Genomic DNA, 57,671 nt, shown 5'->3' on the forward strand with positions numbered 1-57,671 from the left:
CCCCCGTTAACGGCTTTGAGCACGCCACGCATCAACAGCACTGATAACTTCGCTCACCGGAATGGCGTTCAAATACCGATCGGTAGTGTCAGTATCTATCTCATTAGGGTGTGGCAACGTGCGGTAATGCCCGGCCCATAACAGCGTGTGTGGAGCCTGCCACGGATGCCATTGGTTAAGATTACTGGGGCCAAAGAGAACCACTGCGGGTGTTTGTAAGGCTGCGGCCATATGCATTGCCACGGAATCTACGCCAATAAAGAGCTTAGCGTTATCAATAAATACTGCCAGTTCCGGTAGCGCCAGCAGGCCAGACAAATTAACTACCTTCTCGGGTTGTGTGCATCCGGCAATGATCTCAGCAATATAATCCAATTCAGCCTGATCTTTGCCGCCGGTAAGTAGAATGGTTTCACCTTGCTCAGTGAGATGATTTACCAGTTGGCTAAATGATTCACTGGCCCATGTTTTGAACTTCCAGCGAGCAGAAGGTTGGATCAATATATAGTCATTGATATGGCGTTGTTGGCACAATTTCTGTACCCGTTCAACATCGTGCACACCATAAGACATGGTAACATCATTAATAATATCAGTTAGTTGCAGTGGCGCGAGAATATCCAGATTATTGAGTACGGTATGCCTTTTGGCCGCATTGGGGATATCAACCAATGTAGAATGACAATAGCGCCATAGCCAGGTATCGCGTTTGGGATAATGAAAACCAATACTGAAGCCAGGTTTTAATAAACGACAATACGCTGCGGCTCGCCATTGATCGGATAAATTGAGAATCAGATCATAATGGTGTTCTTTCAATGCATTAAACAGCGCTTTTTCGCCACTGATTTGGGCCTTTAGACCCGCATGCTTGAGGCCACGGTCAACAATAAATGCATGATTGACCGTTTTGTTCTCCCGCAGCATATCTTGCGTTCCGCCATACAGCAGCACGTCGATTTTTGCTTGTGGGTAGTTGGCTTGTAAGGTACTCAGTAGTGGCGTTGTGAGTAAAACATCGCCGAAATGGCGTAATTTAATCACTAAAATGCGCTGAACGTTACTTTTGTCCCGCAGTGTATCTGGCAGGTTAAATGCTCGCTGTTGGGCGGTAGCAACAGGAGCAGAAGGTTGCCCGGCAGGTGATTCTGTCTTATTTGATGTATTCATCATAGGATGCGCCATCATCGGCAACGAAGGGGGGCAATAATGCTATCCAAGTGTTTGCTGCATGGCAATTCTTTTATATCCGTCATACTTCAAGCTTCATGTGCTTTGGCTGCCCTCGCTCACCCCAGTCACTTACTTGAGTAAGCTCCTGGGGATTTACTCAGTTGCCGCTTTCCTGCAACTCGAATTATTTAGGGTATAGCATACCAATATCTTTCTTACTTAACTCTATAAAGCCACGAATGATTGTAATGATCATTCTGCCCCGAAACTCAAGCTGGCAAGTAAGATAATTATCAGAGGAAATTGGCGTTATCGGCGCAGGCAGATTGAGTGCGGAAAGCCGCGCAGCCAACGGAGCGTACACGCAGTACGTGACGGCGGCGAGCACTGCCCCGAAGCTCAAGCTGGCAAGTAAGATAATTATCAGAGGAAATTGGCGTTATCGGCGCAGGCAGATTGAGTGCGGAAAGCCGCGCAGCCAACGGAGCGTACACGCAGTACGTGACGGCGGCGAGCACTGCCCCGAAGCTCAAGCTGGCAAGTAAGATAGCCAATTTTAGAGGCCAGGGGCTTTCCATAGGGAAGTCGTCAACCCACTGTCCACCAGCGACAACTGATCGGTATACACTGCTTGCCAGTTTACTTTTGCGGCTTGATACAGTGCCTGATGCTCGGTGTTCGGGGTGTATTCTCGCTCCCAGCGCACTAGCCGCTCACCGGTTTTATCTAGCGCGTCATACAGCCCGACCCCCACACCCGCGGCGATAGCACAACCGAGAGCCGTGGCTTCTTTGACAACGGGTACTCGTACAGGAACCCCGGTCACATCGGCCAAAATCTGGCTCCACAGTTTCCCTTTTGAACCTCCGCCTGCAAATACCACTGAGGCTGCTTTGACGCCGGAGAACTCAGCAATTTGCGCTAAGTTACAGGCCGAGACTATCGCGGCATTCTCTTCCAGAGCACGGAACAGGGTAGCTTTGTTGCATTTTTCTGGATCAAGTGAAAGGTTAATAAAGGAAGGTGCGGCGTGATACCAGGATTTGAAGCGCATTACATCGGAGAAAATCGGCATGATGCCGTATGCCCCTGCCGGTACGCGGGCGGCCATATCCTCCAATAAACTGTAGGTATCGATACCCAGCCGCTGAGCCAGTAATTTCTCTTCGGCGCAAAATGCATCACGGAACCAGCGCATGGTCAGGCCGGTAAAGAAACTGATGGATTCAGCCTGTACCATACCGGGAATAACATGAGGGTTAATACGCGTATTCATATCCGGATCGGTAATCGGCTTAGGCAAATTAACCACCTGCTGCCAGAAGGTGCCGCCCAATACTGCGGTCTGACCCGGTTGAACGACCCCCAACCCCAAACAACCTAATTGTACATCACCACCGCCCATCACCACTGGCGTTCCCACCAACAGACCACTCTCTTCTGCGGCTTGTGCTGTGACATGGCCTAGCAGTGTTCCAGTTTCTTTGACCGGCGATAAAATATCGGCACGTAGTCCAGCCATCTCCAGCAAGCTCGGTTGCCAGTTACGGGTGACTAAATCCAGCATGCCGGTGGTTCCTGCATTCGAAGGATCAACCGCCAGCTCACCACTGAGCATATTGGCTAGCCAGTCGCTTATCATGGTTAATGTACCCGCCTGGCGATAGATATCCGGGCGGTAATGCGCCAGCCACAGTAACCGAGGCATAGCACTTAGTGCCAGAGTTTGGCCTGAACATTGATAAACCTCGAATTCAAACCCATCATTATGCAGCTCTTTAAGCTCACTGACTTCACGGCTGGCACGGGCATCCACATTGGCACACGCCCAAATAGGTTTGCCACTGCGATCATAAAGCACAATGCCTTCGCGCATTGAGCAGGCAGCCACGGCGCGAATAGCACTCGCCGGTAGCTTAGCCTGATGCAATGCTTGGCGGATGCACTGGCAGGCCAACTTCCAGTTAGTCGCTAAATCAAACTCCATCGACCCTGGGACATCAGGTACTGGCAAATGTAGCCACTCAGCCTGTCCGGCCGCTATCTGATTACCATTAAGATCAAATATGACAGCCCGGACACTGCCGGTGCCGGCATCCAGCGCCATCAGGTATTCAGCCGATGTGGCCGTAGAGAATTGACTCATTACGCTATCCTCTGTTTTATATGAATTTATGAATAAACCTGTCCTCTACTGCTTTTTTCTCAAAAGAATAATCAAAACTATTGGCGTAATTCTTGAACCCCTGCGCAAGCCTAAGCTGGCAAGTAAAATAGCCAATCAAATCAATTTGATGATTGATCTTGCTGTTAGCTCATCCGTCACTAATGCATTCACGTATTTTCCGCGCAATGCAGCCACAATCGCTTCTGATTTTTCAATGCCACCGGCGACACCAATCACTGTCGGGATGTTGGTCAGATCTGTCAGTGAGACGCCAATCAGCTCCTGGTGAATCTGCATATCCGGCACCAATGCGCCATCGGCTTGCATAAAGTAGCCAAGGATATCGCCGACCGCCCCCTTGCGACTGAACATCAGTTGTTCACCTTCACCGATATAGCCGGAGCGTAAAATGGTGGCCTCTTTTTGCTGATTGACCGAACCGATACCCACGACGGCAACATCAGCCGCTCGGGCGGCTAGCATCACATCGCGCACACTGTTTTCCTGACGGAATGTCTCCGCCACTGTGGCACTGGAAGCACGCAACGGCGCAGGAATAATGCTGACCTGACAAGCGGCATCCAACTGGCCAATACCGGTCATATAAGAGCCAACCCCACCGGAAAGCGTCACCAGTCTGACCTGCTGCGAAGCGATAAAACCGCTTAAATGCTGTAAGGCACACATGGTGGTTTCACCAAAGCCGACTGCCAGTAGTTGTTGTGGTTGTATCAATGCCATCAATAAATGTGCAGCGCCAATCCCCAACCGGCTACTGATACTGAGATCAGCCAGAGAAGGCAGAATGCGGATATGCTTGAGGCCGAAATGCTGTTGCAAGGTGTTTTCCAGTTCCAGACAACCCTCATAGCGCGAATTAATCTGTACCCGAATAACCCCAGACTGGCGGCCTTTTTCCAGCAATCTGGAGACCTTCAGTCGGGTTAACCCCAACAGTTCGCCAATATCCCCTTGTGTTAAGCCATCGTGATAATAAAACCACGCAATGCGAGCGAGCAGTTCCTCTTCACTCATGCTATTACCCGGATATTTGTATTCATCGTTAGACGACATGGGTTTTTCTTTTGTTACTGATTTTTCTCTCATCATTAGCCGTGATCCCTATTGCCGCTTTCTCATTCTTCATTGATTCATCATCGATCAAAAATCCACGGTCTGATAAATGCTATACCCAAGAGATTTCAAGATGCAGGAAGGCGGCAAGCGAAAGACAAATTGGTTGTAAACCATTTTGAACAGCGCTTGCGCTGGCCCTTAGGGTGAGCCTCTGATGAGGTTCATAATCCCGATGAGCTTACATAAGTAAGTAATTCGGGCGATTGAGCACAGCCAACACACCTACAACTTGAAAGATGACGGGTATAAATCTCAGTTGAGAACTACGCTAACAGCTTAGGCAATACATTTGAACACATTTTAATTTAAATTTTTTTATTCACGGAAATGTGATCTTGATTACGCCACAAACGGGATTATACAGCTATCTTTTTTGAACACTTTTAAATTTAAAATATTTTTGTTCACAAAAAGGAGCCACTGATGCCGCACACCAATCCGCCACCGCTGCTCCAGGTTCGTGGTATCAGCAAGCAGTTTTCCGGCGTAGTGGTATTGAAGAGTATCGACTTTACTCTGCAACCAGGACAGGTACATGCCCTGTTGGGAGGAAATGGCGCGGGGAAATCGACGTTGATGAAGATCATCGCCGGCGTGCTGCCACCAGACAGCGGTACCATCGAGATCAATGGGCAACCCTGCCTTAATCTCACCCCAGCAAAAGCACATCAACTCGGTATCTATTTGGTCCCCCAAGAACCGATGTTATTTGCCAATCTGTCGGTACAAGAAAATATTCTGTTTCGTTTGCCCAAACATCAGGCAGATAAGAAGAAGATGGCGCAATTACTCAAAAACCTGGGTTGCCATTTGGATCTGTCAGTCAGCGCCGGTTCACTGGATGTAGCAGATCAACAGCTAGTAGAAATTATGCGCGGCTTGATGCGTGACTCACGTATTTTGATCCTTGATGAGCCAACAGCGTCACTAACACCGGCGGAAACCAATCGTCTATTTAGCCAAATCAAAATGTTATTGCAGCAAGGTGTCGGAGTGGTATTTATCTCCCACAAATTACCTGAAATTCGTCAACTGGCAGATTGGGTCAGTGTCATGCGCGATGGTGGCATCGCTCTAAGTGGCGCTACCACTGATTTCTCCATCGATACGATTATTCAGGCCATTAAGCCACAGGCCAAAAACAGCGAATTATCTGATACCCAGAAGCTATGGCTGGAACTGCCCGGTAACCGCCGCTCTCAAGCGCGTGCTCAGTCCAATCAACCGGTGATAGAAGTTGCCGATCTGAGTGGTGAAGGTTTTGCCCATATCTCTTTTGAGGTGCATGCCGGTGAAATCCTGGGATTAGCGGGGGTGGTTGGTGCGGGCAGAACAGAACTCGCTGAAACACTCTATGGTTTACGACCCGCCAGCGGTGGCCACGTCAGGCTGGAAGGGATTGATATCACATTGATGAAAACCGTCAATCGTCTGGCAACCGGGTTGGTTTATCTGCCGGAAGACCGCCAAGCCTCCGGCCTCTATCTGGATGCTCCGCTCAGTTGGAATGTCTGCTCGCTCACCCAGGGTAATCAGGGGTTATGGACACATCCGGCACAGGAAGCCGCCATTCTGGAACGCTATCGGCGGGCACTAAACATTAAGTTCAGCCACCTTGAGCAACCCGTGCGCACCTTGTCTGGTGGCAATCAACAAAAGCTGTTGATTGCGAAATGCCTTGAAGCCAATCCGTTGCTACTGATTATTGATGAACCTACTCGTGGCGTAGATGTATCAGCGCGCAGCGATATTTATCAATTGATCCGCAGTATTGCCTCTCAGCATGTGGCGATCATTTTTATCTCGTCAGATCTGGAAGAAGTAGTGCAGATGGCTTCCCGGGTGTTGGTCATGCATCAAGGTGAAATCAGTGGCGCAGTCAGTGGGGCGGAAATGAATGTCGATACCATTATGCATCTGGCCTTTGGTGAACATAATACCGATGCGCGCCAATCTGCTGAAAGCGAGGGCGCATCATGTTGAAATTTATTCAAAGCTATCAATTTATTCAAAACAATCGTGAAGGTACCGCACTGCTGGCGATTTTGGCTTTATTTGCCTTGCTTGGTGTGATCGACAGTAATTACTTCACCTTGCAAACCTTCACCATGATTTTCAGCAGCGCACAGATCCTGATCCTGTTAGCCATCGGCGCCACCATGGTGATGCTAACCCGCAATATCGATGTGTCCGTCGGCTCCATTACCGGCTTATGTGCCGTCACTGTGGGTATGGCGCTCAATGCTGGTTTCGGGCTGGCAATCTCCTGCCTGTTTGCTCTGCTGGTCGGCATGGTGACGGGCTTCTTTAATGGCATTTTGGTTACCTGGCTGCGCATCCCGGCGATTGTCGCCACCCTGGGTACGCTGGGGTTGTATCGCGGCCTGATGCTATTGATAACCGGCGGGAAATGGATAGAAGGGCTGCCAGCAGACTTGAAAAGTTTATCCACCCCCATTCTGTTTTCTATCTCTCCTATCGGCTGGCTAATTATGCTGCTGATTGTAGCTATGGCCTTGTTGCTAGGTAAAACCGCCTTTGGCCGCAGTTTCTATGCTACCGGCGATAACTTGCAGGGTGCACGCCAACTGGGGATCCGCACCGACAGTATTCGTATTTTTGCCTTCTCAATGAATGGGGTGATGGCCGCGCTGGCAGGGATTGTCTTCGCCTCCCAAATTGGCTTTATCCCTAATCAGACGGGCAGTGGGTTAGAGATGAAAGCCATCGCCGCCTGTGTTCTCGGTGGGATCAGCCTGCTCGGTGGTACCGGCACCATTCTCGGGGCCATTCTAGGGGCTTACCTATTAACACAAATCGACAGCGTGCTGGTGCTACTGCGCCTGCCTGCTTGGTGGAATGACTTTATTGCCGGATTGGTGTTGCTGGGTGTGCTGGTGTTCGATGGCCGCCTGCGCTGTGCCATTGAGCGCAATATCCGCCAGCAGAAATATGCTCGCTTTAATGCTCGCCCGGCAGTTTCTGGTAAGTCGACAACTTCGGATAAGAAGAAAAACGTTATACCCAATAGATTTCATGATGCAGGAAGGCGGCAAACGAGAGAATCCCGATGAGCATACAGTGGTAAGTGATTCGGCTAAACGAGAGTAGGTAACACACCTGCAATTTGAAAGATGAAGGGTATAAAAAGAGGTGGCGCGATGAATATATATCGCCGTTATGGATGGGAACTGGCCTTGGCTGCACTGTTAGTGCTGGAAATCCTGCTGTTTGGTTTATCGAATTCTCGCATGCTGGATATCAACGTATTGCTGTTCAGTACCAGTGATTTCATCTGCATCGGCATTGTAGCTTTGCCGCTGACCATGGTGATTGTCAGTGGCGGAATTGACATCTCATTCGGTTCAACTATCGGATTGTGCTCCATATTCCTAGGCGTGATGTTTCAAGCTGGCGTCCCCATGAGTGTCGCGATCCCGCTGACACTGGTGGTTGGCGCGTTATGCGGTTTGATTAATGCCGGGCTGATTCTGTATACCGGCGTCAACCCGTTGGTCATAACTCTAGGCACCATGTACCTGTTCGGCGGCAGCGCCTTGCTGTTGTCCGGCATTTCCGGCGCGACCGGCTATGAGGGCATTGGCGGTTTCCCAACAGCCTTTACCGATTTTGCCAACCAAACGTTGTTCGGCCTGCCCGTCCCACTGGTTATCTTTATGGTCTGCGTGCTGCTGTTCTGGCTACTGATGCACCGCACTCATAGCGGCCGCAACGTATTCCTTATCGGGCAAAACAGTCGGGTGGCCCGTTACAGCGCCCTGCCCGTCGCGCGTACCTTATGCATCCTGTATGCCCTGACGGGTGTGGCGTCTGCGATTGCCGCGGTCCTATTGGTCTCTTATTTCGGTTCAGCACGCTCTGATTTGGGGGCTTCGTTCCTGATGCCAGCCATCACCGCAGTGGTACTGGGGGGCGCTAACATCTACGGCGGCTCTGGCTCCATCCTCGGGACGGCACTGGCGATATTACTGGTGGGTTACTTACAGCAAGGTTTGCAAATGATTGGCACACCAAACCAGATATCGAGTGCGTTGTCCGGTGCATTGCTGATTCTAGTGGTGGTTGGGCGCTCTATCAGCCTGCACCGACATCTGATTCATGAATGGCTGCAACGTCGTCGCAGCAGACACACCCTAAGTTAATACCTGTTTTCTTTTGTAGTGAAATTGCCAACACCTCTACCCCTAGCTTCTTCGGAGATAGCAATGAAAACACAAAGATTAAAAAAGCTGGCACTGGTTTGTGCCCTTGGATTTGCCTGTATCACTACTGCTCAAGCGGCAGAACGCATCGCATTTATCCCGAAACTGGTCGGGGTCGGCTTCTTCACCAGCGGCGGTAAAGGTGCCGTTGATGCCGGTAAAGAGCTGGGTGTGGATGTGACCTACGATGGCCCGACAGAACCGAGTGTTTCCGGCCAGGTTCAGTTAATCAATAACTTCGTCAATCAGGGTTACAACGCCATTGTGGTTTCGGCAGTCTCACCGGATGGACTGTGCCCTGCGTTAAAACGCGCGATGCAACGGGGCGTCAAAATCTTGACCTGGGACTCTGATACCAAACCAGAATGTCGCTCGATTTACATCAACCAAGGTACCCCGAATCAATTGGGTTCGATGCTGGTCGATATGGCCGCGAATCAAGTGAAAAAAGATAAAGCCAAGGTTGCCTTCTTCTATTCCAGCCCGACGGTTACCGATCAGAACCAATGGGTCAATGAAGCGAAGAAAAAAATCCAACAAGATCACCCCGGTTGGGAAGTGGTCACCACCCAGTTCGGCTATAACGATGCCACAAAATCACTGCAAACCGCAGAAGGCATCTTAAAAGCTTATAGCGATCTGGATGCCATTATTGCCCCAGATGCCAACGCCCTGCCCGCTGCGGCACAAGCAGCAGAAAACCTGAAACGCGACAATGTGGCGATCGTCGGCTTCAGTACTCCAAACGTGATGCGCCCTTATGTTCAGCGCGGCACGGTCAAGGAATTCGGTCTGTGGGATGTGGTTAATCAAGGCAAGATTTCAGTTTATGTCGCCAATGAAATGCTGAAAAAAGGCGACCTGAATGTCGGCGATAAAATTGATATCCCGAACATTGGCGTGGTTGAAGTGGCACCGAATAGCATTCAGGGCTATGACCATGAGGCTAAAGGCAGCGGCATTGTGTTACTGCCACAGCGGGTCATTTTCACTAAAGAAAACATCGACAAATACGATTTTTAATCTCGGCGGCCCGTCCACCGGCGGGCCGGAACAGGACTAAAGGAGTAATAACAGATGGCTGATTTAGACGATATTAAAGACGGTAAAGATTTCGGTATTGGCGTGCCGCAGATAAATCCTGCCTTTACACTGAAAGGCTCGGGTTCACTGGATTGGGGGATGCAATCCCGGCTGGCGCGAATTTTCAATCCGAAAACCAATCGCACGGTAATGCTGGCATTTGATCACGGTTATTTTCAGGGGCCGACCACGGGCCTGGAGCGGATTGATATCAATATCGCCCCGCTGTTTGAATATGCCGATGTCCTAATGTGTACCCGTGGCATTTTGCGCAGTATCGTCCCCGCGTCGGCCAATCGCCCGGTGGTACTGCGCGCATCTGGTGCCAACTCGATTCTGACTGATTTATCCAACGAAGCGGTGGCGGTGGCAATGGAAGATGCATTGCGGCTCAACTCCTGCGCCGTGGCGGCACAAGTCTATATCGGCACTGAACACGAGCATCAGTCGATTAAAAATATCATTCAATTAGTTGATCAGGGAATGCGCTACGGCATGCCTACCATGGCCGTGACTGGCGTCGGTAAAGACATGGCTCGCGACCAGCGCTACTTCTCTCTGGCCACCCGAATTGCCGCTGAGATGGGCGCACAGGTGATCAAAACCTATTATGTTGACAGTGGATTTGAACGTATCGCTGCCGGTTGTCCAGTGCCTATCGTCATTGCCGGTGGTAAAAAACTACCAGAACGCGATGCATTGGAAATGTGCTATCAAGCCATTGATCAGGGAGCGTCAGGTGTAGATATGGGGCGCAATATCTTCCAGTCAGAAGCCCCAATTGCCATGCTGAAAGCGGTTCATGCAGTGGTACATAAAAATGAAAATGCACAAACAGCCTATAAGCTGTTCTTAGATGAAAAAGGTTGAGTGGGCATCGCTGCCAGTCAGTGACTGGTAAGCCGTGACAAGGAGGTCTTCGGTAATAAGGAGACCTTTGGTAATCAGGAGACAAATATGCACGTGACTCTCGTCGAAATTAATGTGAAAGATGACAAAGTTGAGCAGTTTATTGAGGTTTTTCGCGCCAATCATCAGGGTTCTATCCGCGAGGCGGGGAACTTGCGTTTTGATGTGCTAAGGGACGAGACGATCCCAACCCGTTTTTATATCTATGAGGCTTATACCGATGAAGCTGCGGTGGCGGCACATAAGCAAACCCCCCATTACCTGAAGTGTGTCGAACAACTGGAGGGATTGATGACCGGCCCACGCAAGAAAACAGTATTTATCGGCCTGATGCCTTAGCCGACACGGGCAGCCGATTTCCTACGCTGCCCGCATGTTGGAGCCGCATGGCAAATTTAGCGACTGAGCCACATCACGCGCACACGCTAAAACTTATCCGCACCCATAAACCGCCTAGTAACTCACTGTGCAATAACTCTGGGCGGGTTTTATGGTAGGTCGTAATGTCTTTTACCAATGCTAACCCCAGCCCCGCCCCTTGCTGCTCACCCACATTATCCAACCGGTGGAATGGCATCAGCGCTTGCGCAGCTTCATCTTGTGCAATACCAGGGCCACTGTCTTCTATTTCTAACCAACAGCGCCCTGTGTCACCGCCTATAACCAATCGTACCGTCACCACTCCCTGCTTTGGTGTGTATTTCAACGCGTTGTCCAGCAGGTTATCGCACAGTTCCGTCAGCAATAAGGCATCCCCCTCGATCCAGCACTCAGCCCCCCCCTCATAGCCCAGATCAATCTGCTTGCTGCGGGCTTGAGCAAGGTGTGCAAAACACGCGTCGCGTAATAGTGGGCCGAGATTAACCGGTTGTAGTCTGCGCTCGTGTACTTTCATCCGTGATAACTGCAATAACCGATCCGTCAGGGAAACGGTGTGATCCAGTGTCCCGCGCATCGCCAATAGGCTTTCACGCCATTGTTGTGGGGAGTCACTGGCCAGCGCCACCGCCACCTGCGTTTTCAACACCGTTAACGGTGTACGCAATTGATGAGAGGCATCAGCACTAAAGCGCCCCTGACGTGCCACCATTTCCCGTAAACGCTCGATGTAGCGATCAAAGGCCAATAACAACGGTTCCATTTCTGACCATGGCAACACTTTGGGGAGCGGGGTCAGTTCACCGGGATCACGCCGCAGCATCAAGCCTGATAGCTTACGTAATGGCTTGAGAATACCTTTGAGTAAGATATACGCCATTACCAGCGTCAAGAGCACCAGCGTACCTTGGGTCAAGACTGCCGATATCATGATCTGCTGTGCCAGATCATGGCGGGATGCTAGCGTTTCAGCCACCAGCACCATCGCCATCCCCATAACACCAGACTCATTAACCGGTTGATAAAGCGCAGCCACACGTATTGGTTTGCCTCGGTACTCGGCATCATAAAAATGTACCAATGCAGGGTAGAGAAGGGATCGTGGCGTATTCAGCGGGAAAGGCGGTAAATCATTGTAGCCAGCTATACTTTTCCCCTCTGGCGTAATCACCTGATAGTAAAGCTGATCATTCATATTGCGCTCAAAACTATCGAGGACAATATAAGGGACATCAACCTCTAGCTGCCCATGACGAACAACCAACCGCTCCGCCACCGTCCGGGCAGAGGCTAATAACGTGCGGTCATAAGCTAACGTAGCCGCATTCATCGCACTGATATAATGGGTATAAATAGAGATCCCGCCCAAAATCAGTAGTGGGACACCAAAAAACAGCAGCAATTGATGAAACAGCGAACGTGGGGCTTTAAACCATCGTGGCACAGTAGTGTTAGAGCATGCCATTAGTGCATTCCAGGCTGTAACCTAAACCGCGTAAAGTCTGGATAGAGACATTACTGCCATGCAGCTTTTTACGCACCCGATGCACATACAGTTCAATACTTTCTGGATTGGCATCATCGGATAAGGTAAATACCTGCTCAAACAGTTGTTGTTTGGCAACTGGCCTACCCCGGCGATGCATCAGTGAGGTTAATACTGCCGATTCCCGCGGTGTCAGCGCCAGTGGCTTATCCGCTAACAGAAAGTAACCTTCGTCGTGATAGGTCAACTCACCAAATTGCACCGCCTGCCCGGTTCCACCGACACTACGCCGTAATAGAGCACGTATCCGCGCCTCCAGTTCATCCAGTTCAAACGGTTTCGTCAAATAGTCATCCGCCCCCAAGTTCAGCCCTTTCACCCGGTCTGCCACTTCCGTTCTGGCGGTCAACAACAGCACCGGCAGCGTTTGCCCACGCTTACGTAGCCGGGCCAGCAAATCTAACCCGTTCAAACGTGGCAACGCCACATCCAATACCACCAGCGCGTAATTTTCGTTTTGCAGCAAATGATCGGCGGCAACACCATCATTTGCCACATCCACAGCGAAGCCCGCATGAGTCAATGCTTTCTGTAACCAGTGAGATAACTCGGGGTGATCCTCTACCAACAAGAGACGCATATCACATCCTGTACTTTTTCCTTCCCATTGAAAGGTAACTGAAAGGTTAATCTATTAACAATTCAGCAACCTCGCAATCGCGGGAAGGCTCACAATTTAGACGAAAATAATGAGGGAATAAGATGAAAAGGATAATTACCCGCACTTTAGCCGCCTCGATTCTGATACTGACAGCACAAATGGCACAGGCTATCGAGGCACCTGGCAGAACAGAATGTATTGCGCCGGCCAAACCCGGCGGCGGCTTTGATCTTACCTGTAAATTGATTCAGGTTTCCCTGCAAGAGACTAAAGCAATTGATCGCCCAATGCGGGTCAGCTATATGCCAGGAGGTGTCGGAGCGGTTGCCTATAACGCCATCGTGGCGCAACGGCCAGCAGAGTTTGGCACCGTGGTCGCGTTCTCCGGCGGCTCTTTACTTAATCTGGCACAAAATAAATTTGGCCGTTATAGCCCTGACGATGTGAAGTGGTTGGCGGCCGTTGGCACTGATTACGGCATGATCGCCGTGCGGGCTGACTCTCCCTATAAAACGCTAACAGATCTGATGGATGCCTTTAAACAAGATCCTAACAGCGTGGTATTCGGGGCCGGTGCCTCGATTGGCAGCCAGGACTGGATGAAAACGGCGTTACTGGCCCGTGAGGTGGGCGTCGATCCCCATAAAATGCGCTATGTGGCCTTTGAGGGTGGCGGTGAACCGGTTACCGCATTGTTAGGTAACCATATTCAGGCGGTGTCCGGGGACTTAAGTGAAATGGTGCCCTATCTGGCAGGCGACAAACTACGGATATTGGCTGTTTATGCAGAACAACGCCTGCCTGGCCAACTGGCTAATATTCCTACGGCTAAAGAACAAGGCTTCAATTTAGTGTGGCCGATTATTCGTGGTTTCTATCTCGGGCCGAAGGTCAGTGATGCAGAATATCAATGGTGGACGGAGACCTTTAACACCTTGGTACAAACTGACGAGTTCAAAAAACAGCGCGAATTACGCGGCTTATTTGAGTTCAACCTGACCGGCAAAGAGCTGGATGTGTATGTCAAAAAACAGATTGAACAATATCGTGAACAAGCTAAAGCATTCGGGCTGGCCAAATAATTAAGGAGAAAGATCATGAGCGATCGTATTTTTGCCAGTATCTGGATCCTACTCTGTATCAGCGGCTTATTTATCGGCTGGGGAATTCAAAGCGAATACAGTTATGAGCCGCTAGGCCCGCGCCCTTTCCCGATGGCAATTCTGGCGTTAATGACACTGTGCGCGGTGCTATTGCTGCTGCGTAAACCAGATGTTATCGCATGGCCGCACGCCAAAGTATTGCATCGCCTGTTGGTGATGGTGATTACGCTGGTGCTCTATGCCTGGGGGTTTGAGTCGCTTGGATTCCCGCTGGCGACAGCCCTGCTAACATTTAGCATCGCATTGTTATTTGAGGCAAAAATATGGGTCGCTGCGCTGTCCGGCGTGGTCCTGGGCGCGTCATTATTCTATGCCTTTGACTATTTACTTGATGTCACCCTACCACTTGGCGTTTGGCTGAACTAACGAGGCTGTGATGGAAACTTGGATGTATTTATCGCAAGGATTTGAGGTGGCATTAACACCACAAAACCTGATGATTGCCCTGATAGGCTGCTTTATCGGTACCATTGTTGGCTTACTCCCAGGACTGGGGCCGATCAACGGCGTGGCCATTTTGCTGCCACTCGCTTTTGCCCTAAAACTGCCCGCCGAGTCTGCCCTGATCTTGCTGGCTACGGTTTATATCGGTTGTGAATATGGTGGGCGCATCTCATCCATATTACTTAATGTCCCCGGTGATGCCGCGGCTATCATGACCGCCCTTGATGGTTATCCGATGGCGCAGCAGGGCCGTGCCGGTGTAGCGCTATCCATTTCAGCAGTTAGCTCATTTGTTGGTTCACTCTTGGCTATTGGTGGGATCATTCTGTTTGCACCGCTACTGGCACAGTGGTCACTGGCATTCGGACCCTCGGAGTATTTCGCGTTAATGGTCTTCGCTATCGCCTGCCTTGGCAGCATGATGAGCCAAAATCCCTTGAAATCACTGCTCGCCGCCTTAATCGGATTGGGGTTGGCGACAGTCGGCGTTGATGCAAACACCGGCGTTTATCGCTTCACCTTTGATAGTGTCCACCTCTCTGATGGAATTCAATTTATCGTGGTGGTGATCGGCTTGTTCTCGGTCAGTGAGATCTTGTTGATGCTGGAAAGTACCAGTACCGGCCAGAAACTGGTGCGTAAAACCGGTCGCCTGATGTTCAACCGCAAAGAGGCGGCAGAATGTGTTGGGCCAACACTGCGATCTTCAGTGATCGGTTTCTTTGTTGGGATTTTGCCGGGCGCAGGGGCAACCATCGCCAGTGCGCTGACCTACATGACCGAAAAACGCATCAGTGGTAACAGCGATAGTTTTGGTAAAGGGGATATTCGTGGTGTTGCCGCACCTGAAGCGGCGAATAATGCTTCTGCCTGTGGATCTTTTATTCCGATGCTCACTCTGGGCGTTCCAGGCTCAGGCACTACGGCGGTAATGATGGGAGCATTGACCCTGTATAACATCACACCGGGGCCTGCGATGTTCACCGAGCAACCGGATATTGTCTGGGGGTTAATTGCCTCGCTGTTGATAGCCAACGTTATATTACTGCTGATGAACCTACCTCTGGTTGGCTTCTTCACCCGCATGTTAACCATTCCGTTATGGTTCCTGGTCCCCGCCATTGCAGCAGTCTCTGCGGTGGGGGTGTATGCGGTGCACAGCACCACTTTCGACCTGATGCTCATGGTTGGATTGGGTATCTTTGGCTATCTGCTGAGAAAAATGAACTTCCCCATGTCCCCGCTGATTTTAGGCTTTGTTCTGGGCGAAATGCTGGAGCAAAACCTGCGCCGTGCACTGTCCATTAGCAATGGCAATTACACTATTTTGTGGTCGAGCCCTATTGCAAAAAGCTTGCTAATACTGGCCGTGGTGGTGTTGGTGCTGCCGCCAATCCTGCGAGTAGTACGTAAATTCCGCCAATCAAAGCCAGCCGCTAATGAAGGGTAAAAACTGACTCGTATTACTCCGGGGCTGATAATTATAGGATTATTGGCCCCGATTTATTGGGTTAGTCACAATCAAATATTCCGCGTTATAAGATGACACCTATCAACAAAATGCTTAATGAGTAAACTGATCATCACCAGTACCGGAAATGCTTAGACCTTAACTATAATGAAAGTAGATAAGTGTAATCACGATAAATCATGAGGCAAAACCATGTCAGACAAAATCGCCGTCGGCATCAGCGCTTGCCTGTTAGGTGAGAAAGTACGTTTCGATGGCGGGCATAAACGTCTAACATTTGCCGTGGACGAGTTGGCCCCTTTTGTTCATTTTGAGCCGATCTGCCCTGAGATGGCAATCGGGCTGCCTTCACCCCGCCCAGCGCTGCGCTTGGTTAAAGCAGGCGCTGATGATATTCGTCTCAGCTTTAGTAACCAACCAGAAACCGACCTGACCCGCGCCATGCAGGACTTCTCCGCGAAAAGAATTGCGGGATTGCAGCATTTAAGCGGCTATGTGGTTTGCGCCAAATCCCCTAGCTGCGGCATGGAGCGAGTGCGGGTGTATGAAACCGATGGCAAAAATAACCGCAAAAGTGGTACTGGTATTTTCACTCAAGAATTAATGCGCCAACTACCGTGGCTCCCCATTGAGGAAGATGGCCGCCTGTGTGACCCTGAGCTGAAAGAGAATTTTGTGGCACGAATCTATGCCTTACATGAGTTTAATCAGCTATGGCAACAAGGCATGAGCCGCGCTCGGCTGATCGCTTTCCATAGCCGCTATAAATTGTTATTACTAGCTCATTCGCAACCTGCCTACCGTGAATTAGGGCGTTTCGTTGCGGCTATCGACCAATGGCCTTCAATTAATGAATGTGCTTTTGAATACCGTAACCGGCTGATGGCCCTGATGAGCCAACACTCCTCGCGCCGTGGTCACACCAATGTCTTGCAGCATGTCCAAGGCTATTTCAGCAACCAACTCAGCCCCCGGCAACGCAGTGAGCTGGCACAACTGATTTTGCGTTATCGTCAAGGCAGTCAGCCACTGCTTGCCCCCATTACCCTGCTCAAACATTATTTAGCTGAATATCCCGACAGCTATCTTGCCCAGCAGCGCTATTTTGACCCTTACCCGGAGGTTTTGCGCCTAAGGTATGGGCATTAAGAGGGGGAATTTAAACGCGATATGAAGCCCGTGGTAATTCAGCAAGTTGCCGCGTTATCAGATAACACCTATCAGCAAAATGTCTCCTTTGCGTTATTCTTAGCGCCGAAGAAAATAATTAGCAGTCTTTCTGGTGGTATCACGGCCTCATGGCAGTGAGGCCGCTGTAAAACAGGAGTTTCTATGAACACCACTTATCGCCTGGCGCTGGCTTTGGCTTTTTCTACCACGCTGCTGACGGCTACCGTTCACGCCAATAGCCTATTGGATTCAGTAAAAAGTGCTGCTGACCAATACAGTAAATCGGGTGATAGCTCATCTTCATTGTCGTCATTGACCGGCTTACTCAATGGTGGCGATAAAGGGCTAAGTGCCAGCACCATGACCAATGCTGCCGGTATATTGCAATATTGCGTACAAAATAATGTACTGTCGGCCAATGGCACTTCGGCGATTAAAGACCAATTGATGAGTAAACTGGGTATCACCAGTACCGAAAATGCCAAGAGCCAGGACTATCAGGAAGGTTTAGGCGGATTACTGAAAACCGGTGAAGGTAAGAGTTTGAATTTGAACGATCTGGGCAGTGAGCAAATCACTGAAAAAATCAAAACCAAAGCCTGTGATTTAGTGCTGAAACAGGGTCAGTCGTTCTTGTTGAAATAAACCTGACACACTGAGGTTTATAACAACGCGATTCCTGGCGCAGTGAATGAAGGGTTTACCGCACTCAGAGTGCACGGTGGCTTACGCCACTATTGCCCCAACAGTAAGTATCCCCTTCATTTCACTTTGTCAGCATGCTCTATTTTATGAAGATATTCTGGCGGTGATACGCCATCTGCCCTTCATCGGGGGAAAACTTAACCGGTAAACGCAGCTTCCGCCCTTCATATTTAGCGAAATTATCTTCACTGATACTGCTTTTGAGTTATATATTGTAAGTAACTTCGCTTTACACATAGAGGGGCTTAGATAAAAAATGACTGATGTACATAGTCCAGCTACTCGCAGCAAAAATATGAGAGCAATCCGTAACAGTAACACCTCTATTGAAAGAAAATTAAATGAAATTCTTGAACAACTTGGCGTGTTTTTTCGAACTCAAGTTCAGGAGCTTGAGGGCAGACCTGACTTTGTCATTGATGAATACAAAGCAGTTATATTTACTCATGGATGCTTTTGGCATAAGCATCAGTGTCATTTATCCAAAATGCCGAAGACACGAACAGAATTTTGGGCTAATAAGATAGGTAAAAATATTTACCGAGATAATTTGATTACAAAACAACTTTTAGTGAAAAGATGGAGGATATTAGTAATTTGGGAATGCGCCTTAAAAGGACGGTTAAAACTTAATGATAAAGATATTACTGAAAGGCTCGAGGAGTGGCTTTGCGCAGGGAATATATATGCAGAAATAGACACATTAGGAATACATTAGTTTTATGCTAAAATTTGTAGCCTTAGTTCGAGTCAGTAAAAAAACAAAAACATATTATACTTACTTTATGAATATTATAACGTTAACTAGATTTGATATAAATAAAATGGAGTTGATCTTATGTTACTAACAGAAAGTATTTTACAGCAATTTGGAGCGTTTTTGGGAGCAGCTTCAGAAGTCACATATAGAGAGTCTACAGGAGACAAATCTGTAACTGTGGATCAATTTGAAAAAAGAGTGCTTCACTCACTATATCCTCCAGCATCTTTTACTCGAGCGGGTGGAGCGATTAATGATGAAAAACCATCTAATTTCAATTTTTATGTACTCGATAATAGTTCAAATGAATTTGTTCTACACTCTCTAGCTATTAAATATCCAAAAATAAAAGGTAACGAATTAAGACTTTACTTTAATAGAGAATCAAAATTCTATCCTGAACCAGGAAATATTTGGTTTATCTTCTTAAAAAGAGATGATGAAATACCGTACATTGGTTTTTTAACTAGGGAGCAGTGGAATGATTTAGATACAAGTATGGAAAATTCAGAAATAGAAGATAACCAGTTAATTGATGAAAGTGATGAGTCATACCAAAAACTGATTTACTCCCCGCAGGTCCAGGCTGGTTCGGCAATTTACCATGTAAAAAAATTCATACGAAACCCATTACTCGCAGCAAACATAATTAATGATTGCCATAATTTATGTCAGTTCAATCAACAGCATCCTACTTTCATTTCAGATAGCTCCGGAAAGCCATATGTCGAGGCTCATCACTTAATTCCGATATCGAAATCGATTTATTTTAAGTACTCCTTAGACGTGGAAGCTAATATTATTATATTATGCCCTCAATGCCATAAAACTATACATTTAGCTATCGCTGAGACTAAACTTGAGTACTTAAAAAGATTTTACTATGAAAGAATTGATGTTCTTACTCAGTCTGGCATTCCTGTATCTTTTAAAAATTTATGTGAATATTACAACATTTAGAACTAAAATGTAGTTTTATGTTTAAGGAGATACAAAAGTATATCTCCTTACATTTGTTCTACTTTTTAGATTTTGACAAAACTTTAAGCACTTGCTCAGCAACAGCCTGGACAACTGGAATACAAACAGAATTGCCAAACTGTTTATATATCTGGGCATCAGAAACAGCAGCAGTGACGAAGTTTTCGGGAAATCCTTGTAGTCGTGCGCACTCACGAGGAGTTAGCTTACGAGGACGTTTATTAATATGAGATTGATCAATCAATATTTCACTGCCATCTTTGTAGTAACGGGCACTAAGTGTATTAGCATATTCACTATCTTCATTAAAGAGAGAATATCCAAATCCATTACCTTTATTTTTATGTTCTTCTTTACGGCGTTGGTGTCCAGCCCACAAACGTTCAGAAATTGTATATCTTTCACTTATAGTACTCGAGTCCTCAAGTATATCCCCTAATCGAGTTACCGATTTAGGTGGTTCTGGCCAATTAAATAAAGCTTCAAAATCAGTGTTACTGTCAAAATAATCCCGATTGAAACCAACTATAAAAATACGCTCTCTATTTTGTGGAACACCAAAATCTCCAGCTCGCAGGACTTTATAAAAGACCTTGTAATTCAATAAATTAGTTAATGCCCCACGAGCCTCATCGCTCATTGGAACATCATCGGATATTTGATGTTCATTCAGCCCTTCCAAAATATTAAGGATAGTATTTAGAGTTCTACCTTTATCATGCCCTCTCAGTTGTTTAACATTTTCTAGCATAAACGCTTTAGGCTTGGAAGTTCCTAATATACGCTGAATTTCGAAGAACATTGTTCCTCGAGTATCACTGAATCCACGTTTAAGTCCTGCCTGAGAAAATGCCTGACAAGGAAAACCGCCTAGCAGAATGTCATGCTTTGGAATATCTGCTGACGATATCTGTGTAATATCTCCAGCCGGGAGTTCACCATAATTGGCTGCATAGGTTTTCTGTGCAAACTTATCCCACTCGGAGGAAAAAACGCATTTCCCTCCGATATTTTGGTAAGCCATTCGAATGCCACCGATACCAGCAAAGAGATCTATGAAAGTAAAATCTCCGACAAATTTTTCACTCTGGAAATAGGGAGGGTCTATGCGGAGCTCTATTATTTGTCTTTTCTTTTGAGCTGATGGCGCATGTTCACCGCTCTCCCACCCCCTAACAGTACGTTCACCATGCTCTTTCATATCGAGTAAAAGAGCGAAGTTAGATGGTGTCATCCCCATTCGCATACGCTTTTCTTTGATGTAAGATGATGTGCATATTATCTCATCTAAACACTCTGATTGTTTATTAGCTAAACTCATACAGTCACCATCTACTTATCCGGAAATTTACCGGGAGATTATCACTGTATGTTTGAACAGTCAAGGGCCGAGCAGGGCTAAAATGTACAAAAGCTCAATTGATCATTTTATAGAAGAATGCAGTAATCTTCCTAGCAGGATGTAGATTGAGTATCAAGGAATAGCGCCCACTTTTACCTTTCCTAATACGGGGAAAGGCGGAGATAATATTGATAAAATTCACTCGTAACTATAATAAAAATATCATTTCCTTTATCTAATCCTTCCCAATACATCCTCTACCTTAACCCCCAATAGCTTAGCTATATGCACAAATTCCACCACATCTAAGCGTCTTTCGCCATTTTCTACTTTGGCGATAAAAGACTGAGGGCGACCGAGGGCGGAAGCAAGACTATCCTGAGTAATGCCTTTAGCAATCCGCTGATCACGCAATGACTTGATAACCGATTGGTACTCATCTGAATATATTGAAGCCATCTGTCCAATTCCTTTTAGATTGTCGGAATTGAATATCTGTTACTGTCACAATTATCCCAAAAAAGGATAAGTATACGTTACTTACCTTATCGGTACAGTTGCACTCATAATCATGCTAATTAATGACAATTCATCGATAGATAGTAGACGAGCAATATGAATAAGTTCCACAAAATCTAATCTCCTCTCACCATTCTCAACCTTAGCCACAAATGACTGTGGACGACTGAGTGCCTTAGCGAGTTGCTGTTGGCTGATCCGTCTGTCAATACGAGCCTGTCGGAGAGCTTTTATCACTTGCTGATATTCTTCGGAGTAAATGGAAGCCATCGGTGTAACCTTGATCAATATCCCAAAATCGAATATCCGGCATTTCCTTTGTTATCCCAAAATAGGATAATTACTCGAACACATCACATGGAGGATTAAACATTATGGATAAACAAGACTGGCATCCGGCAGATATTATCGCGGGTTTGAAAAAACGCGGTACAACGATGGCGGCACTTTCCCGAGAGTCAGGGCTGGCCTCTTCAACGCTGGCGAATACGCTGCTGCGCCATTGGCCGAAGGGCGAAAACTTGATTGCACAGGTGCTGGAATTACATCCTGCGGAGATCTGGCCTTCACGTTATCTGAAGCCTAAAAAAACGCGAAAAACGTTGCCAATTGCGTAATTAAATCTAGTTGATTCCACTTCTCCATGGAGGATAAACGGAAGTGGAATCACTAACTTTCAGGCCATCATCCTGCTGCTGTCTCGCAGGCAAAGATATTAGTACCCATATTATATGCGGCTTCAAGTACCGGACCAGGGCCACCTAAGTCTGGCAGCAGTAACACGGTTGAACTCATCACCGGCGCACCGCAGAAATTGAAAATACCGTGCTCAATCTGTATTTTCATCGCTTCGGCAAAGCCATGATTGATATAAGTCTTATGCGCGGCCGCACCGATTCCAATGATATGTACTGGCAGATGCGTCAGCTTTTTGATCAACTCTCCCGCGTCATCATAGGCCCAGCCATTGGAAAACACGCGATCAATCCATCCTTTTAACAATGCGGGCATCGACCACCAGTAAATTGGGAACACTAATACCAGCGCATCTGCTCGCTCAATCCTCTGTTGCTCCGCCAGCACATCATCCGCCAGCGAAGCTTGCCGATTAAAAGCAGCAATATCCACTGCGGTAAACCTTGGGTCAAAACCTTCGGTAGCAATATCGGCAATCTCATAAGTGTGTGTAGAATCCGATGCAACCAACCCCGCTGCAATCTGTCGTGCAACACTGTTAGTGAGTGATTCATGAAGCGGATGTGAGGTAACGATAAGTGAATGCATAATCTGACTCCTGATTGCCATTAAAATGCCGTTGGCGTAATCTATATACCATTAGTAAGTTACTGTTGGTAAGTTACCTTTGGTATATAAGCATGTCAACTAGCAAAAAGAATGTATCGTCACGACTTCGCCTATCGCGTGAAGAGCGTTACCACCAATTAATGAATACAGCATGGCAACTGGTGCGGGAAGAAGGCACTGAAGCCCTGACGCTAGGCCGCCTTGCTGAGCGCTCCGGCGTCACTAAACCGGTGGTTTATGACCATTTCGGCACCCGAGCTGGACTTTTTGCCGAACTTTATAAAGAGTTTGATAGCCGCCAAACCGCATTGATGGATGCGGCCATTGCGCAATGCGAGCCAACACTCACTGCTATCGCCACTGTGACCGCCTCATCATATATTGACTGTGTCCTGCTTCAGGGGCAGGAAATCTCTGGGGTCATTGCAGCATTAAAAGGCACGCCTGAGCTGGATGAGATGAAACGTGAATATTCTAAGGCGTACATCCACAAATGCCGGAATATACTCGCGCCCTATGCTAAAGGGAATCTGATTTCAGATGCCAGCCTATGGGCATTGCTAGGTGCAGCAGAAGGGTTATCGTGTTCTGCTGCTAGCGGCGAAATCACCGCCTCACAGGCAAAATCTGAGCTATTTGAGTTGATTATGGCGATAGTAGAAAGAAGCATAGGCCAGCGCTAGCAACGGCAAAGTATCCTCAAAAAGAATCAGATGGAATAGCAGGCGTAGATTGAAAGTTTACCGAGGCTGTATCAGTAGTTTGAGCGCGAGCAGGTAATGAATGGATTTCCAAATACTCCCCGCACTGCGAGGAGTATTCAGAATACCGTTAAATCGCTTTTTCTGATTCAATACTTTTTTGATTACGACTGACTGCCACTTTGAATAGCCAATATATCAAGCTGGCGGCAACCAGCGAGTTAATGGTTGGAATCCCCCACTCAGTCACCAATCCGATAACACTGCCGACAATACTGGCAATAATGGCAACCCAACCGATAACTGGTGTTTGGGTTTCGTCAGGGAGTTTCCCTTCCAGTCGACTCTTATCCAGAATATTGCGATGAGAGCGCAACACAAAATAGTCCACCAGCATGATGCCGATAATCGGCGGGAATACCACGCCTAGCACCGTAAGGAAATCCACAAACCGATCCAAAATCCCTAACACGGAAAGTGTCGTACCCAGCACGCCGATAACTAACGTGGTTAAGGTGTATTTCAGTTTTTTCCCGGTCAGCCCCTCGACCGCATTGACAATACCGAGGGACGAAGAGTACAGATTAAGGTCATTAACTCTTAATGTTGAGAACACCACCACCAGCAAGCCTGCACCACCCGCGGCCTGAGACATAATAGTCACCACATCAGCCGTTCCGAGCGTTTTAGCAATCAAGATAGCCAAGCCATTGACCACGAACTCCCCGGCCACAATAGTGAAAATCGTCACACCCAACACATGCTTCCCATTTTTGGAATAACGCGTTAGGTCAGGGGTCATCAAGCTTGCCACGATAGCGCCCCCGACAACGATAGTGATACCTGCGCTGATAGACAGAGGATCACCCGGTGGTATCAACTGCATAATTTCATGCAAATTATGCCCGGACAGCGTACTAATAGAGATATAAGCCACCAGCAAAATAAACATCGGAACCGCAATACGTGCGGCGATGCGCAATGCCTTAAAACCAAATGCCACCAAGATAGTCAGCAGGCTACCCGATAAAGCTGCCGCGAATCCGAATCCCAGTTTATTACCCAGCGCGAAATCAAGCGATTTGGCAAAAATAGCGTTTTGTATACCAAACCAACCCAATAAACTCACGGCCACCACAATCCCGATCAGTACTGAGCCTAAGCGACCAAAGCCACACCAGCGAGCCAACAGGCTACCGGAGATCCCTTCACGCATACCGGCCAGCCCAAGACCGTAGGTCACCACACCAAATATTATGCTGCCAATAAGGATTGCGGTGAATGCATCAGTCAGTGTCATGGAGTTACCCAGCACCGCCCCCAGCATAAATTGATCCAGCGCGGTCAGCATACCCATGTGAACGATGGCAACGCTTAAAAATGAAACCCTTTTATCCTGTGGCACGCGGCTTAATGGATAGTCTTCAATTTTGATCACGATAAAGTGCACCCTTGTAGTTCAGATAAACTGGATTCCTTTTGCTACCAGTCGATCCGGAATATAATTATCCAAATGTGCAAATTTGCAGAACTCCTCAAACTGTTGCAACGTGTGGACATCAGATTTTTGATAAATAGTATATATTCTGTTTTCTATTGTTTTAGTGCTGATGTTATATATCTTAGCGATCTCTTTAACAGAAAGTCTTTGCAACATTAAAAATATAACGTCAAGCTCAGCGCGGGTAAAAGTCTTACTATTAATTTCGGTGGTCAGGACGCTTGGTTTTTGTTGGTTTATGTATTTGAGTGGAGATAAAGTATTAAGCGGTTTGGCACTCCACATAACACCAATGACTTCTTTTTTATCATTATAAATAGGCAGCTTTTCACTGATAAAGGGGGTCAGAGTATCTTTACCATACCAATAATGTGTTTCTATGACAGTAACCCGATCTTGTGACTCTTCGGTTCTCTTATCATGCTCCATAAACTCGGGAGAAAATTCAGCCCAGTTAGCAGGAAACTCATCGTCCAGCTTCCCCTCTATCTCAAAGTTCAATGGTGTATTGGTATAAAGATAGGCTGCCTTGTTCATATAGATATGGCGGGAATTGAGATCTTTAATGCCCCATGGCTCACTGAGGTGCTCCATCATGGCAATAAGGCCCTTGAAATAAATTTCATTATTTTTATCGGGCAAATCCATTACGACCTCGCCGATTAAAACCGGTTAAATTTCTTTTGCCAGATAGTGCCGAGTATGTTTTTTGGCATATCCACCTAAATCGCCATAGACACGATAGCCTAACTTTTCATAAAAACCTCTGGCCTGGAAATCGAAAGTATCTACATAAGCCATATGACAACCGCGTTTTATGGCTTCTTCTTCTGCTTTTTCCATTAATTGGCGACCATAGCCACTTTTACGATATTCATCACTGACCCAAAGATACTGGACCTCAAGCCCACCCCACCAGGTTCTGGCAACCAATCCTGCTACAATTTTGCCGTTGTCGTTGGTAACCGTTAAGAATAGCGGATGAATGTCTACAGCTTCAGTTTTATTATTGTGAGCCCAAAGACTATCAATGACATACTCTTCGTCTTGTGGGTTTGGCGTATCCGTGACGTTAATATTCATTTTCGTAACATACCTTCCTATATTAATAATTCAAATTGCAATCAAATTAATAAACTCCAACTGATTTTAATATCACTTTTCTTAAAGTGTTACAAGAGTGGTTTTCACCCGTTCCCACAATGGCGTTAAGTGTTTATATTTAATGTGACAGAGCTAAAAAATACCAACTTATCTCGTGAATGTTATCTGTTTGGCCTGCTCTGTCTGCAAATACTGATTTCGCCTCACCAGGGCTTTATCGGGGAAACCTATCAATAACTCACGGCTCCACCTGTAGAGCAAGGCTAACTTGCCAAAGGGGGGCCGCTCATCCTCCCCAAAATCCATAAATTTTATTGCTTAATATGCTCATTTACCGTCTACCTAGTCAAAAACTGGCCGTTCCGTTTTTATTTACCACTCACTATGAGCTTGAGCTCAAGCTTGTCGAGAGATCCTCAACAGTAGGTCTGCACTCAATACCGTGTTTCAGTACCAGTCCAGCATAAATATTTCTGTATTGTCGCAAGTCGGAAGAGTTGACCGCCGACCGACCATCGGATTTACAATCTCTCTTCCATGAGAATAAAGATCAGAGCCATATTAAATAATGAATTAAATGCAATTTAATTTACTTTATTTCTTTTTAACACCATTTATTATTCAATTACCCCTACTTTAATTATCGTACTCTCACTACAAAATACACTATAAGTAACGTTTATATAAACATAATGCGCACACTATTTTTATATTCATATATCCAATATATTGGCTAAGAAGATTTTTGCGTCACGCTCATATTATTTTATATTAATAGATGGTGTATTATTTTCTGTATTATAACCTTCCCTCCCTGCCCAGGGAGCTGTTATATTTACGCGATATTGGACAAGGACTGGAGAACCTACAGCGGGAACCCAGGTGGTCGAAGCTGTTAATCGCTATGTCAGTATTAGATATGAATAATTTACTGACATTTAATTTATAGCTCAATTATTTTGCATAATCCAGGATCAATTAGAGCATCACATTTCATAGATTTAAATTATGACTCCAAACGTTTAAGTCTGTGCGCTCATCTCAATAAAGTAGTTAACAAATCCAAATAACATCATTTTAAGTCATATTTTCAACATAAAATACTGAACATTCTACTAACTGTAATTTAGTCCAGTAAACCGTCTGAGTTACTATTGAAAAATTAACCACTAAATATTAGGATTAACACCATATATTGTGTCTATATAAAAACAAGATACCATATATGCTACATCAATACTTCTCTTATAAGGATTCAGGCCATGAGTAAAAATACAAAACAAACATCTGGCAATGTAGCTTCCGTTGCTGCGAAGACTTTAAATGACCCTAACGCTTCTGCAATCCAGAAAAGCCTTGCTGGTTCTGCTCTCTCACAACGAGGAACACCAAATCAGACAAGTGGAGAAATGGAACATAAAGCATCGGTTGCACTTGATAACCCAAATTCCTGTGCATTGACAAAGCAGCTAGCAGCCTCTGTATTAGCACAAGCGAATAAAGATCGTAAATAAGTTCCGTCTTAATTAACTACTGGGGCTAACGCCCCTTTTGTCGATGGCTAACCAGCTGACTAATCAGAATTATCCGCCATCGGTGATCTTTACAGGTCATTTTTCTTGGCAAAATCAAACGGCCTAATCATCCGTTCCCGGTTGGCATCTAAATAATCAGCCCCCATTGGATCGCTCAGCTTTATGGATATAAGCCGCACGTACAGAGCTACGTTCTTAATGGCTCATCTACCTCTCTATGCATTCCTTCAACCATAACGTCGCCATCTGTGTGCTTATAAGCTTTAGCTTCAAGCTCGGCAGTATAAACATTATCGAACCTACATATACACAAGCAGGTTGATGTGGGGTAACTCAGATTGACGTCGGCTTCACTGCATTTATATCTCTCCATGCACTGTGGAGACTTATAATGGTGAATGAAGTTGCATATCGTACAGTGTTTGATAGAACTATTTTCACATTGCTATATTCGGAAGATGAAGCAGAGAGTGGGCTGGGGCGTATGTCAGCACGATATAGCTCACTTTTAACTTTGAATCGCCACGGTTAAACTAAATATTCAATATCTGCTCCTTGAGTTCTGGCAAGCTTTTATGATTGACATAAGACTCCATGAGGGCGACAGGATCGTAATAATGACAATGAATGACAGGATATCCAGCATTTTTGTCCAGTAATCCTATTCTCCCCTGCCCCCTTTTTCCAACATGTGCAGAAATCAATTTTTTGTTTTTTCCAGGAAAGACAAAATGTGTCGTAACACTAGCATATTCACCGACAACTGATCTCACCGCCTTTTCGTAGAAAAATTGTTTAACCAAATCAGGCCAGCCAGGGGCATCTTTTGGTGTTGATGCTGTGTAGTATTTGGCATCAACAACCGCAAAATTTTGATTAGTATTGTTACTTATTATTGTATCGGTTCTTTGTCCTTTTTCTGCTACTTCATGGTATATCCCATCTTGTAAGTAGTAAGGAACTGGTAGCTTTTGGTTAAACCTCTTCTCTCCTAAAAGAGCTTTATGTAACATGGCTTCCCATATGTTATGGAAATGGCGGGTACCAATAATGAGCGTACTATCATCAGAACCTTGAGTATCATTGATATAGTATTCCAATGATTTAATGAGAGTAATGTCCCTATCTGAATAACTCATTGATAACTCTCTATTTAGATATGCCAGTTGAGTTTCAGTATCACCTGATGGCATCGGGAGTATCTTGAGTTTCATATCAGAAACCATTTCTTCTCCATACAATAGTACACCGAGTTTTATGGTAATATCTCGGATGACTGCTGCATGAATTCTCGCCGTTTCACAGTCTGAAACATACCGCATTTGAGAGGATTCAAGATCAAGATAGACAGTAGCAGTTTCGGATGGAAATGGAATATGGCGAGATACCGTACGTGACCAGTTCACTTTTCCTCTGTTAATCGAATGAAATTTATTTCTTCTGACATACAGTCCATTTGTTATATAGTCTTCATATATACTGATAGATAAGGAAAGCAAGCTAACCCCAATCAATGAATCACCATTAGTATCCTGTATGCCTATCAATTTATCGGAATAATAACGATTTAATGTTTGAAGAAGATAGTATGCAGAGAGTTCTGGTTGGTGTTTTGTATTGCTATTCACTGGAAGGAAAACAGCGGTCCCCCCACACCAAGAAAATAAACCACAGAAGCGTATCCTATGATGGTCTGGGGCTATAAGCCCCTGTTTCCGCATCTTAATAGATAAGTCTTCTGGCAATTGGCCAATAGGTAAACGGTCAGTAAAAAATTGAAGATTATGCATCTTCGCCACTTTCCTTTGTGCTTACATCTGCAATATCAGTTTTTGTTCCGTTATTGATGATCAACTCATCTATTGGCTCACTAAAAACTACTTTTTCACACCCAATAAAATGCTCATATAATTCACCAAATGTTCTGATATTTTTATCAAAAATAAAATTTCGCCCCTTATGGCGTAAAACATCATCCCATAGGTATACGAAAAGTTTTCCAGAGATTGCCTCGTAGGAAGACTTACTATCTAAAAGTTCAAAATGGTTGAGGAAAAAAGGTCCAAGTAGGCGATCTTCTGGAATTCTCATCTCTTTAAGCTGATGGTTGATGACCTTATTGGCAAAATTACACCACGTAATGTCATACAATCCATCAGAAGTCATCACACTGAAGTATTGATGACTGATTGCTGTATTTTCAAAGTCAATATTCATATAGCGGAATGACCAGCGACGCTTAAATGCAGTATCAAGAGGCATAACTGCCTGATCACTACTATTCATTGTAGCTAAGAAAGAAAGATTCGAGGGGAATGATAATTTTGTAATATTAGGTATTCCCACCTTGGATAGTTCTGTATTTATATAGACAAACATATCAGGATCTACAATATCAATTTCATATTTGCTAGAACCATTTTCTCGATCTAAGAGTTGGAACAGCTCACCAAAAACTGCAGCTGCTGGTGCACGGTTAATTTCTTCAATCACTAAATAGACATGCTGCTCGCGGTTACAAAGAGCTTCAAGTAGCGCGATCGTAAACGGGCCTGCTCTGAATTGATAAGTGATCTTTCCATCTACCATTGTTGGTTTCAGCGCACCAATAAAGTCTGAATTTTGGGTGTCTGGATGGAAGACTGTAACGATTTTTCGTGCGCCTTTAGTTAGTTCATTAATTTCATGGCTCTTGCCGGTACCTGGCGCACCATAAAAAATATAGTTGCTACCTAACTTATCTGGCATTGTAGATTGTAGTGAAATATTTGTCTTAAAGTCATCTAAATAACTGACGGGCTCTTTGCTCAATGTTGAGAAATATTTTCTTAGTTCGGTTGATACGGTAAATGCTTTAACAATAGTAAGTAAACGTGATGAGTTCGCTACAATCACTCGGGCTGCTAAATCAAACGATGATTGAAAAACATCACTACGCTCTAATGTCTTACCATTCGTTTGGTCACTTTTTTTAAGTGGCTGGAACCACCAGTCACGATCTGTGAGAAGTTTCTGGAAAAATATGGCATCACTAGGTTGCATAGTACCTATAAATAATTCGACATCTTTAGCAATGCTAGATGTGTACTTTAGTTCATTAGAAGGTAATGTATTTAAAAAAGACTTTATAGTGGAATTATCATGTCCATTTTTCTTTAAAAAATCTTTCAGTTTTTTGAGTTCTTGTTGATGATCGCTTAAAGCTTCATCTAACTCCCAGAAAGTTGCACCATACCAAAGTAACGATGATGGTAAATCGGTACGAAGTCCATTCTCATTTATCAATAATATTGAAAATGGCTGGATATTAAATGTGGATTTCGGTTCAACTTCTAACAATGCTTTTTTCAGAAGCGAAGCTAAAATGGAGTCTATGTGTATATCACCACAGTGCTTTAAAGCATCAAATGACTTACGGCATTGATGTATTACATCACCCAAATCTTTTAGCATAATTTATCTTGCCTGTTTAGATATACAGTACCAACATTACCGAGGATGAAACCGGATAAGTAGGCATGTATGACAATTGAAATTCTAGATAAAGCAGAATATATCAAAATATTCAGAAAAAAACTTGAACTAGGTTCGACAGAGATGGCAAATCTGCTAGGTATGAATTCATTCGGATAATGTAAAATTCGTAATTGGGAAAACGAAGGGACTATGCAAGAACTGAATTTCAGGCAAAAAAAAAGCCACCTTGCGGTGACTTGATTTTCATACTAATGGTGCCGAAGGCCGGAATCGAACCGGCATGCCTCGCGGCGGTTGATTTTGAGTCAACTGCGTCTACCGATTTCGCCACTTCGGCACTGAAGTAGTATGCGGAGAACGAGGTGAATTATACCTAGCAATGATCCGCATGCAACTGTTATCCCACCAAGTTTAGTCTAAGTGTCGAAAAAAACGCCATCAACGCCGTTTTAGCAGCAAATAAACACTGATTAGGAGGAAAAGTATACTCGGTAACAGCGCACCGATGACCGGTGGAATGCTGTAAACCAAACTAAGTGGGCCAAAAATCTGATCCAGTACGTAGAAAACAAAGCCGAAGAAGATACCGGTAACCACCCGAACACCCATCGGTACACTACGTAATGGGCCAAAAATAAATGACAACGCCATTAGCATCATTACCGCGACTGAGAATGGCGCGAATATCTTGCCCCACATGTTCAACTCGTAACGGCTCGATTCCTGCCCACTTTGCCGCAGGTACTTACTGTAATCGTATAAACCACGAATGGAGAGCGAGTCGGGATTCATCGCAACCACCCCCAGTTTCTCTGGGGTCAGATTGGTCTTCCACTCGCCAGTCAAGGTCTGAGAGCCAGTCACTTGCTTAGGATTGGTAAGATCAGATTCATCAACCTGCGATAAACGCCAAATATTGTCGTCATAAGTGGCTGTTGCGGCGTAACGCACTGAAAGCAGGCGATCTTGTTTATCAAAATGATAAATGTTAACCCCGGTCAGTTCATTGTCACCCGATACCCGCTGGATATAGATAAAGTCAGAACCGTCTTTCGCCCACAGACCCGATTGCGTTGATAAGAGTGAACCACCATACATCTGCTGAGCGCGGAAATTACGCGCCATCTGCTCACCTTGAGGCGCAACCCACTCGCCGATCGCCATTGTCAACAATACCAGCGGAATCGCGGTTTTCATCACCGACGCGGCAATTTGCATGCGGGTAAAACCTGATGCCTGCATCACCACCAGTTCACTGCGAGTCGCTAATGACCCAAGACCCAGCAATGCGCCTAATAGCGCCGCCATCGGGAAAAAGATCTCAATATCCTTAGGGATACTCAGTAGAGTGTACATGCCAGCGGAAACTGCTGAGTAGTCACCCTGCCCGACTTTACGTAGCTGATCGACAAACTTGATGATGCCAGAGAGCGATACCAGCATGAATAACGTCATCAAAATGGTATTGAGGATAGTCCGTCCGATATAACGGTCTAATACACCAAACATCAGGCAGCACCTCTCAATCGCGCACGTAACTTACGAGCCGGCAGGCCATCCCACAGGTTCAATACCACCGCAACCGCTAGATATGCACCGTTTACGGTCCACATCCAGACAAGTGGGTCCAGCTTGCCGTTACCTGCATTAGAACGCAGGGAGCTTTGTAACAGGAAGAAAATCAAATACAGCAACATTGCCGGCAACATGCTCAGCACTCGCCCCTGACGTGGATTGACAACACTCAGTGGCACCACCAACAACGCCATGATAATCACCGATACAATCAGTGTCAGACGCCAATGAAACTCTGCGCGGGCATCGGGTTCATTTGCACGCCATAGCTGTTTCATAGTCATCTGTTCAGCCACATTGTTGTTTTGTTGCACTTCCTGATGGCCGATTATTGCCTGGTAATCAACAAAATCAGTGATGCGGAAATCGCGCAACAACGCGGTGCCTTCATAGCGGGTACCTTTGTTTAAAATAACCACTTGTGAGCCATCTGGTCGTTCGGTCATATGGCCGCTATCTGCTACAACCACAGAGGGGCGTTGGTTACCGTTTGGCCGCAATTGTGCCAAAAATACACGGTTAAACTCTTTGCCTGTCACATTACCGATAAATAAGGCTGAATTGCCATCGGTTGAAGACTTAAACTGCCCACCGGCCAAAGCGGCCAAACTTGGGTTAGCGCGGGCGTCGTTCAATACTTCATCTTGATGTTTAGAAGACCACGGACCAAGCCAGATGGTATTAACCGCCGCCAGAGCAGAAGTCACCAGCGCCAGAATCAATGCAGCCATTATGAGGGATTTTTTGCCCATGCCGCAGGCATGCATCACGGTGATTTCACTCTCCGTGTACAATTTGCCCAACGTCATCAGCAGGCCAAGGAATAAGCTCAATGGCAGGATAAGTTGTGCCATTTCCGGCACACCGAGCCCTAAAAGGGATAAAACCAGGTTTGTCGGTATTTCACCATCGACCGCAGCGCCTAATATCCGTACTAACTTCTGACTAAAGAAGATTAATAGCAGGATGAACAGAATCGCAATTTGGCTCTTAAGTGTTTCCCGTACCAGATATCTAATGATGATCACGCTAATACGCCTGTGAAAACTTGTCTTTTTGCAGGAAAATCGATAGTTTCATCGTTAATCCGCCATTTATTCTCATCATATGGCAACCTTCACAGCTAAAATAGTATTACAGCATCTAGCGTTTAGGTGTCCTATAGGAACATGCTTATAGTCGCCAAAACAAAACAACTTATGCCGTTAAGGTTAACACACGTCGTTAACACAACGGAGAGAGATCGTTGCGGAGCGCTACATTCTAGCGGTAGCTTCCGCCTTTGTCTTTAAGATTCAGGAGAGTGCATGGAGTTCAGTGTAAAGAGCGGCAGCCCGGAAAAACAGCGCAGTGCCTGTATTGTAGTCGGCGTTTTCGAACCTCGTCGTCTATCTCCAATTGCCGAACAACTCGACAAAATTAGTGATGGCTACATCAGCGCTTTATTGCGCCGTGGTGAACTTGAAGGCAAAGTCGGGCAGACGCTGTTACTGCACCATGTGCCGAATATTCTCTCCGAGCGCATCTTGTTAATTGGTTGTGGTAAAGAGCGTGAGCTTGATGAACGCCAGTACAAGCAAGTGATCCAGAAGACCATCAATACCCTTAATGACACCGGTTCAATGGAGGCAGTCTGCTTCCTGACTGAACTGCATGTTAAAGGCCGCAATACTTATTGGAAGGTGCGTCAGGCGGTAGAAACAGCCAAAGAAACGCTTTACACCTTCGATCAACTTAAAAGTAATAAAACCGAGCCTCGCCGCCCGTTGCGTAAAATGGTGTTCAATGTACCAACCCGCCGCGAATTGACCAGCGGTGAGCGCGCAATACAGCACGGTCTGGCTGTGGCATCTGGTATCAAAGCCGCTAAAGACTTGGGCAATATGCCACCCAACATCTGTAACGCCGCGTATCTGGCGTCTCAGGCGCGCCAACTGGCCGATGCGTTTAGCACCAATATCATTACTCGCGTCATTGGTGAGCAGCAGATGAAAGAGCTGGGAATGCACTCTTATCTGGCTGTTGGCCATGGTTCGCAGAATGAATCATTAATGTCGGTGATAGAATATAAGGGTAATCCGAACCCTGACGCTAAGCCAATTGTGCTGGTAGGCAAGGGGCTGACCTTCGACTCTGGTGGTATTTCCATCAAACCGGCCGAAGGCATGGACGAGATGAAATACGACATGTGCGGTGCAGCAACCGTTTATGGCGTGATGCGGGTGGTGGCTGAGCTGCAATTGCCGTTGAACGTAATTGGTGTATTGGCGGGTTGTGAGAATATGCCGGGTGGCCGTGCTTATCGCCCTGGTGATATTCTAACCACCATGTCCGGCCAAACAGTCGAAGTGTTGAATACCGATGCTGAAGGCCGTTTGGTACTGTGCGATGCGCTGACCTACGTTGAGCGTTTTGATCCAGAACTGGTGATTGATATCGCTACACTGACCGGCGCGTGTGTGGTGGCATTAGGGCACCACATTACCGGTTTGATGTCGAATCATAATCCATTAGCTCATGAGCTGATTGGGGCGTCCGAACAAGCCGGTGACCGTGCATGGCGCTTGCCGCTGGGTGATGAATACGCCGAGCAACTGGACTCCAATTTTGCCGATATGGCAAATATTGGCGGCCGTGCTGGTGGAGCCATTACCGCAGGCTGCTTCTTGTCGCGCTTTACCCGTAAATATAGCTGGGCGCATCTGGATATCGCCGGCACTGCATGGCGTTCAGGCAAGAACAAAGGTGCAACAGGCCGTCCGGTCGCGTTGTTGTCTCAGTTCCTGCTAAATCGTGCAGGACTAAACGGCGACGATTAATCGTTTGATGTATTCCATTTGATATACACCCAAGCTCATTGGGGTTGCAGGTAGGCGGCAAACGAACTCATCCCGATGAGCTTACATCAGTAAGTGATTCGGGTGAGTGAGTGCAACCAACACCCCTGCGGCGTCAAGGACGAAGGGTGCTGAGAACCTATGAAAAACGCCACCTTCTACCTGCTCGAACACGACACGCCCGCCGGTGAACTACGTGCTCATGAGGCGTTGGCCTGCGAAGTTGCAGCTGTCCATTGGCGGGCGGGCAAACGGGTGCTAATCGCCTGTGAAAGTCAGGAACAGGCTCAGCGGCTGGATGAAGCCCTGTGGCAACGAGCACCAGACCAATTTGTGCCACACAATCTGGCCGGTGAAGGGCCAAAATATGGCGCGCCAGTCGAACTTGCCTGGCCGGAACGGCGCGGTAATTCACCCCGCGACCTGCTTATCAGCCTGCTGCCAGAGTTCGCAGGTTTTGCCACCGCTTTCCATGAAGTGGTAGACTTCGTCCCTTACGAAGAAAATTTGAAACAGTTGGCGCGCGACCGATATAAGTCTTATCGCAGCGTCGGCTTCCACTTGACTACGGCAACGCCGCCAACTAATTGAAATAAAAAGAAAATGGAAAACACACCTTCTAATATCGACAAAACTGAGCCGTCCCTCGATAAAACATACAGCCCGCAAGAAATCGAACAGCCGCTGTATGAACACTGGGAAAAACAGGGCTATTTCAAACCGAACGGCGATACCAGTAAAGAAAGCTATTGCATCATGATCCCGCCGCCAAACGTAACCGGCAGCCTGCATATGGGCCATGCTTTCCAGCAGACGATTATGGATACCTTGATTCGCTACCAGCGCATGCAGGGGAAAAATACCCTCTGGCAGGCGGGTACCGACCATGCCGGTATCGCAACCCAAATGGTGGTTGAGCGTAAGATTGCCGCAGAAGAAGGCAAAACACGCCACGATTATGGCCGCGATGCGTTTATCGATAAAATCTGGCAGTGGAAAGGCGAGTCAGGCGGCACCATCACTCGCCAGATGCGCCGTCTGGGTAACTCTGTGGATTGGGAACGTGAGCGTTTCACCATGGACGATGGCCTGTCTAATGCAGTTAAAGAAGTGTTTGTTCGCCTGCACAAAGAAGATCTGATTTACCGTGGCAAACGCCTGGTGAATTGGGATCCAAAACTGCGCACCGCTATTTCTGATCTGGAAGTAGAAAACCGCGAATCCAAAGGTTCCATGTGGCATCTGCGTTATCCGCTAGCCGATGGTGCCAAAACCGCCGAAGGTAAAGATTATCTGGTGGTCGCCACCACTCGCCCGGAAACCGTATTGGGTGATACCGGTGTTGCAGTGAACCCGGAAGATCCGCGCTATAAAGATCTGATCGGTAAAGAAGTTTACCTGCCGTTAGTTGGCCGCCGTATTCCGATCCTCGGTGACGAACATGCCGATATGGAAAAAGGCACTGGTTGCGTGAAAATCACCCCAGCGCACGATTTTAATGACTATGAAGTAGGTAAACGTCACGCCCTGCCGATGATCAACATTCTGACTTTCGACGGTGATATCCGTGCTGAAGCTGAAGTGTTTGATACTAACGGTGAAGCTACCGATGCTTGCAGCGGTGCAATCCCAGAACAATTCCAGGGTCTGGAACGTTTTGCTGCCCGTAAAGCTGTCGTCGCTGAATTTGATAAACTTGGCCTGCTGGAAGAGGTTAAACCGCACGACCTGACGGTGCCTTATGGCGACCGTGGCGGCGTGGTTATCGAGCCGATGCTGACCGACCAATGGTATGTACGCACGGCACCGCTGGCTAAAGTTGCCATTGAAGCGGTAGAAAACGGTGAAATTCAGTTCGTGCCTAAGCAGTACGAAAACATGTATTACTCATGGATGCGCGACATTCAGGATTGGTGTATCTCTCGCCAACTGTGGTGGGGCCACCGTATTCCGGCCTGGTATGACGAGCAAGGTAAAGTGTACGTCGGCCGCGATGAAGCTGAAGTGCGCCGCGAAAACAATCTGGGCGCAGACGTGGCATTGCGTCAAGACGAAGACGTGCTGGATACCTGGTTCTCATCCGGTCTGTGGACATTCTCCACATTGGGCTGGCCTGAGCAAACCGATGCCTTGAAAACCTTCCACCCGACCAGTGTTGTGGTCAGTGGTTTCGACATTATTTTCTTCTGGATTGCCCGCATGATCATGATGACCATGCACTTTATGAAAGATGAAAATGGTAAACCGCAGGTGCCGTTTAAGACCGTCTATATGACCGGTCTTATTCGCGATGACGAAGGGCAGAAAATGTCCAAGTCGAAAGGTAACGTCATCGACCCACTGGATATGGTTGACGGTATTTCACTGGAAGAGTTGCTGGAAAAACGTACCGGTAACATGATGCAGCCACAGTTGGCGGAAAAAATCCGCAAGCGCACCGAGAAACAGTTCCCGAACGGTATTGAACCGCACGGCACTGATGCCCTGCGCTTTACGCTGGCAGCGCTGGCCTCTACCGGCCGTGATATCAACTGGGACATGAAACGCCTGGAAGGCTATCGTAACTTCTGTAATAAGCTGTGGAATGCTAGCCGTTTCGTGCTGATGAATACTGAAGGACAAGATTGCGGGCAGAACGGCGGCGAAATGGTGCTATCACTGGCTGACCGCTGGATTCTGGCGGAATTCAATCAGACCATCAAAGCCTACCGTGAAGCAATGGATACTTACCGCTTCGATCTAGCGGCGGGTATTTTGTATGAGTTTACCTGGAACCAGTTCTGTGACTGGTATCTGGAGCTGACCAAGCCGGTGATGAACAGTGGTTCTGATGCTGAACTGCGCGGTACCCGTCATACCCTGATTGAGGTGCTGGAAGCATTGCTGCGCCTGGCGCATCCAATCATTCCTTACATCACTGAAACTATCTGGCAGCGGGTTAAAACCCTGAAAGGCATTACAGCAGATACCATTATGCTACAACCTTTCCCAGAATATGATGCCAGCCAGGTAGATGAGAAAGCCCTGAGTGATTTGGAGTGGATCAAGCAAACCATCATTGCGGTGCGTAATATCCGTGCAGAGATGAACATCGCGCCAGGTAAGCCGCTGGAAGTCATACTGCGTGGAGCCAGTCCTGAAGCTCAGCGCCGTGTGTTGGAAAACCAGAGTTTCATCCAGTCGCTGGCACGCTTGTCCTCTCTCACTCTGCTCGCTGATGGTGATAAAGGCCCGGTGTCGGTGACCAAACTGGTTGAAGGCGCAGAAGTGCTGATTCCAATGGCGGGCTTGATCGATAAAGCTACTGAGCTGGATCGTTTGGCTAAGGAAGTCGCAAAACTGGAAGCCGAGATTGAGCGTATCGAAAGCAAACTGGGTAACGAAGGCTTTGTGGCGCGCGCGCCTGAAGCGGTAGTTGCCAAAGAGCGTGAAAGAATGGCGGCCTGTGCTGAAGCCAAACAAAAGTTAATTGAACAGCAGGCAGTCATCGCTGCTCTGTAATTAACCCGAGTCCCGACAGCCTGATAAGAACAGCGAGCTAATTATTTAGCCGCTGTTTTTTTTATCATTACATTCATTCAGTGTCATACCATAAATAATCCGAGTTGTAGGAAGACGGCAAGCGAGAGACAAATCGGTCGGGAACCGATTTGAACAGCATTTATGCTAGCTCGCAGGATGAGCCTCATTCATCCCGATGAGCTTACTGGTAGTAAGTGATTCGGGTTATTGAGTGCAACCAACGCACATACAGCTTGAAGTATGACGGGTATAGATGGTATTACAGATTATTACTATGTTATTACCCATTGGTTTATAGAGTAATACGCCATGACCACTGCCACACCGATCCGTCTGCTGGTGCGCCCTATCACCGTCGCAGACAATCTCGCTATCGCCAATGTTATCCGTGATGTTTCGGCTGAATTCGGCTTGACCGCAGATAAAGGCTATACCGTATCTGATCCTAATCTGGATCACTTGTTTGAGCTATATAGTCAGCCACGTAGCGCTTATTGGGTGATCGAGGTCGACGGTAATATCGCTGGCGGCGGCGGCGTAGCACCGTTGTCAGGTGGCGAAGCCGATCTGTGTGAATTGCAGAAAATGTATTTCCTGCCCATATTACGCGGTAAAGGTTTGGCAAAACAGTTAGCGTTACAAGCGTTGGCGTTTGCTCGTCAGCAGGGTTTTGGTCGCTGCTATCTGGAAACCACTGCCAGCCTGACCAGCGCCATTGGCTTATATGAGAAACTGGGTTTTGAGCATATTGACTGTTCGATGGGCAATACCGGCCATGTGGACTGCGAAGTGACGATGCTAAAAAAACTGTGATTATTCAGGGCGCATCAAGCGCCCTGATAGTATTAGCTGGAAAATGCCGCTAACGCGGCTATAGCGCCAAGAGCAAAGGGGATTCCTCAAAGTCATTGGCACTACAGCAAGACAGCAAACGAGCAAATCCCGATGAGCTGACTCAAGTCAGTGATTCGGGTGAGTAAGAGCCACTAACACCGCTATAGCATCAAGCACCAAGGCAATTACCCAAAGTCATTGGCGCTATAGCAAGGCAGCAAACGAGCAAATCCCGATGAGCTGACTCAAGTCAGTGATTCGGGTGAGTGAGTGCAGCTAACACCGCTATAGCGTCAAGGACGAAGGGTAATTTAGTGGCGCTTACCGTCGTCGTCTTCGTCCACCAACTCTTCACCGTCGAAATCACCGTCTTCGTCATCTTCGGCGTTCGGGTCTTCGTAGTAGGTGCCCCAACCATCGTAGTTAACGCCACAGGTTTCGGCCAGTGCAATCAGTTGTTCAACCTGTGCATCAATGATTTCAGCATTTAGTGCAACTTCACTGATCACGTCACAACACATTACTAATGAGCCATCTTCCACTTCCAGCTCTTCAGCATCTGTCACTTCATAACCCAGCTTGAATGCTTCAACGGCAGCCTTCTCCAACACGTCGAACTTCTCAGCGGAAAGGTGATGTTCAATGGTGTATAGCGCATCTGGGTCACTGCCATCGTCTAGCAGTTCTTCGATGATCAGGCGGGTCTCGTCACGTTGTTCGTCCAGCATTTCGCGGTTTGCCATGCCTTTATCCTCAGTCAATGGGCTTTGTATGATGCTATTTTCCCACACCCACGCTAATGCCTCCACTATAAACGAGAAAGATTTATTGATTAGGGTTGTAATTGAATATTTATACGTATAAATTGAATTTAAATTCATATTGAAGTTCAATTAATCCCCCAATAATTGATGTTGTAGTCAGACAGCAAGTATGAAGGGCAAATGGAGATGAACAGATGAGTCAGTTCTATAAACGTCACTTTCTGAGGTTACTGGATTTTACCCCCACCGAGATTACGGCCCTGCTGGATCTGGCTGCTGAACTCAAGCAAGCCAAGAAATCAGGCCGTGAACAGCAAAAGCTGGCAGGTAAGAATATCGCGCTCATCTTCGAAAAAGACTCGACTCGTACTCGATGCTCTTTCGAAGTTGCCGCATATGATCAAGGTGCTCGTGTGACTTACCTCGGCCCAGGTGGGAGCCAAATTGGGCATAAAGAATCAATTAAAGATACCGCCAGAGTGCTAGGCCGCATGTATGACGGTATCCAATATCGCGGTCACGGGCAACAAATCGTTGAAACGTTGGCCGAATTTGCCGGCGTTCCGGTATGGAATGGTCTGACAAATGAATTCCATCCAACCCAGCTACTGGCTGATTTGCTGACCATGCAAGAACATTTGCCGGGTAAGGCGCTGAGTGAAATGAAATTTGCCTATCTTGGAGATGCACGTAACAACATGGGTAACACCATGCTGGAGGCGGCGGCGCTGGTCGGGATGGATCTACGCCTGGTTGCACCAAAAGCATGTTGGCCAGAGGCCAGTCTGGTGGCGGCTTGTCGGGCGCAGGCACAGAAAACGGGCGGAAAAATAACACTGACAGAAGATATTGCCGAAGGGGTAAAAGGCGCTGATTTCCTGTACACCGATGTTTGGGTGTCAATGGGTGAGCCGAAAGAGGTGTGGCAAGAACGTGTTGCCTTACTGAAACCTTATCAGGTCAATATGGAGGTGGTAAAACTCACTGGTAACCCGCAGGTCAAATTCCTGCACTGCCTGCCTGCGTTCCACGATGACCAAACTACCGTGGGCAAACAAATGGCCGAACAGTATGATTTTCCGGGGGGAATGGAGGTTACCGAAGAGGTGTTTGAATCTGCTCACAGCATCGTATTTGATCAAGCAGAAAACCGCCTGCATACCATCAAAGCAGTGATGGTCGCGACATTGGGTCAAGACTAAACATAACAGGGCCGATCATCTGATGTGTCGGCTTTTAATTATTTTCACATCTAATCAATAAGCGTTATTGGCGCAGGCAGATTGAGTGCGGACAGCGCGCAGCCAACGGAGCATACACGGAGTATGTGACGGCGGCGAGCACTGCCCGAAGTTCAAGCTGACAAGTGAAATAGCTTATTTTACAGATATCTTCACAACAGCTTTACGCACATTAGCCGGTTCCCCCACCGCACACAGTGGTTTATGCACTTCACCTGGGTAGAACACCACAAAATCACCGGTCTGCATGACAAACTGCTTCTCATCAACACCCGCCGGTAAAAAAGCGATGTCTTTGTCCGCTAACCAGTCAGTGTCCGGCTTACCGGCAGGCTGATTACTGAACGTCATCCCCTCGACGCCCGCCAAAACAATCTGAATATCCAGATACTTAGCGTGATATTCCGCACGGCGATTTTCCAGATAATCCGTGCAGTCATTGGAGATCAATACGAATAGATTATTACCATCAATATCATGCTTACCCAATGGGGTTTCTGCGGTGATATGGCTCTTCACATACTCAATAGCTTCTTTTAATTGTGCAGGCAGATAAGGCAACAATTCCAAATGATGAATATTTCCGGTAATCATGGCTTTCCCTTTCGTGTAAATAAAATGAAATAACGTTTCATTATAACCAGTTCACTGTTCATTTAGTGGGAAGTGTTTAACATTTATTAATCTGGAATAAAGATTGTGCTGCTGCTGGGCGAATTAATAATCATTACGTTTTTGTAATATTTTTTTATCACTAATTGTTATAACAAATAACTGTTGAGACTTTGACCACAGACAGTAAAGCCATTATCGTGAGAAACTGCGATGAAATAGTCGAAAAAACAATAATTTCCTAGCGATGTTAACTATCTATACTTGCTATTAACGCGAAAAACATTCGTGGTTGTAGCCCATTTCGGGGAGTCACAATGAAAGCTAAAATTCTGTCATTATTGGTTTTGACAGCACTATCTGGCGGTGCATTGGCAGCAACGCCACCAGATACTCTGGTCGTAGTACAATCCCTGGATGATATCGTCAGCCTTGATCCGGCTGAAAGTAATGAACTGTCGAGTATTCAAACGGTTCCAAGTCTCTACCAGCGGCTGGTACAGGCTGATCGTGATGATCCGGCAAAAGTGGTGCCGATCCTTGCTGAAAGTTGGCAAGGTGATGCCGCAGCCAAAACCCTTACCGTGAAATTACGTCCGCAGGCTGAATTTGCTTCTGGTAATCCAGTGCAGGCCGATGACGTGATTTACTCCTTTACCCGTGCGATAAAAATGAACCGTTCACCGGCTTTCATCCTTAACGTACTGGGCTGGGATGCTAGCAACATCGATCAACATCTGAAAAAGATTGATAACAAGACCGTTCAACTGAGCTGGAGCGCTGATGTCAGCCCAGCGGTTGCTCTGAATATCTTATCAACCCCAATCGCCTCAATTGTTGATAAGAAAGCCGTCACCGCCAATGTTAAAGAAAACGACTATGGTAATGCCTGGCTGAAAATGCATTCCGCCGGTAGTGGTCCGTTCAAAATGCGGGTATATCAGCCGCACCAAGCCATCGTGCTGGATGCCAACCCGACATCTCCGGGTGATAAGCCGCTGATTAAAAATATCATTATCAAAAACGTACCGGACCCAAGTGCCCGCCGCCTGCTTATTCAGCAGGGTGATGCCGATATTGCCCGTGAATTGGGACCAGATCAGACCGCCGCGCTGAAAACACAAGCTGGCGTTAAGGTGGTTGAGATCCCTTCAGCGGAACAAAACTATTTGGTATTCAACACCGCCAATCCTGCTAACCCACTATTGAGCAAACCTGAATTTTGGCTCGCTTCACGCTATTTGGTTGATTATGAAGGAATTACCAAAGATCTGCTGAAAGGCCAATATTTCGTGCATCAAAGTTTCCTGCCGGTCGGTTTACCAGGTGCTCTCGAAAGCAATCCATTCACCTTTGATCCGGCTAAAGCTAAAGAGATTTTGGCCAAAGCAGGCATTAAAGATGCCACATTGACACTGGATGTTGAGAACAAACCTCCGTTTATCACTATCGCTCAGTCGTTACAGGCAAGCTTTGCCCAAGGTGGCGTGAAACTGGTGTTACTGCCAGCAGCAGGCAGCCAAGTATATGGTCGAGTCCGCGCTAAACAACATCAGTCGGCTATCCGCTTGTGGATCCCGGATTACTTTGATGCGCACTCCAATGCCAGCGCCTTTGCCTATAACGACGGCAAGAGCAGCACTGTTGCCGGTTTAAACGGTTGGGTTATTCCTGAGCTGAATAAACAAACACTGGCCGCCGTCGCAGAAGCCGATCCGGCGAAACGCACTGCGCTCTATACCCAGTTGCAACAAGAGCTGCAACAGAACTCGCCTTATATCTTTATTGATCAAGCCAAAGCACAAGTTGTGCTGCGCGATAACGTAAAAGGCTACCAGCAAGGTCTGAATGCGGATATGGTCTATTATGACCGTGTCAGCAAATAGCCTATTCCCTGCGTACTTGAAGTTGCAGGGTTGTTAGCTGCGTGAACTTACCCGAATCACTTACCAGTGTAAGCTCATCGGGACTCGTTCACTTGCCGCCTACCTGTAACGCCAAGTTCTTGGGCATAGCTGGTTGATATATTGATAAATTTATTTGTGAAATAGTGAGTTGCTAGTCGATGTCTGTAGCACTAAATAATACGCCGGGAACCCAATCCCGGCGTCGTCTTTGGGGGTTTTTACAGGGTTTATTTACCCTGGCCCTGACCTTATTCGGTCTGCTGGTAATTACCTTTTTCCTGTCGGCGCTGTCGCCGGTAGATAGGGTATTACAAATCGTGGGGGACCACGCCAGTGAGGCTACCTATCAGCAAGTTAAACACCAACTTGGGCTGGATCAGCCATTAGCCGTACAGTTCTGGCACTATTTGGTGCGGCTGCTGCATGGCGATCTGGGGACTGCCAGTGCCAGCGGCCAACCGGTGTTACAGGATCTGCTGACAGTTTTCCCTGCCTCGTTAGAATTGGCCACCTTGTCATTAGTGATTGGCGCAGCACTGGGGGTTATCCTCGGCTTGTTGTGCGCCCGCTGGGCAGGCAGCAAGCTGGATGCCACGATTCGCTTTATCACCCTGCTGGGTAACTCGGTACCTATATTTTGGCTTGGCCTGCTGATGTTGCTGTTGTTTTATGCGCGCCTGCAATGGAGCCCGGGCCCCGGCCGCCTTGACGATATTTATCAATATACTGTGGAAGCGAAGACGGGGTTTGCGCTGATCGACACCTGGCGCTCCGATGATGCTGGTGCCTTTAGTAATGCCATCGCCCATTTAATTTTGCCGGTTTCCCTGCTTTCTTATTATGCCCTAGCCAGTATCACCCGCCTGACCCGCTCAGCCTGTCTGAGCGAGTTGAATAAAGAGTACATTACATTGGCGCGAGCGAAAGGCGCGGGCGAAATGCGAATTCTGCTGATGCATGTACTACCCAATATCCGTGGCACATTACTGACCGTGATTGCGCTGGCCTATACCAGTATGTTGGAAGGCGCGGTGTTAACCGAAACCGTTTTTGCCTGGCCGGGTATTGGCCGTTACCTGACCAGCGCACTATTTGCTGGCGATACCACCGCGATTATGGGCGGGACACTGCTGCTAGGTATCTGCTTTATTTTGATTAACAATGTGACGGATCTGCTGGTCCGCCTGCTGGATCCGAGAACGCGTTGATATGTCGATGATAACCTTCTGCCACGCGCTAAAGCGTTCCCCCTCCACCAGCATTGGGCTGTTTATTCTCTCCTCGCTGGTGATCATTGCGATTTTCGCTCCGTGGTTAGCGCCACAAGATCCCAACTGGCAAAACGCAGCCGACCGTTTATTACCGCCAGGTGCACACCACTGGCTCGGTACTGATAGTTATGGCCGCGATATGCTGTCGCGCCTGATTTACGGCACCCGCCCAACCTTAGGGCTGGTACTGCTGGTTACCGTGATCACGCTACCATTGGGGTTGCTGGTCGGCGTGCTGTCCGGCTATTACGGTGGCTGGCTCGAACGCATTTTGATGCGCATCACTGATGTAGTGATGTCGATGCCACGGCTGATTCTGGCCTTTGCCTTCGTGGCGATGCTCGGCCCCGGTTTGATTAACGGTGCATTGGCATTGGCGCTGACTACCTGGCCGGCCTATGCCCGTCAGGCCAGAGCCGAGATCCAATTATTGCGCAAAAGTGATTATCTGGCCGCCGCTGAAATGATGGGAATTAAAGGTCTTCGGCTGTTGTGGGGCCATATTTTACCCATGTGTCTCCCCTCGGCGGTGGTGCGTCTGGCGCTGGATTTAGCTGGCATTATTTTGGCCGCTGCCGGGTTAGGTTTCCTCGGGCTAGGAGCCAGACCGCCCATGTCCGAATGGGGATCAATGGTTGCCGACGGAATGCAGGTTATCTTCGATCAATGGTGGATCGCCGCGATTCCGGGCTGCGCCATTTTGCTCAGCAGCATGGCTTTTAATCTGTTAGGCGATGGCCTACGCGATATTTTGGACCCTCACCATGACTGATAAAATTTTCGCCGTTGAAGGCTTGAGTGTCGACTTTAAACAACAGCGGGTGGTGGATAATATCTCCTTCCAGCTCGGCCATGAGCGCGTAGCACTGGTCGGTGAATCCGGTTCCGGTAAATCCATTACTGCCAGAGCTCTGATGGGGTTAGTTCGCTCACCGGGCAAAGTCAGCGCCAAAAAGCTGAGTTATTACTCTGACAATACCGATGAACAAGGAAATCCCGGTAAGATCGTCGAACACGATTTGACATCCCTTAAGCCGAAACAGTGGGGGGCGTTACGTGGCAGTGAAATTGCTATGGTGCTGCAAGATCCCCGCTACGCACTGAATCCGGTGCGAACCGTGGGTAAGCAAATTGAAGAATCCCTGCTGTTACATAATGCTCTTTCAGGGGCCGATGCTCATGAACGAGTATTAAATGCACTGGCCGCCGTCGGGCTGAATGAAGGTGCTTACCACAGCTATCCTGGTCAACTCTCCGGCGGAATGGGCCAGAGGGCAATGTTAGCTATAGCGTTGGTGAATAACCCACGAGTATTAATTGCCGACGAACCAACATCAGCCTTGGATGCCAAACTGCGTAATCAAATTCTTGAATTGATTGTTGAACAAACCGAGCAGCGCAATATGAGTTTACTGTTAATAAGCCACGATTTGCCGTTGGTCGCTGAGCATTGCCATCGCGTGCTGGTGATGTATCAAGGGAAACTGGTCGATCAAGGGGCGGCGGCAGATTTGCCTTATTCAACTCATCCTTATACCCATACGTTATGGGCCTGCCGTCCGAATGCCGGTACCTATGGCACTGACTTGCCAGTATTAGATCGCAGCGCTGATTTCTCTGGAGGTTCCCATGGCACTGATTGAAGTCAATAATCTCCGGGTCAGTTTTCCGCAGAGAAATCAGGTGAAAACCGCAGTTGAATCAGTAAGCTTTGCGGTTGAAGCGGGTGAAACCTTCAGCCTGATCGGCGCATCCGGTTGTGGTAAATCTACAGTATTACGTACTTTGGCCGGTCTACAGCGAGAATGGCAAGGAGAGATAACCTTGCTGGGTACGCCGTTACGGCCAGGGCAACGTTTCACCGGCCAACTGCGTAAAGATGTGCAGATGGTGTTTCAAGACCCCTATGCCTCGCTGCACCCTCAGCATAATATTCAACGCACATTGGGTGAGCCATTACAGATTCACGGTGAAAAGAATATCCAGCAGCGAATTGTAAGTGCATTAGAGCAAGTAGGTCTGCCTGCTTCTGCCGCCCAGCGTTACCCTCATCAGTTCTCTGGCGGCCAGCGCCAACGCATTGCTATTGCCCGCGCCTTGCTGCTGCGCCCTAAACTGTTGTTGTTGGATGAACCTACTTCAGCATTAGATATGTCGGTTCAGGCGGAAATCCTCAATTTGCTCAATCACTTGAAACGCGAACATGGCATGACGTATTTATTGGTCAGCCACGACAGCGATGTGGTGGCCCATATGTCTGAACGTGCGGCCCTGATGGAGAGCGGGAAGATAGTAAGAGAGTTTGCCCGGCGGGATTTAGAGCTGGCTGAGCATTTTATGGGATAGCGTTTTGCCGTTCACTCGAGGGTTAAGTTTTGGTTTATAGAATAGATCGGATCACTGTTTCGGTCGATTCGGTGCTCGGATTCGGTTGTTATAACTTTACGGCTAACCTAACCTTAGTCGCCTCAACCGCCAAAGGGGGCGGGCGCGCCCCCTTGTGGAATCCCGCGCTTGCGCGAAATATTGTGGCTTCGCCATGCCCTCCGGCCGCTTGCAGGCTAATCGAACCGGGGCCGACTCGCTCCCAGCTCGACAGCCCCTTTCGCCGCGTCCATGCGGCTCATTCGGCCTGCAATCTTTGTCGGCAATATTCCTGATTGCGCCCAACGTCAAAATCAAAACCTTTTCTTTAGGTTTTGATGTTTAAAAGCACATTTGAGCCGCCGAGTGAAGAGAGTAGGCAAGGCAACCCGCCAAGGACGGCGGGTTGAGGCGTCATGAGCAGGGACGCGAATAAAGCCGTCCGTTAGCCGGAACGATGATTGAGGGTACCTGCGCAGCAGGCCAGCGATACGTGCGCAAGCGCGGATTGTTAAGGCCCACGCTTATGGGCCTTAACTCGGTTGGGGTGGCGGAAATGAATTGAGCACTGAACGATTATCAACCGAAATAATGATCCGATCTACTCTAACAACCAAATCCGAGCACCAAATCACCAAATCAACCAAAATAATGAACCGGATCACTTACCACCAGGACTAGTGACTAAAACCCCTTCATCAACCCCACCACACCCTGAACATAGCCATCCAACGTCTCCTCCTCCATCTCATTTGCCCCCTGCACCAAAAACGGTGGTAAATAATCCATTCCGGTTAGGTTCGCCATGGCATGGAAGGGCAATAACAGATCTAACGCCGGATAACGGTTATATCCCTGTGGCGTATAATCCTGAGCCTTCCCTCCAGTGGAGACCACCAACTGCAACGGCTTACCCTGTAGCTTATTGCCACCACTGCCGTAGGCAAAACCATGGGTTAATACCGCATCCTGCCATTCACTTAAAATAGCCGGTGAGCTGTACCAGTAAAACGGAAACATCATCACAATCACATCATGTGACTTCAACAACTCCTGTTCCCGCGCCACATCTATCTGAAAATCAGGGTATTCACGCATCAATTCATGCACCGTGACATTCGCTAATGGGCGGATGGCCTCTATCAACCGACGGTTAATACGAGACTCATCCGGGTGACGATGGGATGTTAAGACTAAAATAGCGGGCATAGCACTTCTCCAACCAGTTTGATAAACCTATTTTTTCATTTTCCGGCTGGTCGGTGTAGGCTGCTATCAGTCACATTAATTTCAACTAAAGGTATCAACCACTATGTCGCTGCCTCTGGATATTCATCGTTTACTGCCCGCTTTTCTCACCGCAGCTCAGAGTGATAACTTCTCCACCGCAGCCAGGCAGCTAGGTATCACACCTGCTGCGGTCAGCAAGAATATTCGTGTACTGGAAGAAAAACTGGCGCTACGTCTGTTTCAGCGCAATACCCACAGCGTGGTGCTAACGGATGAAGGCAAAACATTATTGGCACGAGTGGCACCACTGTGGCAGGCACTTTCCAACACTCTGGATACGGTACGTAATGATGAGCAACAACCCAGTGGTACGGTGCGGGTCAGTGTCATTCCCGGCTTTGGCCGCCAACTGTTGATGCCACTTATTCCAAAATTTATGGCGCGTTATCCGCAGATTGATTTGGATCTTTCACTGGAGGCCAGAGTGGTGAATTTGGTCGGAGAAGGATTTGATGTCGGCATCGGCACTCGCATCGATCCCGATAGCCGCTTGATTGCTCGTCAGTTTTACCCAATGCAAATGCTGCTGGCGGCATCCCCTGCTTATCTGGCCCGCAATGGTTCACCCGCCAACCCACAGGATCTCTATCAACATCAGTGTTTAATACACCGTAATCCATCAAATGGCCGGAGAGTAAAATGGCAATTGCAGCAGAATAATGAGGTTCAATCCTTAGAGTTATCAGGTCGTTTGATCTCTTCCCAGCCGGATATGCTGCTACATGCCGCATTAGCGGATATGGGGATCACCTATGTGGCACAGTGGCATGCAGCGCCACACTTTGCCGATGGCAGCCTTATGCCGGTATTGGTGAGTTACTGGCCCGCCCCGACCCCAGTATGGCTTTATTATGCTTCTGCCGATTTACCACCCAGAGTCCGTGTTTGGGTTGATTTCCTGTTAAAACATTTCGGCCCACATCACGCTTTATCCGCACAATAAGTCACATAAAAATATCGTTTTTGTGACGCACTGAGCAGGGAATAGACCTAACGTCGATTTCCTTGTTCTAAGTCAAATTAGTTGACTGTCACTTCTGCCATTACCCATATATAGTGGTTGTAGGAATTCAAACATCTATATGTAGTAGTTATCCACAAAACCATCCACACCTCCCTCGCAGCCCTTACCCGCTGCGGCTTGCCTTGTGGATAAGATTTCTTGTAGATAATTATTACCGGCTACAGGAGCAGGCATTGTGAAAACAGTAGTGATTAAACGGGACGGTTGTCAGGTACCTTTTGATGAGGTGCGGATCAAGGAAGCCGTCGAGCGCGCAGCCTTGGCTGTTGACGTTGTGGACGCAGATTATTGTGCAACTGTTGCCCGTGTGGTCGCTCAGACGATGGAAAACCAGCCTAAAGTTGATATCCGCGACATCCAAACTGCGGTAGAAAACCAACTGATGGCCGGTCAATACAAGCAGTTAGCCCGCGCCTATATTGAATATCGCCATGACCGGGATATCTCGCGGGAGCTGCGTGGTCGCCTGAATCAGGAAATCCGTGGATTGGTTGAGCAAAGTAACAAAGCGCTACTTAACGAAAATGCCAATAAAGACAGTAAAGTGATCCCCACCCAGCGCGATCTGCTGGCCGGTATTGTGGCGAAACACTATGCCAAACAGCATATCTTGCCACGGGATGTGGTGTTAGCGCATGAACGTGGTGAAATCCACTATCACGATTTGGATTACGCGCCCTTCTTCCCAATGTTCAACTGTATGTTGATTGATCTCGATGGCATGCTAACCCAAGGCTTTAAAATGGGTAATGCGGAAATTGAACCACCGAAATCCATTTCTACCGCCACCGCAGTGACCGCACAGATTATCGCGCAGGTTGCCAGCCATATCTATGGTGGTACAACCATTAACCGTATCGATGAAATTCTGGCCCCGTTTGTCACTGAAAGTTTTAACAAACATAAATCTGTGGCTCAAGAGTGGCAAATTCCTGATGCCGCCGGTTATGCCATGTCGCGCACCGAGAAAGAGTGTTACGACGCCTTCCAGTCGCTGGAATATGAAGTTAACACCCTCCACACCGCCAATGGTCAGACCCCCTTTGTCACTTTCGGTTTTGGCTTAGGCACCAGTTGGCAATCGCGCATGATCCAGCAGGCCATTCTGCGTAACCGTATTGCCGGTTTGGGCAAAAATCGCAAAACCGCGGTATTCCCGAAACTGGTGTTTGCTATCCGTGACGGTCTTAATCACAAGTTTGGCGATGCCAATTACGATATCAAACAGCTGGCGCTGGAGTGTGCGACTAAACGCATGTACCCGGACATTCTAAATTACGACCAAGTAGTAAAAGTAACCGGTTCCTTTAAAACACCAATGGGTTGCCGCAGCTTCCTCGGAGTGTATGAAGAAGAGGGTAAACAGATCCACGATGGCCGTAATAACCTCGGGGTTATCAGTCTCAACCTGCCACGTATTGCGCTGGAAGCCAAAGGCGATGAAGCCCAGTTCTGGCAATTACTGGATGAACGCCTGCTGTTAGCCAAGAAAGCCCTGATGACCCGTATTGCCCGTCTGGAAGGGATTAAAGCCCGTGTGGCTCCGATTCTGTATATGGAAGGGGCTTGCGGCGTGCGCTTACAAGCCGACGACAACGTTTCTGAGATCTTTAAAAATGGCCGTGCATCCATCTCGCTGGGCTTTATCGGTATCCATGAAACGGTTAATGCGCTGTTTGGCCATCAGACCCATGTCTTTGATGACGAAAAATTGCGTGAAAAGGGCGTGGCTATCGTCGAACGGATGAGACAAGCAACAGACACCTGGAAAGATGAAACCGGCTACGCCTTCAGCTTGTACAGCACACCAAGTGAAAACCTGTGTGACCGTTTCTGCCGCCTTGATACCGCTGAATTTGGTGTGGTGGACGGCGTCACCGACAAAGGCTATTACACCAACAGCTTCCATCTGGATGTTGAGAAGAAAGTTAACCCATACGACAAACTGGACTTCGAAGCACCTTACCCACCATTGGCGAACGGTGGCTTCATTTGTTACGGCGAATACCCTAACTTGCAGCACAACCTCAGAGCGTTGGAAGATGTCTGGGACTACAGCTACAGTCGGGTGCCTTATTACGGTACTAACACGCCAATTGATGAGTGCTACGAATGTGGCTTCACCGGTGAATTCTCTTGTACCAGTAAAGGTTTTACCTGCCCGAAATGTGGCAATCATGAGCCATCGAAAGTCTCGGTAACCCGCAGAGTATGTGGCTATCTGGGGAGCCCGGATGCACGACCATTCAATGCCGGTAAGCAAGAAGAAGTGAAGCGGCGCGTGAAACATCTGGCGAATGGACAACTGGGCTAACCGCTTAATACGATATTACCCAAAGTAATTGGAGTTGCAGGTAGCCGGCAAGCGAACTCATCCCGATGAACTTACATAGTAGTCAAGTGATTCGGGTTTGCGAACTCAGCCAACACCCCCGCAGCGCCAAGTACAAAGGGAGGCACTGATTATAAATTACCATCAATACTACCCGGTCGATGTCATCAACGGCCCCGGCACCCGCTGCACGCTGTTCGTCTCTGGCTGCATGCACGAGTGTGTGGGTTGTTATAACAAAAGTACCTGGCGACTGAATTCGGGTAAGCCATTTACTCGTGAACTAGAGGATCAGATAGTGGCTGATCTCAATGACGCCCGCATCTATCGGCAAGGGTTATCCCTCTCCGGCGGTGATCCGCTGCACCCGCAAAACCTGTCTGCGATACTGCAACTGGTTAAGCGAGTGCGTAATGAGTGCGATAGCAAAGATATTTGGGTCTGGACGGGCTACACCCTGGCTGAACTGACCGACGAACAACAGCAAGTGGTTGATCTGATCAACGTGTTGGTTGACGGCAAATTCGTGCAAGATCTAAAAGATCCCTCGCTTATCTGGCGTGGCAGCGGTAATCAGGTTATCCATCACCTGCGTTAATTGGCAAAATTATAGGTCAAAGTAGCATTAAACCGCCAATCACGGCGTGTGCTATCACTGGGGAGGTCGCCAATCGGCCTCGCCCCTTCCAATGACAGTGAATAGTGTTTGTTGTCACCAAAGGTCACCCCAACGGCATATGAAGCCAGCTTCTTCGCGGGGAAAATGGCAGAGTTGTACCACGTGTGGGCTGTATCCAAAACCACATAAGGTTGGACCGTCTTCAACCAGTTGCCCTGTTCCCGGTTATGCAGATAGCGCATTTCTACCTGCCCGCCATAACCATAATCCCCGGTTGCGTCACTGTCTGGATAACCACGGCCGAAGCGCAGTCCGCCAAAAGTGACATGCTCGGCCTCGGGTAAATCATTGTCCGACCAATCCCCTTCTGCCGAGGCACTCAAGCGCCATTTCTCGTCCATCAGATATGCCCCGTCACCGGTGAGTTTCCAGCGGGTAAAGCCCAAGTCGCCCCACGGTACCGAACTGGATGCCAGAGCACCATTGATCCCTTTGCGCACACTGGCGCGGGTGCTCCAATAAGATTGGGTATATTCCTGATAACCCGCCAGTGCTAATTCAGCCGCCGGATAACGCATTCGCTGATTCTGCTCTTCTAAATCCAGCAAATAATTATTAACAGTATTAAATCGGGCGCGAGTTTTTAAATTGTAACTTTTCTCTAGATAATCTACGCCACCACTCAGGGTCCATTGCCGCTTGCGCGTTAATTGCAATGGATAACTCAATACCACACCACCGGTATATTGCGTCTGCTCGGAACGTGTTGATAAGGTAATATCTTGCGGATACAATGTCAGTACATCGGTATAGTCTTTGGGAACCTGCTTATAATAGCTGCCACGGGTTTGTAGTAATAATCCATTGCTCCCTAGATATTGTTGATAGTTTAAACCAAGATATTGGTCGCGATTTTTACTGTCGAGCGGTAATAACGTTGCCACACCAAATTGTTCGGCATAGGGTGTAAATCCACTTAAGGTTGCATTAAGTACACCACTGTATACTCCTTTGCGACTATCCAGCGCAGTACTAACATTCCAGTTACGTGGATGTTCGGCTTTAACGTCCAGTAGTGTCGCGCCATAAATATTATCCGGGTTTTTAGCCGTGGCAATGATTTTGGTATCCGGGGTCCGGCTCATCAAAATATTGTAGCGTTCAAAGGTGTCCTGCGTCAGTGGCTTCTCTGCCATGATGCGCTGTGATAGCTTGGTTAGCCAGCGGCCTATCGCAACATTTTCACTTTGAATCCGCGTATTGGCAATGTAACCCTCAACCAAGCCTATTTTTACCGTGCCATTAATAAAGTTATCTGAGGGTAAATAAGCATAAGAGAGAATATAACCGTCTTGCTGATATAATGTAGTAATAGATTGAGTTGCCACCAATAAATTCTTTAACGGTACTTTTTTACCAATATAACCGTTGAACGGTTCACGAAGTAACTTAAGATCATAACGCGTACCGCCAATAAATTGAATATGCTGCACATCAATTAAGGTTTCAAGTGTTAACTTAGCGTTGGGAGCAGACACTGAAATAGCAGGTGGCACTGTTCGTGTGGTTTGGGGTTTAGCAATGTCACGTGATATTCTGGACGGGTTATTCTGATCAATCAACATGGGAACCGTATTGGCCCATGCACTATATTGCCATATACCACCAGTGCCAAATAACAATAACAGCCACACTCTATTATTCATAGAATATTTCCTTATGCGCACATTAAATTATAATTTTAATAGCCTATTTTTATTATCGTCAGACAGCGAGGCTCTCCCCAGAGAGTAAGGGAGAGCAAATCTCATTATATTTTTAATTGGTTTTTGGTTTTAATATTCCGCCCAAGCCTCCCCCCGCACTGGCATTTGCGTTAGCGGAGACGCCCGCAGTCAACCCACCGGTAATGCCACCAACGGTGTTAGTCACACCTGCCAGCAACCCGCTATTACTGCCACCGGTGCTGGGAGTCAAGGTCGTGGTAACGCCCGCCAATAAGCCATTCGAACCGCCAGTTGACGCAGGAGGAGTGACCAGACCACCGGCCTTCTCAACTGCCTGCCCGGTGCCTTGTAATACCTGGCCCACTCCCGCTAAGGTTGGCACACTCGTACCCACTTGTGTCCCCGTCGCCGCAACGGTGCCGCCGACCGCGGTCAATAAGTTATTAACCGGTGCGCCAATCCCCGTGGTTCCACCTACGGTTTGCGTAATGTCTTGTACCTGACCCACCACCGGCGTCACTATGCCGGTCGCTGCGGTCGTCAACTTACTGGTGGTACCGGTTTGCAGGTCTTGCGCCAGCCCATTACCAATGGACGTTACCGCACCACCGGTCTTATCCACCAGCCCACCTGCCGTACTAGTAACACCGCCCAATGGTGTATTAGCAGCGATACCTGAGACCGTGCCTCCCAATCCTGAAACACCAGTACCGACATCAGCGACTGCTTTCGGTACACTGGCGGCTGTCGTGCCTAAAGCATTAGGATTATTTCCTAATTGGCCGACGCCATTCTGTAATCCGGTCCCAACCTCACTGACTGCATTACCTGCACTGTCAACCACGGTGACCAAACCACCACCGACGATTGGCAAGCTGCCGACAGGTGTTTGGCTGACAACATCACTGACCGTATTGCCGACACCATCTACGGCGGTACCGACACCACTAACCACATTCCCGACCGCGGAATTATTCGCGGTTGTCCCACCACCGTTATCTGTTCCTCCGCCCGTTCCGCCGCCAGAGCCGCCACCAGAGCCAGTGCCACCATTACCATCGCCGCCACTGCCATCACTACCAGAACCAGTTCCACCGGCGGCCTGACCCGCATTATTCTTCGCAGTATTGTGAGAACCACCACCACTTCCACTACATGCCGCAAGTGAGCTGGCAAGCAATATTACCAAACTGATTGTGCTCAGACGGCTGATATTATTAGGGCTCATAGCATAACCCCCCAGAGAGAACGCCACAGCGGCGTGAAATAACTATAAGAGACACTTATGTTTCACTCAAGTTAAGGTAATGTTTATTTTTTGTTTTAAATGAAAATTTATCGGCTGGATATGTATCATTTTGATAATGCGATAAAACTTTTTCTTATAAAAATCTCTATTTTCTCAATAAAACCCGCACCGATAAACGCAAAAACTTCATCGTTCCGCCATCTCAGCTTAACCCTACTGTCATCAAAAACAGCCAGCATAGCGGTGAGATCACTTACCGGTTATCACTATGACTATCCGCCATCTGCTCGTCCGTTTTGCTACTTCTGTTGCTTCGCTGCGGCTAGAAACGGCCATGAGGGGGATAGCACTGAGAGGGTATATCTACCATGCACTTATCTAGACCACCGACCAGCTACCCCACCCGCTATCAACAAATTGCGGCCCAATTAGAACAGGAATTGCGTGGTGCCTATCGTTGTGGCGATTACCTGCCTTCTGAACAACAACTGGCTGATCGCTATCAAGTTAATCGCCATACCTTGCGTCGGGCAGTGGATGAACTGGTTGAACGTGGCTGGCTACAACGCCGCCAGGGCATCGGCACGCTGGTATTAATGCGCCCGTATGACTATCCACTGCATGCTAATGCTCGCTTTAGCCAGAACTTGCTGGATCAAGGTAGTGACCCCACCAGTGAGCGCTTACTCGCAGTCTTGCGCCCGTGTATAGAGCATGTAGCCAAAGCGCTCTCACTGGCAGAAGGCACCACCGTGATCCATTTACGTACTCTGCGGCGGGTTAATGGCGTACCAGTCTGTGTTATCGATCACTACCTGCCAGACCTGCGCTGGTGGCCTGCTTTACAACAATTCAACTCCGGTTCATTGCATCAATTCATCACCCAGCATTTACAACAACCACTGAGTCGTAGCCAAACCCGCATCAGCGCACGTCGTGCGCAGGCAAAAGAGAGCCGCTTACTCGAGATTGCGACTCATGCGCCGCTGCTCTGTGTGCGAACCTTAAATATCTGTGTTGATAGCCAGCAGGTGGCGGAATACTCCGTCAGCCTGACGCGGGCCGACATGATTGAATTGACGATGGAGCACTGAATGGAAACTCGCCA

General features: G+C 47.7%; 53 protein-coding genes, 1 tRNA gene and 1 pseudogene (1 of these 55 running past the window's edge). 32 read left to right on the forward strand and 23 right to left on the reverse strand.

Annotated features, from left to right (window positions below; genetic code table 11):
• Positions 1-6 precede the first annotated feature (6 nt).
• The 3 genes from rfaQ to lsrR form a co-directional block, all read right to left on the reverse strand.
• Positions 7-1,173, reverse strand: a complete 1,167-nt coding sequence (rfaQ, locus tag V1953_RS18315) for a putative lipopolysaccharide heptosyltransferase III (protein WP_442851188.1) — start codon at positions 1,171-1,173, stop codon at positions 7-9.
• Positions 1,174-1,729: 556 nt separating this feature from the next.
• Positions 1,730-3,319 (reverse strand): autoinducer-2 kinase, encoded by a 1,590-nt coding sequence (lsrK, locus tag V1953_RS18320; RefSeq protein WP_442851189.1) that lies wholly within the window; start codon positions 3,317-3,319, stop codon positions 1,730-1,732.
• A gap of 135 nt (positions 3,320-3,454) precedes the next feature.
• Positions 3,455-4,447 (reverse strand): transcriptional regulator LsrR, encoded by a 993-nt coding sequence (gene lsrR / locus V1953_RS18325; protein WP_083163898.1) that lies wholly within the window; start codon positions 4,445-4,447, stop codon positions 3,455-3,457.
• A 453-nt stretch (positions 4,448-4,900) separates the two neighbouring features.
• Between lsrR and lsrA the strand changes: the two genes are divergently transcribed.
• From lsrA to lsrG, 6 genes are all read left to right on the forward strand, one after another.
• Positions 4,901-6,460 (forward strand): autoinducer 2 ABC transporter ATP-binding protein LsrA, encoded by a 1,560-nt coding sequence (gene lsrA / locus V1953_RS18330; protein ID WP_083160757.1) that lies wholly within the window; start codon positions 4,901-4,903, stop codon positions 6,458-6,460.
• Positions 6,454-7,551, forward strand: a complete 1,098-nt coding sequence (lsrC, locus tag V1953_RS18335; RefSeq protein ID WP_083160759.1) for an autoinducer 2 ABC transporter permease LsrC — start codon at positions 6,454-6,456, stop codon at positions 7,549-7,551. Before lsrA ends, lsrC begins: the two co-directional genes overlap by 7 nt.
• Before the next feature lie 87 nt (positions 7,552-7,638).
• The gene (gene lsrD / locus V1953_RS18340) at positions 7,639-8,640 is read left to right on the forward strand and encodes an autoinducer 2 ABC transporter permease LsrD (RefSeq protein WP_083160763.1); all 1,002 of its coding nucleotides are present in this window, start codon (positions 7,639-7,641) and stop codon (positions 8,638-8,640) included.
• 63 nt (positions 8,641-8,703) lie between these two features.
• Positions 8,704-9,723, forward strand: coding sequence for an autoinducer 2 ABC transporter substrate-binding protein LsrB (gene lsrB, locus V1953_RS18345; RefSeq protein WP_083160765.1), 1,020 nt, complete (start codon positions 8,704-8,706; stop codon positions 9,721-9,723).
• Between the two features lie 54 nt (positions 9,724-9,777).
• Positions 9,778-10,653: a 3-hydroxy-5-phosphonooxypentane-2,4-dione thiolase gene (gene lsrF, locus V1953_RS18350; protein WP_083160768.1), complete on the forward strand. Its 876-nt coding sequence runs from the start codon at positions 9,778-9,780 to the stop codon at positions 10,651-10,653.
• An 87-nt stretch (positions 10,654-10,740) separates the two neighbouring features.
• Entirely contained in the window at positions 10,741-11,031 is a 291-nt protein-coding gene (gene lsrG / locus V1953_RS18355) for a (4S)-4-hydroxy-5-phosphonooxypentane-2,3-dione isomerase (RefSeq protein ID WP_083160770.1), read from the forward strand.
• Between the two features lie 73 nt (positions 11,032-11,104).
• On the opposite strand, the gene V1953_RS18360 is transcribed toward lsrG, so the two are convergent.
• Both V1953_RS18360 and tctD read right to left on the reverse strand, forming a co-directional pair.
• Positions 11,105-12,535: a sensor histidine kinase gene (locus tag V1953_RS18360; protein WP_442851190.1), complete on the reverse strand. Its 1,431-nt coding sequence runs from the start codon at positions 12,533-12,535 to the stop codon at positions 11,105-11,107.
• The gene (gene tctD, locus V1953_RS18365; protein WP_083160774.1) at positions 12,522-13,196 is read right to left on the reverse strand and encodes a transcriptional regulator TctD; all 675 of its coding nucleotides are present in this window, start codon (positions 13,194-13,196) and stop codon (positions 12,522-12,524) included. Before tctD ends, V1953_RS18360 begins: the two co-directional genes overlap by 14 nt.
• 122 nt (positions 13,197-13,318) lie before the next feature.
• On the opposite strand from tctD, the gene V1953_RS18370 reads away from it, so the two are divergent.
• The 6 genes from V1953_RS18370 (at position 13,319) to V1953_RS18395 (ending at position 18,110) form a co-directional block, all read left to right on the forward strand.
• On the forward strand, positions 13,319-14,299 hold the full coding sequence (locus tag V1953_RS18370; protein ID WP_372568625.1) for a Bug family tripartite tricarboxylate transporter substrate binding protein: 981 nt from the start codon (positions 13,319-13,321) through the stop codon (positions 14,297-14,299).
• A 15-nt stretch (positions 14,300-14,314) separates the two neighbouring features.
• Positions 14,315-14,746 carry a tripartite tricarboxylate transporter TctB family protein gene (locus tag V1953_RS18375; protein WP_083160778.1) on the forward strand — a complete coding sequence of 144 codons (432 nt, stop codon included), beginning with the start codon at positions 14,315-14,317 and terminating at the stop codon, positions 14,744-14,746.
• 10 nt (positions 14,747-14,756) lie between these two features.
• Positions 14,757-16,274, forward strand: a complete 1,518-nt coding sequence (locus tag V1953_RS18380; RefSeq protein WP_083160779.1) for a tripartite tricarboxylate transporter permease — start codon at positions 14,757-14,759, stop codon at positions 16,272-16,274.
• Positions 16,275-16,487: 213 nt separating this feature from the next.
• Positions 16,488-17,444, forward strand: coding sequence for a YbgA family protein (locus V1953_RS18385; RefSeq protein ID WP_083160780.1), 957 nt, complete (start codon positions 16,488-16,490; stop codon positions 17,442-17,444).
• A gap of 21 nt (positions 17,445-17,465) precedes the next feature.
• Positions 17,466-17,603 carry a hypothetical protein gene (locus V1953_RS18390; RefSeq protein WP_193784736.1) on the forward strand — a complete coding sequence of 46 codons (138 nt, stop codon included), beginning with the start codon at positions 17,466-17,468 and terminating at the stop codon, positions 17,601-17,603.
• A 24-nt stretch (positions 17,604-17,627) separates the two neighbouring features.
• Positions 17,628-18,110 carry a DUF2501 domain-containing protein gene (locus V1953_RS18395; RefSeq protein ID WP_372557903.1) on the forward strand — a complete coding sequence of 161 codons (483 nt, stop codon included), beginning with the start codon at positions 17,628-17,630 and terminating at the stop codon, positions 18,108-18,110.
• A gap of 139 nt (positions 18,111-18,249) precedes the next feature.
• Here V1953_RS18395 and V1953_RS18400 read toward each other — a convergent pair.
• Positions 18,250-18,375: pseudogene (locus tag V1953_RS18400) on the reverse strand (HNH endonuclease); the annotation flags it as partial.
• A 51-nt stretch (positions 18,376-18,426) separates the two neighbouring features.
• Here V1953_RS18400 and V1953_RS18405 point away from each other — a divergent pair.
• Both V1953_RS18405 and V1953_RS18410 read left to right on the forward strand, forming a co-directional pair.
• Positions 18,427-18,888, forward strand: coding sequence for a very short patch repair endonuclease (locus V1953_RS18405; protein WP_442851191.1), 462 nt, complete (start codon positions 18,427-18,429; stop codon positions 18,886-18,888).
• 120 nt (positions 18,889-19,008) lie between these two features.
• Positions 19,009-19,890 carry an HNH endonuclease gene (locus tag V1953_RS18410; protein ID WP_442821296.1) on the forward strand — a complete coding sequence of 294 codons (882 nt, stop codon included), beginning with the start codon at positions 19,009-19,011 and terminating at the stop codon, positions 19,888-19,890.
• 58 nt (positions 19,891-19,948) lie between these two features.
• On the opposite strand, the gene dcm is transcribed toward V1953_RS18410, so the two are convergent.
• From dcm to V1953_RS18425, 3 genes are all read right to left on the reverse strand, one after another.
• The gene (gene dcm, locus V1953_RS18415) at positions 19,949-21,232 is read right to left on the reverse strand and encodes a DNA (cytosine-5-)-methyltransferase (protein ID WP_442821297.1); all 1,284 of its coding nucleotides are present in this window, start codon (positions 21,230-21,232) and stop codon (positions 19,949-19,951) included.
• 252 nt (positions 21,233-21,484) lie between these two features.
• Positions 21,485-21,712, reverse strand: a complete 228-nt coding sequence (locus V1953_RS18420; RefSeq protein WP_442821298.1) for a helix-turn-helix domain-containing protein — start codon at positions 21,710-21,712, stop codon at positions 21,485-21,487.
• An 81-nt stretch (positions 21,713-21,793) separates the two neighbouring features.
• A complete protein-coding gene (locus tag V1953_RS18425) occupies positions 21,794-22,042 on the reverse strand; it encodes a helix-turn-helix domain-containing protein (RefSeq protein WP_032907236.1) in 249 nt (82 codons plus the stop codon).
• 104 nt (positions 22,043-22,146) lie between these two features.
• Between V1953_RS18425 and V1953_RS18430 the strand changes: the two genes are divergently transcribed.
• Entirely contained in the window at positions 22,147-22,389 is a 243-nt protein-coding gene (locus tag V1953_RS18430; RefSeq protein WP_083160785.1) for a helix-turn-helix domain-containing protein, read from the forward strand.
• 67 nt (positions 22,390-22,456) lie between these two features.
• Here the strand turns inward: V1953_RS18430 and V1953_RS18435 are convergent, their stop codons facing one another.
• Entirely contained in the window at positions 22,457-23,056 is a 600-nt protein-coding gene (locus V1953_RS18435; RefSeq protein ID WP_083160787.1) for an NAD(P)H-dependent oxidoreductase, read from the reverse strand.
• A gap of 161 nt (positions 23,057-23,217) precedes the next feature.
• On the opposite strand from V1953_RS18435, the gene V1953_RS18440 reads away from it, so the two are divergent.
• Positions 23,218-23,760 (forward strand): TetR/AcrR family transcriptional regulator, encoded by a 543-nt coding sequence (locus V1953_RS18440; protein WP_420073243.1) that lies wholly within the window; start codon positions 23,218-23,220, stop codon positions 23,758-23,760.
• Positions 23,761-23,908: 148 nt separating this feature from the next.
• Here the strand turns inward: V1953_RS18440 and V1953_RS18445 are convergent, their stop codons facing one another.
• From V1953_RS18445 to V1953_RS18455, 3 genes are read right to left on the reverse strand one after another with little or no spacing between them, the layout of a single operon-like run.
• Positions 23,909-25,216 carry a cytosine permease gene (locus V1953_RS18445; RefSeq protein WP_372568624.1) on the reverse strand — a complete coding sequence of 436 codons (1,308 nt, stop codon included), beginning with the start codon at positions 25,214-25,216 and terminating at the stop codon, positions 23,909-23,911.
• A 21-nt stretch (positions 25,217-25,237) separates the two neighbouring features.
• On the reverse strand, positions 25,238-25,927 hold the full coding sequence (locus V1953_RS18450; RefSeq protein ID WP_083160791.1) for a helix-turn-helix transcriptional regulator: 690 nt from the start codon (positions 25,925-25,927) through the stop codon (positions 25,238-25,240).
• A 24-nt stretch (positions 25,928-25,951) separates the two neighbouring features.
• A complete protein-coding gene (locus tag V1953_RS18455; RefSeq protein ID WP_083160793.1) occupies positions 25,952-26,362 on the reverse strand; it encodes a GNAT family N-acetyltransferase in 411 nt (136 codons plus the stop codon).
• A 1,283-nt stretch (positions 26,363-27,645) separates the two neighbouring features.
• Between V1953_RS18455 and V1953_RS18460 the strand changes: the two genes are divergently transcribed.
• Complete coding sequence (locus V1953_RS18460) at positions 27,646-27,897, forward strand: hypothetical protein (RefSeq protein WP_372557899.1); 252 nt, start codon at positions 27,646-27,648, stop codon at positions 27,895-27,897.
• A 554-nt stretch (positions 27,898-28,451) separates the two neighbouring features.
• Here V1953_RS18460 and V1953_RS18465 read toward each other — a convergent pair.
• The 5 genes from V1953_RS18465 to lptF all read right to left on the reverse strand — a co-directional run bounded on the left by V1953_RS18465 (position 28,452) and on the right by lptF (position 33,998).
• Positions 28,452-29,708 carry an LlaJI family restriction endonuclease gene (locus tag V1953_RS18465; RefSeq protein WP_442821300.1) on the reverse strand — a complete coding sequence of 419 codons (1,257 nt, stop codon included), beginning with the start codon at positions 29,706-29,708 and terminating at the stop codon, positions 28,452-28,454.
• A complete protein-coding gene (locus V1953_RS18470; RefSeq protein WP_442821301.1) occupies positions 29,701-31,371 on the reverse strand; it encodes an AAA family ATPase in 1,671 nt (556 codons plus the stop codon). The genes V1953_RS18465 and V1953_RS18470 overlap by 8 nt, the downstream gene beginning before the upstream one ends.
• Before the next feature lie 276 nt (positions 31,372-31,647).
• A tRNA-Leu gene (locus V1953_RS18475) sits at positions 31,648-31,732 on the reverse strand.
• 101 nt (positions 31,733-31,833) lie between these two features.
• On the reverse strand, positions 31,834-32,904 hold the full coding sequence (gene lptG / locus V1953_RS18480; RefSeq protein ID WP_083160821.1) for an LPS export ABC transporter permease LptG: 1,071 nt from the start codon (positions 32,902-32,904) through the stop codon (positions 31,834-31,836).
• Entirely contained in the window at positions 32,904-33,998 is a 1,095-nt protein-coding gene (gene lptF, locus V1953_RS18485; protein WP_083160822.1) for an LPS export ABC transporter permease LptF, read from the reverse strand. The genes lptG and lptF overlap by 1 nt, the downstream gene beginning before the upstream one ends.
• Positions 33,999-34,277: 279 nt before the next feature.
• Here lptF and pepA point away from each other — a divergent pair, with 279 nt between their 5' ends.
• The 4 genes from pepA to V1953_RS18505 all read left to right on the forward strand — a co-directional run bounded on the left by pepA (position 34,278) and on the right by V1953_RS18505 (position 40,142).
• Positions 34,278-35,789, forward strand: a complete 1,512-nt coding sequence (gene pepA / locus V1953_RS18490; RefSeq protein WP_005186600.1) for a leucyl aminopeptidase — start codon at positions 34,278-34,280, stop codon at positions 35,787-35,789.
• A gap of 159 nt (positions 35,790-35,948) precedes the next feature.
• Positions 35,949-36,398 (forward strand): DNA polymerase III subunit chi, encoded by a 450-nt coding sequence (locus tag V1953_RS18495; protein WP_004704882.1) that lies wholly within the window; start codon positions 35,949-35,951, stop codon positions 36,396-36,398.
• A gap of 12 nt (positions 36,399-36,410) precedes the next feature.
• The gene (locus V1953_RS18500; protein ID WP_420072966.1) at positions 36,411-39,308 is read left to right on the forward strand and encodes a valine--tRNA ligase; all 2,898 of its coding nucleotides are present in this window, start codon (positions 36,411-36,413) and stop codon (positions 39,306-39,308) included.
• A 330-nt stretch (positions 39,309-39,638) separates the two neighbouring features.
• Positions 39,639-40,142, forward strand: a complete 504-nt coding sequence (locus V1953_RS18505) for a GNAT family N-acetyltransferase (protein ID WP_005186590.1) — start codon at positions 39,639-39,641, stop codon at positions 40,140-40,142.
• 332 nt (positions 40,143-40,474) lie between these two features.
• Here the strand turns inward: V1953_RS18505 and rraB are convergent, their stop codons facing one another.
• Positions 40,475-40,906, reverse strand: coding sequence for a ribonuclease E inhibitor RraB (gene rraB / locus V1953_RS18510; protein ID WP_083160826.1), 432 nt, complete (start codon positions 40,904-40,906; stop codon positions 40,475-40,477).
• Between the two features lie 215 nt (positions 40,907-41,121).
• Between rraB and argF the strand changes: the two genes are divergently transcribed.
• Positions 41,122-42,129, forward strand: coding sequence for an ornithine carbamoyltransferase (gene argF, locus V1953_RS18515; protein WP_442851192.1), 1,008 nt, complete (start codon positions 41,122-41,124; stop codon positions 42,127-42,129).
• A gap of 174 nt (positions 42,130-42,303) precedes the next feature.
• Here argF and V1953_RS18520 read toward each other — a convergent pair whose 3' ends face one another.
• Complete coding sequence (locus V1953_RS18520; RefSeq protein ID WP_083160830.1) at positions 42,304-42,762, reverse strand: YhcH/YjgK/YiaL family protein; 459 nt, start codon at positions 42,760-42,762, stop codon at positions 42,304-42,306.
• 335 nt (positions 42,763-43,097) lie between these two features.
• Here V1953_RS18520 and V1953_RS18525 point away from each other — a divergent pair, with 335 nt between their 5' ends.
• The 5 genes from V1953_RS18525 (at position 43,098) to V1953_RS18545 (ending at position 48,304) form a co-directional block, all read left to right on the forward strand.
• The gene (locus tag V1953_RS18525) at positions 43,098-44,666 is read left to right on the forward strand and encodes an ABC transporter substrate-binding protein (protein ID WP_083160832.1); all 1,569 of its coding nucleotides are present in this window, start codon (positions 43,098-43,100) and stop codon (positions 44,664-44,666) included.
• Between the two features lie 179 nt (positions 44,667-44,845).
• Positions 44,846-45,895 (forward strand): ABC transporter permease, encoded by a 1,050-nt coding sequence (locus tag V1953_RS18530; protein ID WP_083160834.1) that lies wholly within the window; start codon positions 44,846-44,848, stop codon positions 45,893-45,895.
• Between the two features lies 1 nt (position 45,896).
• Complete coding sequence (locus V1953_RS18535) at positions 45,897-46,730, forward strand: ABC transporter permease (RefSeq protein WP_005186584.1); 834 nt, start codon at positions 45,897-45,899, stop codon at positions 46,728-46,730.
• Positions 46,723-47,601: an ABC transporter ATP-binding protein gene (locus V1953_RS18540; protein WP_372557868.1), complete on the forward strand. Its 879-nt coding sequence runs from the start codon at positions 46,723-46,725 to the stop codon at positions 47,599-47,601. Before V1953_RS18535 ends, V1953_RS18540 begins: the two co-directional genes overlap by 8 nt.
• Positions 47,588-48,304, forward strand: a complete 717-nt coding sequence (locus V1953_RS18545) for an ABC transporter ATP-binding protein (protein WP_083160838.1) — start codon at positions 47,588-47,590, stop codon at positions 48,302-48,304. The genes V1953_RS18540 and V1953_RS18545 overlap by 14 nt, the downstream gene beginning before the upstream one ends.
• Before the next feature lie 702 nt (positions 48,305-49,006).
• Here the strand turns inward: V1953_RS18545 and V1953_RS18550 are convergent.
• The gene (locus V1953_RS18550) at positions 49,007-49,531 is read right to left on the reverse strand and encodes an NAD(P)H-dependent oxidoreductase (protein WP_372557866.1); all 525 of its coding nucleotides are present in this window, start codon (positions 49,529-49,531) and stop codon (positions 49,007-49,009) included.
• A 103-nt stretch (positions 49,532-49,634) separates the two neighbouring features.
• On the opposite strand from V1953_RS18550, the gene V1953_RS18555 reads away from it, so the two are divergent.
• The 3 genes from V1953_RS18555 to nrdG all read left to right on the forward strand — a co-directional run bounded on the left by V1953_RS18555 (position 49,635) and on the right by nrdG (position 53,566).
• Positions 49,635-50,555: a LysR family transcriptional regulator gene (locus V1953_RS18555; RefSeq protein WP_083160842.1), complete on the forward strand. Its 921-nt coding sequence runs from the start codon at positions 49,635-49,637 to the stop codon at positions 50,553-50,555.
• A gap of 256 nt (positions 50,556-50,811) precedes the next feature.
• Positions 50,812-52,950, forward strand: a complete 2,139-nt coding sequence (gene nrdD / locus V1953_RS18560) for an anaerobic ribonucleoside-triphosphate reductase (protein ID WP_372568591.1) — start codon at positions 50,812-50,814, stop codon at positions 52,948-52,950.
• A gap of 151 nt (positions 52,951-53,101) precedes the next feature.
• A complete protein-coding gene (gene nrdG, locus V1953_RS18565; protein ID WP_442851341.1) occupies positions 53,102-53,566 on the forward strand; it encodes an anaerobic ribonucleoside-triphosphate reductase-activating protein in 465 nt (154 codons plus the stop codon).
• On the opposite strand, the gene V1953_RS18570 is transcribed toward nrdG, so the two are convergent.
• Complete coding sequence (locus tag V1953_RS18570) at positions 53,563-55,293, reverse strand: ShlB/FhaC/HecB family hemolysin secretion/activation protein (protein ID WP_442821304.1); 1,731 nt, start codon at positions 55,291-55,293, stop codon at positions 53,563-53,565. The two genes, nrdG and V1953_RS18570, sit on opposite strands and share 4 nt — an antisense overlap.
• Positions 55,294-55,405: 112 nt before the next feature.
• Positions 55,406-56,542, reverse strand: coding sequence for a collagen-like triple helix repeat-containing protein (locus V1953_RS18575; protein WP_083160848.1), 1,137 nt, complete (start codon positions 56,540-56,542; stop codon positions 55,406-55,408).
• A 389-nt stretch (positions 56,543-56,931) separates the two neighbouring features.
• Here V1953_RS18575 and phnF point away from each other — a divergent pair, with 389 nt between their 5' ends.
• Both phnF and phnG read left to right on the forward strand, forming a co-directional pair.
• Positions 56,932-57,657, forward strand: a complete 726-nt coding sequence (gene phnF / locus V1953_RS18580; protein ID WP_083160850.1) for a phosphonate metabolism transcriptional regulator PhnF — start codon at positions 56,932-56,934, stop codon at positions 57,655-57,657.
• Positions 57,658-57,671 carry the 5' portion of a phosphonate C-P lyase system protein PhnG gene (gene phnG, locus V1953_RS18585; protein WP_442851193.1) on the forward strand. Its footprint extends 463 nt past the window's final position, so only the first 14 of its 477 coding nucleotides appear in the window; its start codon is at positions 57,658-57,660; its stop codon lies beyond the right edge, outside the window. It abuts the gene before it with no gap.

The organism is Yersinia sp. 2541 StPb PI (assembly GCF_052217145.1).
GTDB lineage: Bacteria > Pseudomonadota > Gammaproteobacteria > Enterobacterales > Enterobacteriaceae > Yersinia > Yersinia enterocolitica_E.

Excerpts from the sequence above, each read along its gene's own strand:
- V1953_RS18390 (WP_193784736.1), top strand. The coding sequence starts at position 17,466 with ATGAAGCCCGTGGTAATTCAGCAAGTTGCCGCGTTATCAGATAACACC.
- V1953_RS18455 (WP_083160793.1), bottom strand. The coding sequence starts at position 26,362 with ATGAATATTAACGTCACGGATACGCCAAACCCACAAGACGAAGAGTAT.
- V1953_RS18410 (WP_442821296.1), top strand. The coding sequence starts at position 19,009 with ATGTTACTAACAGAAAGTATTTTACAGCAATTTGGAGCGTTTTTGGGA.
- V1953_RS18495 (WP_004704882.1), top strand. The coding sequence starts at position 35,949 with ATGAAAAACGCCACCTTCTACCTGCTCGAACACGACACGCCCGCCGGT.
- phnF (WP_083160850.1), top strand. The coding sequence starts at position 56,932 with ATGCACTTATCTAGACCACCGACCAGCTACCCCACCCGCTATCAACAA.
- V1953_RS18470 (WP_442821301.1), bottom strand. The coding sequence starts at position 31,371 with ATGCTAAAAGATTTGGGTGATGTAATACATCAATGCCGTAAGTCATTT.
- lsrD (WP_083160763.1), top strand. The coding sequence starts at position 7,639 with ATGAATATATATCGCCGTTATGGATGGGAACTGGCCTTGGCTGCACTG.
- V1953_RS18370 (WP_372568625.1), top strand. The coding sequence starts at position 13,319 with ATGAAAAGGATAATTACCCGCACTTTAGCCGCCTCGATTCTGATACTG.
- V1953_RS18525 (WP_083160832.1), top strand. The coding sequence starts at position 43,098 with ATGAAAGCTAAAATTCTGTCATTATTGGTTTTGACAGCACTATCTGGC.
- dcm (WP_442821297.1), bottom strand. The coding sequence starts at position 21,232 with ATGAGTTTAGCTAATAAACAATCAGAGTGTTTAGATGAGATAATATGC.
- V1953_RS18535 (WP_005186584.1), top strand. The coding sequence starts at position 45,897 with ATGTCGATGATAACCTTCTGCCACGCGCTAAAGCGTTCCCCCTCCACC.
- lsrK (WP_442851189.1), bottom strand. The coding sequence starts at position 3,319 with ATGAGTCAATTCTCTACGGCCACATCGGCTGAATACCTGATGGCGCTG.
- lsrF (WP_083160768.1), top strand. The coding sequence starts at position 9,778 with ATGGCTGATTTAGACGATATTAAAGACGGTAAAGATTTCGGTATTGGC.
- V1953_RS18420 (WP_442821298.1), bottom strand. The coding sequence starts at position 21,712 with ATGGCTTCAATATATTCAGATGAGTACCAATCGGTTATCAAGTCATTG.
- V1953_RS18430 (WP_083160785.1), top strand. The coding sequence starts at position 22,147 with ATGGATAAACAAGACTGGCATCCGGCAGATATTATCGCGGGTTTGAAA.
- V1953_RS18540 (WP_372557868.1), top strand. The coding sequence starts at position 46,723 with ATGACTGATAAAATTTTCGCCGTTGAAGGCTTGAGTGTCGACTTTAAA.
- V1953_RS18450 (WP_083160791.1), bottom strand. The coding sequence starts at position 25,927 with ATGGATTTGCCCGATAAAAATAATGAAATTTATTTCAAGGGCCTTATT.
- V1953_RS18440 (WP_420073243.1), top strand. The coding sequence starts at position 23,218 with ATGAATACAGCATGGCAACTGGTGCGGGAAGAAGGCACTGAAGCCCTG.
- lsrG (WP_083160770.1), top strand. The coding sequence starts at position 10,741 with ATGCACGTGACTCTCGTCGAAATTAATGTGAAAGATGACAAAGTTGAG.
- lsrR (WP_083163898.1), bottom strand. The coding sequence starts at position 4,447 with ATGAGAGAAAAATCAGTAACAAAAGAAAAACCCATGTCGTCTAACGAT.
- lsrA (WP_083160757.1), top strand. The coding sequence starts at position 4,901 with ATGCCGCACACCAATCCGCCACCGCTGCTCCAGGTTCGTGGTATCAGC.
- V1953_RS18435 (WP_083160787.1), bottom strand. The coding sequence starts at position 23,056 with ATGCATTCACTTATCGTTACCTCACATCCGCTTCATGAATCACTCACT.
- V1953_RS18460 (WP_372557899.1), top strand. The coding sequence starts at position 27,646 with ATGAGTAAAAATACAAAACAAACATCTGGCAATGTAGCTTCCGTTGCT.
- V1953_RS18395 (WP_372557903.1), top strand. The coding sequence starts at position 17,628 with ATGAACACCACTTATCGCCTGGCGCTGGCTTTGGCTTTTTCTACCACG.
- V1953_RS18555 (WP_083160842.1), top strand. The coding sequence starts at position 49,635 with ATGTCGCTGCCTCTGGATATTCATCGTTTACTGCCCGCTTTTCTCACC.
- pepA (WP_005186600.1), top strand. The coding sequence starts at position 34,278 with ATGGAGTTCAGTGTAAAGAGCGGCAGCCCGGAAAAACAGCGCAGTGCC.
- V1953_RS18425 (WP_032907236.1), bottom strand. The coding sequence starts at position 22,042 with ATGGCTTCCATTTACTCCGAAGAATATCAGCAAGTGATAAAAGCTCTC.
- rraB (WP_083160826.1), bottom strand. The coding sequence starts at position 40,906 with ATGGCAAACCGCGAAATGCTGGACGAACAACGTGACGAGACCCGCCTG.
- argF (WP_442851192.1), top strand. The coding sequence starts at position 41,122 with ATGAGTCAGTTCTATAAACGTCACTTTCTGAGGTTACTGGATTTTACC.
- V1953_RS18575 (WP_083160848.1), bottom strand. The coding sequence starts at position 56,542 with ATGAGCCCTAATAATATCAGCCGTCTGAGCACAATCAGTTTGGTAATA.
- V1953_RS18375 (WP_083160778.1), top strand. The coding sequence starts at position 14,315 with ATGAGCGATCGTATTTTTGCCAGTATCTGGATCCTACTCTGTATCAGC.
- tctD (WP_083160774.1), bottom strand. The coding sequence starts at position 13,196 with ATGCGTCTCTTGTTGGTAGAGGATCACCCCGAGTTATCTCACTGGTTA.
- lptG (WP_083160821.1), bottom strand. The coding sequence starts at position 32,904 with ATGTTTGGTGTATTAGACCGTTATATCGGACGGACTATCCTCAATACC.
- rfaQ (WP_442851188.1), bottom strand. The coding sequence starts at position 1,173 with ATGATGAATACATCAAATAAGACAGAATCACCTGCCGGGCAACCTTCT.
- V1953_RS18570 (WP_442821304.1), bottom strand. The coding sequence starts at position 55,293 with ATGAATAATAGAGTGTGGCTGTTATTGTTATTTGGCACTGGTGGTATA.
- V1953_RS18530 (WP_083160834.1), top strand. The coding sequence starts at position 44,846 with ATGTCTGTAGCACTAAATAATACGCCGGGAACCCAATCCCGGCGTCGT.
- V1953_RS18385 (WP_083160780.1), top strand. The coding sequence starts at position 16,488 with ATGTCAGACAAAATCGCCGTCGGCATCAGCGCTTGCCTGTTAGGTGAG.
- V1953_RS18545 (WP_083160838.1), top strand. The coding sequence starts at position 47,588 with ATGGCACTGATTGAAGTCAATAATCTCCGGGTCAGTTTTCCGCAGAGA.
- V1953_RS18500 (WP_420072966.1), top strand. The coding sequence starts at position 36,411 with ATGGAAAACACACCTTCTAATATCGACAAAACTGAGCCGTCCCTCGAT.
- V1953_RS18505 (WP_005186590.1), top strand. The coding sequence starts at position 39,639 with ATGACCACTGCCACACCGATCCGTCTGCTGGTGCGCCCTATCACCGTC.
- V1953_RS18405 (WP_442851191.1), top strand. The coding sequence starts at position 18,427 with ATGACTGATGTACATAGTCCAGCTACTCGCAGCAAAAATATGAGAGCA.
- V1953_RS18550 (WP_372557866.1), bottom strand. The coding sequence starts at position 49,531 with ATGCCCGCTATTTTAGTCTTAACATCCCATCGTCACCCGGATGAGTCT.
- V1953_RS18465 (WP_442821300.1), bottom strand. The coding sequence starts at position 29,708 with ATGCATAATCTTCAATTTTTTACTGACCGTTTACCTATTGGCCAATTG.
- lsrC (WP_083160759.1), top strand. The coding sequence starts at position 6,454 with ATGTTGAAATTTATTCAAAGCTATCAATTTATTCAAAACAATCGTGAA.
- V1953_RS18380 (WP_083160779.1), top strand. The coding sequence starts at position 14,757 with ATGGAAACTTGGATGTATTTATCGCAAGGATTTGAGGTGGCATTAACA.
- V1953_RS18360 (WP_442851190.1), bottom strand. The coding sequence starts at position 12,535 with ATGGCATGCTCTAACACTACTGTGCCACGATGGTTTAAAGCCCCACGT.
- V1953_RS18520 (WP_083160830.1), bottom strand. The coding sequence starts at position 42,762 with ATGATTACCGGAAATATTCATCATTTGGAATTGTTGCCTTATCTGCCT.
- lsrB (WP_083160765.1), top strand. The coding sequence starts at position 8,704 with ATGAAAACACAAAGATTAAAAAAGCTGGCACTGGTTTGTGCCCTTGGA.